The sequence below is a fragment of the Oceanobacillus limi genome (assembly GCF_900111445.1).
GTDB classification, from domain to species: domain Bacteria; phylum Bacillota; class Bacilli; order Bacillales; family Amphibacillaceae; genus Ornithinibacillus; species Ornithinibacillus limi.
The window spans coordinates 115,344-173,014 of sequence record NZ_FOHE01000007.1; the positions used below are offsets into that span (position 1 = coordinate 115,344).

A 57,671-nucleotide genomic window follows, 5' to 3' on the forward strand; every position below is an offset into this window, starting at 1 on the left:
GGAATAAAGTTAAAGAAGTAATGCAATCCAGAACTTATACACCCAAAAAGGTTCACCCCGGTTCTTATCCTCTTTCGGGTTTACTAAAGTGTCCTCAATGTGGTTCATCTATGGTTCAAGGGAACAGTAGTCAAAAATATAAATATTATCAATGCAGTAAAAACAAGAATAGTGGTAAGAAAGCATGTTCTTCTAATTTAATAAAAAAGGAGTATGCAGAGGAATTTGTTCAGGATAAATTAATTACTTTTTTAAATGAAAAGAATCTTTCTCCGATCATTTATGATGTTACTAAATCTAATTTATCTTATGAACTTGAACCTTTGGAGAAAGAAGCCAACAATATTAAAGGGAAGATTCAAAAACATGAAGAAAAATTGTTAACTACTATAGATTTAATGAGTGATACGACCCTAAATCTGGGTGGTGATTTATTAAAGGAAAAAATAGTAACTCATCAAGAGGATATAAATAGGGAGAAATCTAAACTAGAAAGCATTTCAAAACAATTAGAGTTAAAACAAAGTGAGCATATTAAAGACATTATTAATTTTTCGGTTAGTAATTTTAAAGACTTTTATCTTGCACTTTCAGACACTGAAAAGAAAAAGCTTGTTCACAGTATAATTAAGGAAGTCCATGTTACTAAAGGCAACAAAACTCAGGATCGGAAAATCAAAAGTATTATATATAATTTTGACTTAAATGATCTTAATAAACTAGTAAGTGAGTAACGGAGAGGGCAATTTCCCTTCTCCTTTTTTGCTATAACTTTATTTAATCGCAGTTCTTTCTTTTAAATGTTGGACAATCTTTAGGTATGACAAATGCCTTAAACTCTTCTCCCCATCCTTTTTCGGGTTGTTTCTTAATTGCTTCAACAACAGTTAAATTATTAAAACCTAATGGAATTGCACTTCGTCCTGCGTAGATTGCGTTTATGTCGTCGATATACTTTCCTTTTGTTTGTCCACACGTACAACTTTTAAGATGAAAATCAAGACTAAAAACTTCATAGCATTCGCTACATAATAATAACTTCATCGTATCACTCACTTTTGTGAATATTTTAGTTACATAATAAACCAAAATCTATTTCGCCTTTTTATCACTTATCTTTGCTAGCTCTGATTTCCTCCATTTTTCTATTCGACTTTTTACCCACTCAATACTATGGCACTGAATTTTATATTTATCCGCTTCAATTAATGCCTCCCGAGTGTAGCCAGAGCTGGTTATAAACCTTGCCAATACACAGTCATGATTTCTCTTTGCTGAGTTAAGTTCTCTAATTTCTCTAACAGTAATTTGGTTTTTAGATGATAGGTAATGTTTAATTTGAACTGCTTCATTCGTTTGATGGTATCGGTTAAAAATTATCAAATCAACCCCTCCATCTGCACCGTTGGATGTTTCCTTTGGTTTATACCCCCTTGCCTTAAAATATAGATAACAAATTCTTTCAAATTCTCGCCATGAAAGTTCTTCCAATGGAGATTCTATTATGTTTTCATCGCTTCTTAATCGATTAAAGTCTTCCTTGTTTTTATATTTTCTTGAATTATTACGTGGAGACTTTGCCCGTTTTTTAGTCTTTCCCTTTTTTGATAGCGCGTTATAAGTTATACCATCAATTATAGCAGTAGTGAGAATAATTCCGAAAAGTATATAAATATTAGTACTGTGAAAAACAATCCAATATAAATATAAACTTATTATTAAAAAGAGTCCTGAAGTAACGTTAGCCAATAGTTTTCTATCTTTCTTATTAATCTTGTTCACATCCTACTTCAAATTTTTATTTAATTGCAACATTTACATATTATACCACCGTTTAGTTTAATGGATTATTTGATATAAAGAAAGGGATAGATGATTTGTAAAAGGATTTGAACGGAGCCATTGTGACCGCTAGATTGGATGGTACAATTTTTGCTTGATAAAATGAAACACTTTTTTCCAGTTAAGGACTTCCCAATTTTAAGGTAGAATGTGTATGATGGTATTAAAGATGACGGAACCACTGTTTGTCTTTTCATTATCGATACTCACGAAAAGTGTATATATACTAATAATTATGCATGTTATCGAAGTAGTTCTTATTGCACTAACGTGGCAGTAAAGTTTAACAAGAATTCAGAATTAAAATGCCCTCGCTAAAAGGGCATTTTAGTTTTATTTATTTTTTGCTAGGTCTTTTCTGTTTGGAGCAAGTGGTGGTTGTTCTAACCATTTATTTTTGGTCATTAAATTGAACCACTCTTTTGTAATCATTAAATTCTTTAGTATTATTTTCTCATAAGTCGTCACTAGGTCTATTCTCATCGCAGATGCGAGGCCTGCACCATGATATGATTGGGAGGATTGCAACAAGAATCCAATGTGATACAACATTAACTTATCTGAAAAAGGGGAATCTTGGGAAGCTGTAACCTCGGATTCCCAAGACATAGGAACAGGCAAGTTATCGCCTTTAAGTATTTTACTTAGTGATTGAATTTGCTGGTCAGAAGCGTTCTGTGCGCTCTCTAAAAATTTTCTAACCTCTTTTGATTGTGTTACTTGACTAAATCCAATAGAAAGAGATTTTTCCGTTATTTTCTTTTTTAAGTTAAGTGATAACGCAATAATTTCTGTTGCAGCTAAAGGGCGCTTATCTCCAAAAAAACCATCTATAAATTGTTGTCCTGAAACAAATTCTGGATTCTCTTCTGGATAAAAGTACGGGTCTCTTTGAAAATGTCCTTTTTCGAGTAGTAGTTCAGTAGTTCGATGATACATACTCATCCCGTCATTACTACATGAATCATAAAAGTTCCTCAAGTCCTTCCTTACTGAAGAACTAAGAGATGTTGAATGCCCTAGTAAGCCATGCAGTGTAATAATATGTAAATAGTGCAAACAGAAGATATCAGAAAATAACCTTTTGGTTCCTTTGTTAAGGTCTGATTCAGTAAAGCCAACTGGTACTGGGAAATCTTCATTTTCAATAAATCGTCTTATTTGACTTTTCTGTTTATCAAATATCTTTATTGCATCTTCGAACAGCAATTTTATCTTCTCATCTTCTATAATGGATAGCATATATTTATTAACAGTTTCTACGGCTGTTCCATTTACATATTCTCCCCATAATGTTCCTATCTCAGCAGATGTGAGTTTTAAATCTTCTTTCTTCATTTAATCACCTCAATCTAATGTTTCCCAATTTATTCGCATTTTATTTATGATATTTGTTCAACTATAGGGTGGCTTATGTTGAACAATGAGTTGTCGATTTGGCAGCTCCTATTGCTTATTAAAGTAAAGGGTGCAAATATTGAATAAGGAGTTGTCGAATGTGCCAGTTTCTATTGTTTTAAAGGGCAGAAGAGTTGAATAAAGAATAGGAAAGGTGATTGCTAAAATGTTAAAAAGAAAGATATTCTTTATTGTAACCTTAATGTTTGTTCTGATAAGTTGTTCACAAACAAACGAAGAGTATTTGATAGAAGCAATTATCATAGAAATCAAAGAAAACACTGGAGATATTGAAGTAGATGGACCGATGAAAGTGGTTAAATCGGCAACTACACAAGAGGCAGTTGGTAATAAAACGGAGTCAATGATACACACAATTCGGGTTTCAAATCCAGAAGACTATAATGTAGGACAAAAAGTTAAAGTAAATGTTATTTCAAACTACGATGAAGATGTTTGGGATGTAAATCGATTAAAATTCGAAGTAGAAGTGGTTGATTAGATTTCGCAATTCAACTAACGGGAGCTTATCTTCAACAAGCAATAACCTTATATTGATTTGGAATCAGTGTGGTGTATAAAAGTTTTGAGGAGGATATAAGGTGATGATTCAGTATTTTTTTACGGGATTGCCATTAGCAATTGGAATTGTGTTTTTCTTAATTGGATGGTTATTTCTTTTTATTATTATATCGATAGCTGTGAGGGTTGGATAGATAACTCGAAAACAAATCAGATGTTAAAAGAACTGTTAGAGTTACAACGGAGAAATAGAAGCAATTGAACATACTTCTTGTTATCGTAAAGGATGCTTTAGCTTAACAAAGAGTTTTAGATTTAGCATCTCCTATTGCTTATTAAAGTAAAGAAGCAGAATAGTTTAACAAACAAATGGTTAAAATACCCGATAATTATATATAATCAGGTGGGGTATTAGATGAAGGAAAAACAATTAGAACTTTTGAATAAAATCAGGTCGATGGCTGAAGAGTTAACTCAATTTCATATTGAGTATTGGAAATCATTTTCGGACTTTGGGATTTGGCAATTTTGGGTAGTAATTCTAATGTTAATTGTACCCCTAATCGTGTTATTCATTTCAATTGATAAGGGTAAAATATTGCTTCTTGGTTTTTTTGGACTTAATTATCATATATGGTTTGCTTATGTTAATTCTATTGGTATTAGTCTGGGTTTATGGGAATACCCTTACCAAATTGCCCCTTTTTTACCGAGCTTTTCCTTAGACGCTTCATTCGTACCAGTGAGTTTTATGTTGTTATATCAATGGACGTTAAATCATAAAAGGAATATTTATCTATACTCTGTACTACTATCAGCAATATTTGCCTTCGCATTAAAACCAATTATGGTAAACCTACACTTTTTCCATATGTTTAAAGGAGTAAATTACGTTCATCTATTTCTATTTTATGTGGCACTTTTTATTGTATCTAAACTTATTACAAACCTGTTCCTATGGTTGCAACAAAAGGAAACTCAGTAACTTGTTTTTAAACAAAAGAAGCTGCCCATTCCAATGAACGCCTTGGACAGGATTCATGAATACTTTTATTTAGAGTGTCTTTATCCGTCTCCAAAACATCCTTCTATGTTGGATAGTTTGATAGGGTAAGTAAAGAAACAGTAGAATATAAGTCCCCAAAAACCCCACATACTCAGGAAATATCTGATCCAACACGGAATGAAACTGTAATTTTGTTTGTACATATAAGCTTGTAATATTTTCATGTTGTCTAGTAAGGTTACGTAAATTTAGTAATTGTATTCCGCGTTTCTTTTGTGGTTCTAGTTCTTCCTTATAGTACAGCTCGCAGAGGTGTCTCGCGTCAATTACATCTGTTTTAACTTTTCGTAGACTAGAACTCTTTGCCTTATAAAAAATAAGTGGATTAACGATAATCGTTAAATATCCTTTTTTCTCTAGATATTGAACAACTGGTGTGTGATAATGCCCTGTGGATTCTAGTACGACAGGAGGTCGTACCCCAGTATTATTTTCAATATCAATTAAAAAGTGACGTAATTTATCCGGACCTACTACTGGATTCATTGAATATCTCCTCCTAAGAAGTATTTGCCGGTACCCCTAATCCTTCTTGTAGTATCACAGCTTCGCTTGTTATGCGGGATCCTTGTCCCAACCAGCCTCAATCATGTTTCTACAAGTAGGGGGCGAACAGTTTAGTTGACGGGTTCATATCCCACGGGTGCTTACGTTCTGCCCCGACTACAATGTAAATGATAAGACCATATAAAAAATAGTCAACCAGTAAATTCTGGTTAACCTTATAATACGAACGGGTGCTTTAGTTCAATAAATCCAATATCTAGAAGAGCCAAAATATACACTATTTTATTCATTAAAAATGTGTGTTTTGGCTCTTTGTTATTTACCTTTATCGTAAAATGATTAACAGATGTCTTGTTATTAGAGGCTGCAAATTACTATAAAATAGGGATGTTAATTTCCAGTGAAGTGTGTTAGTTTTTCTAGCAGAAACTGTTTCATTTTAAATGACATACAATCCAAAGCCTTAGCAACTAATTTGATAATCCCTTAGTCAATCTATTCATTGCTCTTTGTGTTCTGACTGTGACATATAAAACTCGTTTTCCCCTTACTTAAATTCATAGTATTATTTAAGATGAAGGGGGGATATAAATGAATGAAATAAAAAAAGTCGCTATCTATTGCCGCGTCAGCACAGAAGAGCAAGCAAGTGAGGGATACAGTATTGACGCTCAACTGGATACCCTACGTCAATACGCAAAGTTATATGGTTGGGATGTAAGTGACGAATATATTGATGAAGGGATAAGTGGAAAATCAATTAAAGGACGACCCGCCATGCAACGACTTGTGTCAGATATAGAGAAGAATAAATTCCAAGCTGTTTTAGTCTGGAAGATCTCTCGTCTTTCACGTAACATGTTGGACACGTTGGTTCTTTTGGATAAATTTGAAGAATATAATGTGAAATTCATTTCTTACTCGGAAAACTTTGATACTGGTAGTCCCATCGGAAGACTTGTTCTGCAGCTTATGGCTTCCATAGCCGAAATGGAAAGGAATACACTATCTGAAAACGTAAAACTTGGCATGAAACAACGCGCTCTCCAAGGTGAATGGAATGGTGGAATTGTGTTTGGTTACGATTCAATTGAAAAGGAACTTATTATTAATCAAAAGGAATCAAATGTTATTCAACTTATCTTTGATCAATATGCAAAAGGAAAAGGATTAAAGGCCATTGCAAACTATGTAAACAAACAAGGATACCGTACAAAAAAAGACCGTTATTTTTCAATTAACGGCATCGCAACTATCTTAGACAATCCCATATATAATGGAAAGATTAGTTGGCTTAAAGTAGAAAATTGGGATACTAAACGCAGAAAAGGAAAAAATCCAAATCCTATACTGGTAGAAGGTAAACACGAAGCGATAATCAGTGACGAATTATGGAATATAGTACAAACTCGAAGAAAAAGTAAATCTTTTAAACAGAGACAATCAAATGAACCATTTTTGTTAAGCAGCATATTACGATGTCCTGATTGCGGACAAGGTATGGTTCCATCAATTACAACCTATACACGTAAAGACGGCACAAAAAGAAAGCATCGATATTATGTATGCAGCGATTTTCACAACAAGGGGTCTTCCGCTTGTAGAGCTAATTCAATTAAAGCTTATAATGCGGAAAGTACGACTATAGAAAAAATTCAGGAATTAATTAATAACAAAGAGGAATTCGCGTTAAAGATTAATTCACTTAATAATAACTCCGTTAATTCTACTAAAGAAATCCAATCAGAATTAAAAAATGTTGATATTAGAATTATCGAATTGAAAGAACTTCAAGATAAATATTTCGAGGCATATGAACAAAATCTATTTCCTGTGGATATTTTACAAGAGCGACTAAAGGATGTATCCGAGGAAAAATCAACATTAGAACAAAGAAAAAATGAACTAAGTACTAAACTCAGCTCAATCGATACTAAGGTTATACAGCCAGATCTTCTTCATGTCCTTTTAAGAAAGTTTACTGAAACTTATGAACGATCATCTAGAAATAAACAAAAACAATTACTACAATTATTGATAGAAAGTATTAGCATTTTTCAACCTAAAGATAAAACACGTGTTGTGGATACAATAGAACTCGATTTTGATTTCACTGAAGTTAATATCTCAAAAACTTTTGCCTTAATCCACTTATTATATTTAGAAACTGATGAAGAGGGAGTAATCCTACCTCAAACAACAGTTTCTAACGATAAATTACCACCTTATCTTGAACAATTTTTGCCTCTATTTATGGTACGGTTCCCCCCTAATAATCCGAAACCCACGATAAACCTGCTCCAACAAAATCAACCGCATAACCTGATGTGGAAACGTCATCTTTGAAAAAGACAGCGCCAAGTCACTCCGCTTCTGTACGTCTTCACTTATACCAAGGGATCCACCAATTACAAACGCTACCTTGCTTTTTCCGTAAGTAGCTAGTTCGTCCATCTTCTCAGCTAGTTGTTCCGAGCTTAGCATTTTTCCGTTTATTTCTAGTGTAATTACATAAGTATCTTGTCCAATGTTCGATAGGATTCGTTCGCCTTCCTTCTGCTTTACTTCCAGCATCTCTGCATCACTCATATTCTCTGGTGCTTTTTCATCGGCTACTTCTTTGACTTCTACCTTTGCATACGCACTTAATCGCTTTAAATATTCTTGAATGCCTTGTTTTAAATATTTTTCTTTTAACTTTCCAACTGCAATTACCGTTATTTTCATCTATATTCCGTTCCTTTCAAGATAGGTTCATACGAATAGTTTACCATTGCTTCTTATCTAGATACCACCAGCTAGATCTATACTTCTTATAATAATTCGATCTCCTAACGAATACATTAAATTGATGACGAACAAAGGGGATGATGTCTATTGGCAGATTTATTAGAGAGTGCAGCGTTTGAACATCAATTTTGGTTACAAGTATTAGGGGATCATTCTCGATTTATTCGAGATTCCCTTTACCCAACAGAGGAAGAAGATGTGGCTATTGCGAAGAATTTTGTTGACCATTTTGATCGGTTATTAGAGGAATCAAAGTCCTTAAACAATAATGTTATTGCTTTCACGAAGCAAGCAGAAGCTGCAGTGGAAGAATTGAAGAAATATAAATTCTCTATTATTAAAAGACATTTAAATGGGGAAATAGGGATTCATTTATCCCCAACATTTATTAACCACATGGTCAACGAATTAGAGGAGTATCTGTTGGTAATTAGTTATTTAAAAGAGGGGAAGGCACCACCGATATTCCATGAGTTACATCATCATTTAGTTTGGTTAGCCGATGCAGCAGGGCATGCCGGGGCTATAAATGATGAGTTAGATAAGGTGGAACAACGATTAAAGGAAAAAAGTAGTACGTTTGCGAAGCACTTTGATAATTTCTATTTAAAAGCAGTTGAGCTTACTGGTTATTTACGTGCCAATGTTACATCCTTTCCTGCTTTACATCGATTCAATGACGATGTCGAAGTTGAAATAAAGCTATTCCAGACATTCCTTCATGAAGTCGAAGAAATGGAGCTCTCAGACAAGGTATTGAGTACTTTTTCTGCATTGATGGCAGACCACATGTACCGTGAAGAATGTTATTACTTAACAAAGCTTGCAGAGTCTTCAAATACATTACCACCAGACTGTGATCCTACCAAACCGAGAACAGAAGAATAATTACAGGACCCTCTATAGGAATCTAGAGGGTCTATCAGCTGCGAACACTTACAAGAAATCTTGAAGATCTAATTTATGGAATAAATTCTCCAAGAACTTTGAGTCAAACTTATTATACCAAGAGTTAGGTAGCTCGACTTCATTTAGTAATGCGATAAATTCCTCTACGATGTTTCCATCATACTCTCGCCAAGAACAGCTTCTTAATTCCTCAAATGCATCCGTATAAGACATTTTCGTTACTTGATAATTTCGCATATCATACGTCATCGCATCAAAGGAATCACATACCCGAATGATTCTTCCTTGTAAGGAAATTTCTTCTCCTACTAATCCGCGTGGATAGCCTGTCCCATTCCAATTTTCATGATGATCTCGTACAAACCTCGCCGCTCGCGTTTTTCCTAATTCTTTTCTTAAAATAACATTTCCTAAGTGGGAGTGACTTTCCACAATTGTTCTTTCTAAATTGGTTAACCTACTCGGCTTTAATAAAATATCTCTAGATAACCCCATTTTCCCTATATCATGTAATAATGCGGCAATTTTCATATCCTCATCAAAGCATCCAATACGTTTAGCCAGCATCGTAGATAAATACATTACGCGTAAAGAATGATGCTTAAACGCTTTCAATACTTCATTATCTTGAGAAATATCTTCAAACAGTGACTCTGGTGTTCTTTTATAAACCATGAAACCTCTCCCGCCGATTTTCGAAAATTTAAACTTTTATATACCATACCAATTATTTTTCAATTTCTCAATACTTTGATTCGAAGATCTAAAAAACATCAAAAATAATACTTCACACCTTGTACTTTATGATACGATAATAGCTAACTAGATTGATATCTTGGTGGAGGGTTTCCTATGTTTGTTTATCATATTGATGAGGAATTGTCATTACGATCCTTGGTTGAACAGGACGCTGTTGCTTTATTTCACCTTATTGATTCTTCTCGAAGCTACTTGCGAGAATGGTTACCTTGGGTAGATGAAACATCAAATTTGCAAGACTCCATGAAGTTTATTCATGACTCTCAACAGCTTTATGAAAGACGAGTCGGTTTAAATGCTGGTATTTTTTATCGTGACCAATTAGTAGGGATTGCTGGCTTTAACAGCTTTGATTGGCGAAATCAAATTGGATATATTGGGTATTGGTTAGGAATGAGCTTCCAAGGAAAGGGGATCATGACGCGTGTTGTTCGTGCGTTAACAGATTACGCCTTCCATCAACTCCACCTAAATCGCATTGATATTCGTGCAGCATATGATAATCACAAAAGTCGAGCAATACCAGAGCGACTAGGATACCAAATCGAGGGGCAAATTCGCCAAGCAGAATGGCTATATGACCATTATGTAGATCATGTTATTTACAGCATGCTAGCAAATGAATGGCTTTAAGAAAGGAAATAGGAATAATGAAGTTTTATATTGCATCTGGTTTTGAAAATAAAGATCTCGTTCAATACGTAAGGGATGAACTAAAAAAAGAAGGGCATTTACACACGTATGACTGGACACAAAATGTTCGAGCCACCACAGAAGATAAGCTAGGAGCTATTGGCGAGCTGGAAAAGCAAGCCGTTGCGGATTGCGATTTTCTTGTATTGCTGCTTCCCGGGGGAAGAGGTACACATACGGAATTAGGAATGGCATTAGCCTATGGAAAGCCTGTTTTTCTTTACTCACCTGATACAATAGATCTAACAACAGCTACCACCTTTTACTATGTAGAAGGGGTAAAGCATTTTATTGGAAGTATCGATCAATTTTTAAATGAATTAAAGGTCTTAATTTAAAGTAGGGGGAAGGTAAAAATGACTTCTATCTGTCTAATACGCCATGGAGAAACGGATTGGAATGCAACTGGAAGAATGCAGGGGAAAACAGACATTCCACTGAATGCCAAAGGAATCGAGCAAGCAGAACATTGTGGTGCTTCCTTACATCCAGCTGATTATGATGTACTCATTACGAGTCCTTTAAAGAGAGCAAAGCGTACTGCTGAGATTATTAATCAATATTTACATTTACCAATGATAGAAATGAAGGATTTTGCAGAACGATCGTTTGGAGATGCAGAGGGATTAAGCATGGAAGAAAGAAGAGAAAAATTTCCCGACCATCAATATCCGAACCAAGAAGAAAAAGAAAATTTTAATCAGCGGGTGATGGGGGCGATTCAGCAAGTAACTCAATTATATCCCAATCAACGCGTTTTAGTCGTAGCTCATGGCGCTGTTATCAATCAAATTCTAGCAACGCTCTCTCAAGGTGAAATCGGCTCAGGTAAAACGAAACTATTAAACACGTGCATCAACAATATCCACTTCCATGAAGATAAGTGGAACATTAAAGATTATAATGTAGTGGACCACCTAAAAAACACCGTTTAATCATTCATTACCCAGGTATTTCCCGGGAAATATCGACAAAATAATGGAAATAATGTCGAACAATAAAGAAATGACTACCTGCTTATAATAAGCAAGTAGTCATTTTTGTTTAGCGAATTAAGACAAAGCAAGAACAGGAAGAACTTCATTGTTCTTAAATTAGTTATTATTATTCTCACCCTGTTTGAAAGGATATATATCCAACTTAAACGTAGGGATTGTTTGTTTCTTTATTCATTTAAATGCAGTCCAATTCACCTGAAAAAAGTAATAAAAATTACAGTTTAGAAAAATAATAAAGCAAACATGTTAGAAGAGGGGGGCTAGGTAGTTGTTAACAATTACTTTTACACTTGTCACTTTATTTTTGTTTACAGGATTTCTTAAATGGAACAATGTTCCTAGAACAATAATTATTCCACTTTGGCTTTTTATTGTTTTTTTCTCAGGTTTGATCATAAATTCAATTTTCACCAATTTAAAATACATAGCAAAACCAAAGCATGCAGACCCTTATATTTCTTTAATTATATTGCAGTATTTTATATTGCCTATATCTATTTTACTATTATTAAATGTATACAATACACGAACATTCCCTCTTAAAGCTTCCTCAATCTTGATCGCAATAACTTTCTCCATAATTTTTGAAAGGTTTTTAGAGAGAATTAAAATAATTGAATACATTAATTGGAATATAGGATTCTCGTTACTTTTATGGTTATCGATCATCTTTAGTTCTATTTTATTTTATCGCTTTATAAATAATTTCTTTGTACAGAAGGAAGGTTCCGATGTATAAGCTTCCGATAAACTTTGACATAAACGAGTGGTTTGTAGTAATTACATTAACTTGTTTAATCATCATTTTTATCATAGTTCCTAACACAATGCCTAAGGGGTTGACTTTAACTATATTTTTATATTTTGCTGTTCTTGGACTAACTGCAGATGTGTTAATTGGAGTCGACTACCCATTTGACTTTTATGACATCATGGATTCACCAAAATTAGAGCTTTTTGATGTTATTATCTATAGTGTTAATTATTCGCTGTATGGGTATTTTTTCTCGTATTTTCTATTTAAACAAAAGAATCTAGGCAGAATCTTATTATTTATTATTTTCTGGGCCGGGATATCAACCATTATTGAGTGGGTTTCTGTAAGGTTTAATGTGTTTACATATATGAATGGGTGGAATACGGGATTTTCTGCAATCGTCTATTTATTCGTTTTTACGACTAGTGCTATTGTTGTAAAATGGTTGAATCATTGCTGGGAAGAATGAATATGTTTTTTCACCTAGTTGTTCTCAAGTTTTAATTACGATTTTAAAAAACCTCTAAACCATTATCCGACAACGGTTTAGAGGTCAATTGTATCAGCTTTATTACTCTTATCGCATTTGCACACTATGTAAATGCGCAAACAATCCATCACGTTTTAGTAAATCCTCATGACTACCTTCTTCTTCAATCCCATTCTTTGTTACCACCATGATTCGATCGGCATTTTTAATCGTTGCTAACCGGTGGGCGATAACAATGGTTGTCCGATCCTTCGCTAGATCATTTAGTGCTTGTTGGATAATTGTTTCGGTTTCGGTATCAAGTGCTGATGTTGCCTCATCAAGAATTAAAATTGGCGGATTCTTTAAAAACATTCGCGCAATCGCAATACGCTGTTTTTGTCCACCGGAAAGTTTTAATCCCCGTTCCCCAACTTGGGTATCATAACCGTTAGGAAGGTCATGTATAAAGTCTTCTAAATGGGCACGCCGAGCCGCTTCTCTTATTTCTCGTTCGGTAGCATCCAATTTACCATAAGCAATATTTTCTCGTAAGGTACCTGTAAAAAGGAAAACATCCTGTTGAACGATTCCAATATGATCGCGTAAAGACTTTTTCGTCATGTCACGAATATCAATTCCATCAATGGTAATTTCCCCGCTATCCACATCATAAAAACGCGGTACTAAAGCAGAGATGGTTGTCTTTCCAGCACCAGATGGTCCAACCAACGCAACTGTCTCTCCAGCATTGATATTGAAGCTCATTGCTTTTAAAATCGGGCCTTGCGTCTTTTCATATCCGAAAGTTACTTTATGGAACGATATAAATCCTTTCAGGTTCTGAACAGATTTGGCACCTTTTCGGTCAACCACATCTGGTTCGACATCCAAGATATCGGTGAATCGTTTGAATCCAGCCATTCCTTTCGGGTAAAGCTCAAGTAGGGCGCTTATCTTTTGAATTGGACTGGTTAACACATTTGTAAATAATACAAAGGCGATCAATTCTCCCATTTCCATTCGATTATTAAACACGAACCATGAGCCCATAACCAGTACGATGAGCGTCATTAATCGCATCATCATATAAATATTTGAATGAACAAAAGCCATCACCCGATAGGCAGCAACCTTTGCTTTACGAAAATTATAATTATCCTTTGTGAACCGCTTCATTTCATAATCTTCATTCGTAAAAGATTGGACTACGCGTACACCAGACACCGCATCTTCTACACGTGCGTTTACTTCCGCAATTTCTTCATACATGGATTTCCAAGCTTTATTCATTTTAATATTACTGTAGGCAATCAGCCATATAAGTATTGGTACGATGATTAAAATCGTTACAGATAAATGGAAATTGATATTAAACATTAGGAAAAAGGCTCCGATAAATGTCATAATCGCAATGAAGAAATCCTCTGGTCCATGATGGGCCAATTCTCCAATATCAAATAAGTCATTCGTAATACGACTCATAACATGTCCTGTTTTCGTATTATCAAAAAATCGAAACGATTGTCTTTGCACATGGCTAAATAGATCCTGTCGCATATCTGTTTCGATATTAACACCAAGCTTATGTCCCCAATACGTAACAATATATTGTAAAAACGTACTTAGTAAATAAACAACCAGTAATAATGCACTAACCGTTACGATCAGATTCCAATCATTACTTGGAAGTAACTTATCGATAAATCGTTGTACCGCAATTGGAAAAACAAGCTCAAGTATTGCTACAAATACGGCACAAGTAAAATCAATAATAAATAATCGTTTATGTGGCTTATAATAGGAAAAAAAACGTTTAATCATTCCGGCACTTCCTTTATGTATCAAATCCAGATAGTTTATTCTTATCTACTATACATCTTTGCAAAGTATAAAGTAAATTATAAGTATTCACTAATAGATTGTCGAATGAAAATATTTCTATTATGGTATTTTCACATGTAAAAAGGCTTCTCTTGCATCATCACTCTCGCAAGAAAAGCCTAAAACATAGTTACCTTATAGCTCATACCATCCATTATCAATGACCTTTTGATACCAATAATAGCTATCTTTTTTCGTACGTTCCAATGTTCGGTAATTCATATGCACCAATCCAAATCGCATGGTGTAGCCTTCTGCCCATTCAAAGTTATCCAATAGCGACCAACAAAGATACCCTTTAATAGGTACACCTGAATCTATGCTTCGTTGTAAGGATGCTAGATGCGTTTTCAAATAGTCGATTCTACCATCGTCCTTTACTTGACCCTGTTGTACATCATCATTAAAACAGGCACCGTTTTCTGTAATATAAATGGGGGTATCCCCATATCGATCATGGATATATGTCAATACTTTATAAAATCCCTCTGGATAGATTGGCCAATTAATATCTGTTCGGTTATAGCCCATATCGATGTCTTCGCAATCAAAAAGCCCACTACCTGATTGATACCTCGCAACATTTCCATTGTAATAATTGATACCAACAAAATCGATCTTTTGCTGAATTAATTCCATATCACCGGCTTTAATATCAAGCGTAACTCCCTTTTGTTTATACCAATCTACAAGATGCTCGGGGTAGCTTCCCAGAAAAACTGGATCAAAGAACCAATCTATTAAATAACCTACCTCTCGTCGGCACGCATCAATATCTTGTTGTTGGTTACTGTATGGTTCTTTCCAGGTCGTGTTTGGCGCATATCCTATTTCACCTTCCATCCCCAATTCTCTATATCGTTTGACCGTTTTTCCATGGGCAACTAATAAATGATGGGAAATGGTTGTAGCTGCTTGTAAGTCCTGATTTCCTGGTGCGTGTACGCCCAAATAGTTTGATAAATAAGAAACACACCATGGCTCATTAATGGTAATCCATTTATTAATCTTTCCTTCAAACGCTTTAAACATGATTTCCGCATAATTAACGAAAGCTTCGATCGTTTCTCGATTTTCCCAGCCACCATTATCCTGTAAAGCTTGTGGAAGGTCCCAATGATATAACGTACACATCGGTTCAATACCTTGTGCGATTAATTCATCAACAAGTCGATGATAATAGTCTAATCCAGCTTGGTTTACGTCTCCCGTACCATTTGGTAGAATGCGTGGCCAAGATACGGAAAAACGATACATATCACAGCCTAAGTCTTTGATTAATTGGACGTCTTCTTTATATCGATGATAGCTATCGCATGCAATATCGCCATTGTCTCCATTTACGACCTTGCCAGGTGTTTTTGCAAAAGTATCCCAGATTGATTGCCCTCTACCATCCTCATTTGTCGCTCCCTCTATTTGATAAGCTGCTGTAGCTACACCAAACTTTAAATCCTTCGGTAACTGTATAATTGCCATGTTCTACCTCCTTGATAGTTCTTTTTTTACAGGTGTACATGATTCACGTAATACGAGTTCGGGGTCTACTAGAATTGGACGCTTTTCTTCCGCTCCATTGACTAAGTCATTTAGTAAATGAGCAGCTAATTTTCCTAGCTTTTCTTTATCCTGCTTCACCGTACTAAGCTGTGGTGTACTGTATTGACATGCATCAATATCATCACAACCGATTAAGCAAATATCGTTGGGGATGGAAAGTCCATGCTCAAGAATTGCTTTCTTTGCCCCAAAGGCCATTAGGTCTGAAGCTGCAAACACCGCTTTTGGTGGTGTTGGACTCTCGAGAATCTTTTTCATCCCGTGATAGCCACTTTCCTCAAAGAAGTCTCCATGATAAACCCAGTCCTCATTTACGGTCATTCCGAACTGTTGCATGGCGTTTCGAAACCCTTGCTCACGTAGTATGGCCACCGAGGAATCTTGCTTCCCGTTAATGAAGCCAACCTCTCGAATGTTTTGTAAATACAAATGCTCCACTACTTTAGTCGATATCTTTTCATTGTCTGTCATGACAAAGCTATAATTTGGTCCTGTTAAGTTTAAGTCAACACCAACACACGGTACTTCACTTTGAACAAGCTCATAGACTGCTTCTTCAATTTCTTCACCAGCGATAATTAAACAACCGTCCACATGGAAATGTCGACATCTAGCTAGATAATCTCCGTTATCCCCTTGGAATTGTTCATTAGAAAACATTAAAATATCATAACCAAGTTCACCAATTACTTTTTTAAACGATGTCATTACTTTATTAAAGAATGGATGGGTAAAATCAACATTAATTTTACCTGCATAAATTAAACCGATTAGATTCGATTTTTTGGTAGCTAATGACTTTGCGGAAAAAGTAGGGCGATATCCTGTCTCTTGAATCACTTTTTCTACTTTCTGTTTCGTGCTTTCCCCAATGCCACCATAGTTATTGATAATTTTGGAGACGGTCCCAGGCGATACTCCTGCCATTTTTGCAATATCTTTTATTGTTAAACTCATTTTAATTCCCTTCCAGCATACGTAATAGGATTGAATATCTATTTAATGGATCCCTCTGTAATACTTGAGATAAATAATTTATTAAACATTAAGAACACAACGACAAGTGGTATCGTTGCCCAAAATACACCAGATAACATCATGCCAAAGTCGACATTATTGGTTGTATTTAAGGAAGATAATGCTACTTGTATTGTATACGATTCTGGATCACGGAGCACCGTGAACTGCCATAAAAATTCACCCCATGTTGCAGTAAAAACAATTATCCCGAGCGTTGCAAAAGCGGGTAGTATGATTGGCAAGACAATACTTCGGAAAATCCTAAAATTTGAGCACCCATCCAATTTAGCAGCTTCCACTAATTCATCTGAAACAGACTGGCCGATGTATTGCCGCATTAAGAAAATTCCAAGTGGATTTAAGAAAAAAATAATCATGGCACCAAATAAGGTGTCCAATAACCCAAACTTCGCAACTAAATAGTATTGCGGTATCAAACCAAGCTGTGGTGGTATGATCATGGTCAATAAGATGGATATGAAAAGTATATTTTTCCCCGGAAATTTAAACTTTGCAAAAGCAAACCCTGCTAGCGAACTAATAAATAAGACCACCAATGTAACAACAGCACAAAGGACTAATGTATTCCACATGGCTCCAAAAAATGGGATTTTGTCAAGTACAGCTAAGAAATTTTCTACTAATCGATCACCTGGTGTCATTGTTGGTGGAATGGAGTTGTATGCTGCACTTGGACGCGTTGCCATAACAAACATCCAATAGAAAGGAAATATAGAGATGAAAGATGCAATAATTAAAAAGGTATACATCAGTATTTTGCCTATTGAAAAACGTTTTTTCACGGTTTCTTTCATGCTTTATACTCCTTTCGTTTTTTTCCAATTCCAGATGTTAAAAATGTATTTAGTGCGGAAAAGATGATAATAATGACTAGCAAAATAATCGCTGTAGCTGATCCCGTTCCGAACGATTGTAAACTGAAGGCATCACGATATAAATACATCACGACCGTCATTGCTTCTGTCCTGCTAAATGCAGAAGCACCTAGGAATACCGTTGGTTCGGTAAATAATTGAAGTGCTCCTACCGTAGAGAAGAAAACCGTTAAGATAATAAATGGTTTCAATAAAGGAATTGTAATAAAGCGTAATTGCTGAACAATATTTGCACCATCAATTCTGGCTGCTTCATATAAATCCTTAGGAATACTCTGTAATCCAGCTAAATAAATAATGGTGTTATATCCGATCCAGCGCCAGAACACCATAACGGATATTGCTATTTTTGCTCCCCATTCATGGGTTTTCCAATTCATCGAGTCCATTCCAAATAAATTCAGCATATAGTTTGCAAGAGCCGTATCATTGTTACTAAAAAACACACCAAATACTAATGCCACAGCTACCATCGACGTAATATACGGCATAAAAATCATTGCTCTAAAGGTGTTTTTAAATTTTAAAAAGGCTTGATTTAAAATAAATGCCAGTATAATTCCAATAATAATTTGTGGTGCCGTTCCCATTAAACCAATAATAATTGTGTTATAAACTGACTTCCAAAATAATGGATCATTTAATACGACACTAAAATTTTGTAAGCCAACAAATGTCATTTCACCTAGGCCATTCCATTTTTGAAATGCTAGGTATAAGCTAAAGGCTGCTGGATAAAGGCCGATAATGGCAAAAATAATAAAGAAAGGTGAAATGTATAAATAGGCACTAATTTTATCCTTCGTTTGTTCCGACCGATATTTCCCTTTACCCTGTGTGGTCAATTTCTCCCCTTCCTTTCGTATCATTTGTATGGATGCAGTAGTCAAACAACCACCACATCCATATTTGTTTGTTACGTAGGATCCTTATCGGTTAATAACTCCTTTGATACGCTCCACCGCTGCATCCCATTCTTCTTCCGCATCTGCTCCTTGCTGGACATTTTCTAGTGCATTTAATACTTCATTGTGAACACTTACATAATCTGGTCCTTTGTAAATAAAGGAAATATCCTCTGTTGCCTTCGCAAAGTATTGTGCCGTACTTTGTCCGCCAAAGAATTCATCTGTTGTGTTCTGGAAATCCTCCATTTCGTAAACTTCAGGTGACGAAGGAAATAATCCCGCTTCACTTTGGAACGATTTCAACTGACTTTCTGGTGATACAAGCCACTCAACAAATGCATATGCTTCCTCTGGGTGATCTGTTTCATCAGGAATGGAAATATAAGAACCTCCCCAGTTACCTGCGAATTCTGCTGGCAGGGTTGCTACTCGAAACTTTCCAGCAGCATCTGGTGCATTCCCCATCATCCAACCTTTTAACCAAGCAGCACCCATTTCAACGGCAAAATCTCCATTGTTTACGGCATTTCCCCATTCAGGAGTCCACATCGTATATTCGCCAACAAGTCCCTGTTCATGCATTTCTACCGCTAAATCATATGCTTGTTTAACGGAATTACCTTCATTTTCAATTAATAGATCTCCTTCTTGATTAAAAAAGCTCTGTTCTGCTCCATCAATAATTGCTCGATACGCCATCTCCATACTATCGACCATTGGCTTTCCAGTGTTTTCTTTAATCTGCTTTCCAACTTGCATGAAATCTTCTTTTGATTGGATTAACTCCTCCACTTCGGTTGGTTCTGTTGGTAAACCTGCTTCTTCAAAGACGTCAATACGATAAAACATTGCTTTAGGTCCTATATCTGTTGGCAATCCAAATAAGAAATCTCCATCACTGTTTTCACCAATTTTCCATTTCCAATCTAAATACTTCCCTTGCACATCCTCCGCTCCAAGATCATAAAGATTGGCAAAGCGATCTTGAGCATCTTTAAAACGATCCAATTGATCAACCTCTAACATCGCAATGTCTGGTGCTCCACTACCAGCTGATAAGGCAGTAAATAGTCCATTATGATGTTCCTCGGTTTCTGCAGTTCTTACTTTTATTTTGACACCAGGATTTTCTTCCTCGTACTCTTTAGCAAGATCTTCGTAGTTTGTCGCTCCAAACACCCAAAAATCTAATGTAACTTCCCCATCACCACTCGCAGAATCATCATCACCACAGCCTGTCAGGAAAAGTCCAAACATGAAAAACAAGCCTACCATCCAAAATAAGTTACTTCTTTTCATTAATAGTTACCCCCATAAATGATTTAGATAATTAACATACAAGCCGTTCTATTTTCGTTCGCCCCTCCTTATCCTTTTGATTTTCTAGAAGTGAATGAATTATGTCTGTTTAGGAAACCGGTTTCGTAAAAAGCATAAAAAAAACATTAAAAATATAAAAGGAAAGCGCTTTCTACAAACATTATATGGTCAACAAACATAAAAATCAACAAAATATTAAAAAAATTAATAAAACGGTTTCCAAAAAAATATAAACTTGCTCCACTTGTCAAGTTTGTCCAGTTTGTTGCATATAGTTTTAAGGAACTTATTTTATAAAAATAGGAGGAGATTGTTATCCGATTCAACATGAGTATGTCCAACTGGATCTGTTACGCAGTTGGCTATGTTTTTATTACTTCTGGTATCCTAAAACTGATTGACCCAAACTTTAAAGCTACTTTTTATGAGTTAGGGTTACCTTTTCCTGAAACCACATTATTTTTTATTGCGATTTTGGAAATTGCTTGTGGAGCACTTATTGTAGGAAAAATGTACGTGAGGCAGGCAGCTATTGCCCTTCTGATTGTTATTTGTGGTGCCATCTATTTAACAAAAATCCCGATTTTATTTAACCAGCAACAAGGATTTTTACCTTTCCTTTTTCAAGCACGATTAGATATCGTTATGCTCATCCTCTTACTCATCATTTGGAAGCATGTACCAAGCAAGTCCTAGCATGTGAATAGATGTTACGCTTCTTTTCTCTATAGGTAAATATCCACAAAGTTATACACATATGCACAAATGTTCGCACTTAATTTGTGTCCGAACAAATAAACGCTACAAAATATAGATAATTCATAAAAACTATACACATATTGTGGATAACTTTTCATAATTGTGTATAAGTTCTAAAACGTAAAAAAGCTATCCCCAGTTTTTTGGAGATAGCTTTATTTTTATCGTTGCTCATCTAACGTAATCGTCGTTTCCTGTTTCTCACCATTACGGTAGTAAGTGATGGCTACTTCATCACCAATTTCCTTCTCTTGGTATAACACTTTTCGTAGTTCAATCATATTCATAACGGACTCCCCGTCTAAATGAGTGATAACATCGAGTCTCTCTAAACCAGCTTGATCAGCAGGTGATAGAGCTTCAACACTCCATATATAGACGCCACCTTCTACCTCATTTGGAAGACTTAAGGTTTCGTTCCACTCACTCTGAGGTACTTCATCTAAGGAATAAATTTCTACACCCATATATGGCCTTGTTACAGAACCATTCGTTTCTAACTCTTCAATGATTGGTCGAGCAACATCAATAGGAATAGAAAAACCAATACCCTCTACGGCCTCTTGATTAACTTTCATCGAATTAATACCAATCAGCTGGCCTTCCATATTAATTAACGCACCACCACTATTCCCAGGATTAATTGCAGCATCTGTTTGTATTACCTCTGCCTGCCAATCTGCACGACCATCAAAATCAAAATCCTGTGGAATTGTACGTTGTGTTCCGCTTATTATACCTTGTGTAACCGAACCAGCGAACATATGCCCTAATGGATTCCCAATGGCAATAGCAGGTTCACCAACCTTTAAATTTGCGGATGAACCCATTTCGATGGTTTGTTCAATTATTTCGCCATCCATACGTAAAACAGCTAGATCCGAAAATAAATCACCACCAAGTAATTCGGCTTCCACATGTGTATCATTATATAAAACAATCTCCAGTTCATCTGCACCTTCAACTACATGATAATTGGAAACCATGTAGGCATACTCGCCATCATGTTTATAGATAACTCCTGAGCCCGTTCCAGCTTCTGTTCCTTCATTTTGCTGTTCCCAAAAATCACCTTGTCTCTGAATATTGGTCACTCCAACAACTGTTGGAGCAACCTCTTGAACAACATTCGTTACCTGTGTTGTAACATCAAGGTTCATAATACTGGGATTGGAAGATCCATTTGTCTGTCCAGTAAATCCAGCAGTATTACTATTCGTCTGTTGTTGCGTTACAAGATCAGATTCTAGTACGGCTGGTAATGCTACAACTACTAATAATATTCCTATTACAACACCCAACAACATTGGAACTAACCAACGATTTTGTTTTTTTCGATGCGGATTGGGTGGATAATGATTATCATAATATCCTATCTCAATCATCCCCTTGTATCAATACTAAAGATAGTATTCCGCTAACAAAGCAATATTAAACCTATAATTCTTATTAGCTTACTTCATACATAGTTGTTGGCTGATTAGGATCTGTATCCATTAAATCTAGTTTTATTCCTCTTTCTTCTAAAACACTATGAACAGACATTCTTGCTAAATCCTTCATATTGTTATCTTTACTTAAATGGGCTAAATAAATCCGCTTCGTTTCGTTCCCTATAATATCGGCAAGTGCCAAGCCACAATCCTCATTTGAAACGTGACCAGAGTCCCCTAAGATCCGTCGTTTTACATTCCATGGATATCTTCCCATCCGAAGCATTCCTACATCATGGTTTGCTTCAAAAATATAGGCATCAGCACCTTCAACCGTTTTCTTGATTCGTTCTGATACATATCCTAAATCTGTCACAAGGGCCACTTTTTTTCCTTGATGATGAAACACATAAAACATGGGCTCCGCAGCGTCATGAGATACACCAAATGATTCAATATCCATATCCCCGAACGTTTTTGTTTCTTCCATTTGAAAATGAAATTTTTGATCAATGGTTAGTTTCCCAATGGAATTTTCCATCGCATTCCAAGTCCGTTCATTTGCATAAATAGGCAAATTATATTTTCGCGCCATAATTCCTAATCCTTTAATATGGTCACTGTGCTCATGGGTTACTAAAATTCCTGATAAGGTAGATGGATCTACATTTACTTCACTGAACAAACGGTCCATTTGCTTCCCACTTAACCCTGCGTCCACAAGAATTTTTTCTTGGTCTGACTCTATATAAAAGGCATTCCCTGTACTACCTGATGCTAATACACTAAAACGTAATGTCATTGTTCCTCACTCCGATTTAATACTTCATACTTCTCAAGCAATATCGAGACCATATTCTCGCGAAACTCTAGATTATCTCCGATAGAACGAGCTCGTTCCAAACTCCGATCAATTGCCTCTTCAATAAATGTAAGCTCGTCAGTAGGAAATATTTTTTTCTCTAACGCATTTATAAAATGATTGTGTTCTTCATTTACTTCCACTTTCCATGTAGGAACAAACACTTGTACTCCGTTTTCTAATGGAAAGAACGTATGATATCCGATTTCCATATCCGTAACCTCATCTCCAGAAAAAAGTCTGTAATTATCTAGTAATGTACCTACGGCAGTAATCGGCTTTATTAATTCACTCTTATCACTACTCTTTTCTGGATCCCCTAAAACAGTTTGAACATAGCCTGTCATTTCATTATTTTCATTTAGAAGAACTAGCAGTAACCCACTATGGTTGAAGTATACGGTACGCCCATTCTTTTCTTGAAAAAACACTAATACATTCGCTTCATCATTCCTATATTCAAAGTCAAATTCTCCTGCAAAAATAATATTTCCTTTTACAACTTGGTTTATTTCTTCATTAGTTGCCTCATCTGGAATTGAAATAGGTTCTTCAAAAAGGGAGAGAATAAAACTATTGTCCACAACTTCACTAACTTGATTACCAAAACTGTTCAGCGAATCCTTTTCTTCATCCGTAAATTGCTTTTGTTGAACGTTAATTCTTTCTTCATCTGGTTGTTCTTCTGGTAGATTATCAATTCCTATTTCTTCTAGTTTCAATTGCTCTTCTATAGATAAATCTGTTAGCTCATTCGTCGAATAATCTTCACTTTGTTCTTTCTCTAAAAAAAGGACAATTAAATAAATATCGAGAAGTAGAAAACAGATAATAAATACTGTTTTTATTTGCCCCCATTGCATATCAACTCACTCCTTTATTGTGAGTTATTTCATCAACATTAATTTTTCGCCAGCTGCCTTCATAGTTCATAAACCAAGCTGGTTTTAAGGTTAACTTATCAGCGTTACCATCCGAAGTATCGATAAACTCATATCCTACACGTATATCCAGTACTTTTCCGGTATCTATTTCGGAACTGTTTTTAAGGATTGCGCTAATATCCTTTCCTGACTCTATCATTAATTCCGAAGTATAGGAATCTCTAGCTATGGAAATCAAAGAGGTTTTGTATTGAAAAAGCTCATTATCTCTCCATTGTTGTTCAATAATGTCTAAATCGTCCATATCAAAAACTGGGTAGTTATTATAATGCATTTGATAGCGTAATTTATTTTCCTTCGTGTCTATCGATTCTAATTGATAATCGTTTATCCAACCTTTGTATTGATTTAGATGAGAAATACTATTCTCCACTAATTCCATTGGAGTAACGATGTCAGGACTTGGCTCCTGTGGATTTGTATATTCCATCATTCGCTTATTTTCGGAAACCGCCATGGTCCGTATTCCATCCTGATAAAAGGACTCATTGCCTCTTTGGTTTAAGATTACTTCTTTTGGATTATTAAATAAGGCATTGACCATCAACTCCGGTTCCACTCGCTGGTAGATTAACGTTTGTTCATTAATTGCTACCTCATCTTGTGGAATATAAATAGGATTATCGGAACCATCGAACTCTATATACTCATCTAAGCCCTCTAAATTTAAATTATAATCCCAAATCAGCTCATGTTTAGCTGTGTTATTTACCGTAAACTTCACCTGTTGCCTTCCATCAATCGATAAAAATTGTAATGTTAAATTCCGGTTATTCTCATACGTTATAAATACACGTTGAAACGACCAAGAAGGCATTTCATCGACACCATCGTTTACCGTAAACAAACTTGGAACAATATTCATCGGTAATTCCAATGGATAGATAATTTCCACCTGATGGTTATCATTAGGTCGGCCATCCGCTTCCGTTTCCCTATAATCAAATAGATTCCAGGATTGTATATCTTCGTAAAGTGCATTTTTCTCGGAAGGATCCGAAAAGCTGTAAAAATGATTATACTTTTCAAAAATGATGGAGCTAGGTGCTATAAGTTCTTTCTTGGAACGCTCCGTTCCTCCTAGGTTAAAATCTGCCTCGGAAACAAAGTCAGATGCTAGATGTTCGCCCTTTGGTTGATAATTCCATAGACTAAACGTAAAAATAAAACTAATCCCAACTAAAATAATCAACGTATAGGTTTTTATCGTTTCTAATTTCATCGAGTAAACCTCCGCTTCTTACCAACAAGTGGGAGTGTAAAGGAAATGGTTGTTCCTTTACCTTCCTTACTAGTAGCCCATATTTTCCCGTGATGAGCCTCAACAATTTCTTTTGAGATAGCTAAACCTAACCCTGTTCCACCTAACTTTCTTGTCCGTGCTTTATCCGTTCTGTAAAAGCGATCAAAGATTTTATCTAATTTATCATAAGCTATACCCATACCTTGGTCCTCGACTGCAATAACAATTCGATAACGTTGCTTTGTCACACGAAGGGTAATTCTTCCACCCTCTGGTGAATATTTAATTCCATTCGAAATGATATTATCCAATACCTGTGTAATCTTATCTTGATCCATTAATACAGGCAGTTTTTCATTCGGTAAGTCCCTCTGAAATGTAATATGCTCCGGAATATTCATTTCCAAGCGATCGATAATATGGTGGAAATACGTAACAAAGTCAATGCGTTCCTGTTGGAGCGTATAATCCTTTGTATCCATACGAGAAAGCTGCAGCAGATCATTTACCATCCGTATCATTCGTTCTGTTTCATTTTGCGTAACCTCTAGAAATTTTGGTGCAATATCTTTATTTTGCCATGCTCCATCTGTTAATGCCTCAATATAACTTCGCATCGTCGTTAAAGGGGTACGTAATTCATGGGATACGTCTGATACAAACTCTTTTCGATCTTGCTCTAATTTTTCTTGCTCCGTTACGTCACTAATTACCGTAATAAATCCAGTAATAGCATCCTCCTCATCCGTAACTGTTGAAAAATTAGCTCGAATCATAAAGATGGACTCATCATCACTAAAGTCAATAATCATCGTTCCACTATCTTGTAAATCGGTAATATCAACGACTTTTTCATCTAAATTTAGCACATCAAGTAGAAACTTCCCATGACTTTCCTCAGGATTTTGCCCAATTAACTTCCCAGCTGCTTCATTCATTAAGGTCACAGCACCTGTTTCATCGGTAGCAATTACTCCATCTGACATATTTTCCAAAACGGAATTCAGCTTACGTGTTTCTTCTTCCGTTCTCGCATAGGATAGCCGTAATCGATCATTCAAATCATTGAATGTTTGAGCCAGCTGGCCAACCTCATCGGTACCATAAACATTAACCTTCTGTGAAAAATCTCCTTTTGCCATTGTTAGAGCTTGTCGACGCATCTCTTTAATTGGCTTGGTAATCATTCGCGCTACTAAAATGCCAATAAAAGCAGAAATGATAATGGCGATAATTGATCCTTGAAGAAATTTTTCACTTACATTTTCTAGTTGATCGTATACCCTCTCAAGCGAAGATTCGACATAGATAACTCCTAAAACGTCATCATCATCATCTTTAATAGGCACAGCTTTAATATATATCCGGTTTTTCGTCTGTGCGTCATAAACTCGATCCCATCGTTCATTTCCTACAACGGAAACCCTTGTGATAAAATCCATGTTCAGCTTTTTTCCAACATTTTCACGCTTGGTGATATCATTCGTTGCTAAAACCCTATTTTGATTGTTGACAACAATAACACTCCAATTATTGTTGTTACCTATATCACTGACCGTTCCTTGTACTTCCTCAGCAAGTGACGGTTCACCTTCTTCGCCTGTCCGCTCCTTATTAAACACGTCATGTAAATACAAGCTTAATACTTCAATGCGATCATTCACCGATTGTTCATGACTTTCACGCATCTCTTCCTCTAATTCTTTTCCAAAATAGGAACCGATTACTTGAACCGTAACTAACAGAAGGAGAATATAAATAATAATAAACTTTAATTGAATCGATCGAAAAAAACCAACTTTATGCATGCTAACTACTCCTGTTCAGGGTTACGTAGATAGTACCCAACACCTCGACGAGTAATAATCCACATTGGGTTACTCGGACTTTCCTCAATTTTTTCACGAAGTCTACGAACAGTAACGTCAACTGTTCTCACATCGCCAAAATAATCATATCCCCACACGGTTTCCAATAAATGCTCTCTTGTCATCACTTGTCCTATATGACGTGCTAAATAATGTAGTAATTCAAATTCGCGGTGTGTTAATTCAATTTGCACACCATCCCTTGTAACCGTATAGGCATCTGGATGAATAACTAGTGCCCCTATGCTAATATCTTTAGACTCTTTTGTTGACTCCTCTGGTACTTGTTGTTGGCGTCTCAGGTTAGCTTTTACACGTGCAATTAACTCTCGATTACTAAATGGCTTTGTAACGTAATCATCTGCACCTAGTTCCAAACCAAGTACTTTATCAATTTCTGAGTCCTTAGCTGTTAACATGATAATTGGCATGGTTTGTGTCTTTCGAATCTCTCGGCACACTTCATATCCGTCCTTACCTGGAAGCATGATATCCAATAATACTAAATCAGGTGATTCCTTCTCTGCTAACTCAATCGCATCATCTCCGCCATATGCACAGACAACTTCATACCCTTCCTTTTCAAGATTGAATTTTAGTATATCTGCAATTGGCTGCTCATCATCTACAACAAGAATTTTATGTGCCATGTTATCCATTCCTTTCTTTAATAGGTAAGAATTTTATATACTTTCACTCTATAAACGTACATCTAAGGATGGCTAATCGTGAACTGGATTAACTATTAAAATATTTATATTTAAAAGCTATTATACATTAAAATCATATACATATTTATTCTATCGTACTTTAATCGAAATGTCTTTTCTAGATTTAACAGAACATTCTACCATAGACCACCAAACCTTAATAAATCCTAGAACATTTTGCATTGTAAATTGCGGATAATGTATATAATGCGTCATAACTTTTGGTTGGTTATTACTAATTTTTCACTTATTAGCGGTATGAAAAAACGCTACGACAGAATACTTCGCTTTCCGCGGATTGCCTGAACCTATATATAAAGGAATGAGGTTCCACTTCGTCATTGATGTGGATCGTGGTTCCGCTAAATCACAAAAAACCGTCCAAACCAGGTGTATGAGGATCCTCATTCCTCTATCAGCCATAAATCAGTGTAAATCTTACTAAATATAGGTGAATAAAGGAATGAGGAACCATAACCATGCTCCGAATGAATGATATCGGCGATTTAGCGGAATGAGGTTCCACTTCGTCATTGATGAGGATCGTGTTTTTACTATTTGGCCCCAATGATGGATAGATAGATCTTGCATTCTCTCATTGACGATTTAATTTTGCCACTATCAGCTTAATATTTTGAATACCAATTTTTTAGTTACGTCACATAATACATCTACTACGATACAGCTTTAAAGTTAGCGAATATATTTAAAAAGTATAATCTAATGCAAAAACAGGCTAATTCATATTTCTGAACTAGCCTGTTTGCTATTAATTTAAATAATCAACTGGGTTTTGGACGGATCCATTCTTGTGAACTTCAAAGTGTAAATGCAAACCAGTTACATTACCAGTTGTACCCATAACACCTATTTTCTTACCTTTTTCTACGGTTTGTCCGACACTAACATTAATCGATGAAAGGTGTGCATATAGAGTTTTTATTCCATTATTATGATCGATAACAACCTTATTTCCATAACTTCCATCATAGCGTGCCTCTGTCACAACACCATTATCTGCTGCTAGGATCGAACGATTACTTGGTCTCGCAATATCAATTCCTTTATGCATTTTACCCCATCGATGCCCAACATGACTCGAAATATATCCACCAACAGCTGGCCAACTAAGTGACCCTGTACCTCTTGAAGGAATTACTTTTGTTCCCTTTACAACCACTTTATTCACAGGTTCTTTGGTTACACTTTCTTCAAGTACTTCTTTCTGGGTCACTTTACCATTTCGAATTTCTATTTCATAATGAACTTCTTTCTTACCTTCTGAACCTTCTTGTTTTACGGTTTGTTCACCTTTATATAGTTCGTCTGATTCAACTGTTTCTGTTTGATAATCAATCGTTTCTTCTTTCTTTTCCTCTTTATGAACAACAACATCAACAAATGGTTTATAATCCGTTACATTAATTTCTTGATCAATTTGTAAAATAGAATCTTCTGTAAGATCTGGATTTATATCCAATAACTCATCGGTAGATAAATTATAATTTGCTGCAATTTGCCCTAATACTTCGCCTTCTTTGACCTTATGCTTTTCCTCTTTCAATGTACCTTTTTCAAGAAGCTTAACACCTTGTTTTACAGTCAATACTTTTTTAGGTGCAACTTTTTCGGTAGAAAATGAAACTTCTTCCGATAATTGTACGTCTAATATAATAGAATCGCCTATTTTAAGATCCTTTTTCTTATCTTCATCCACCGTAAGTGGTTCATCGACACTACTATTATTTTGATTCAATTCTTCTAAGATTTCTTCATCTACGAATTTCTTTTTATAGTTAGTAACTACTTCTTCAGCAGAAGCTTGGTCATTAAAGTGACCCACAACGTCATCACCGATTTTAAGCTCAATGGTTTCTGCCTTTACGGTTAGCTCGTCCTCTAGTAGATTCGCTACAGAATCATTATTTACTGTCGGTTTAAAAACGCGTTCTGAAACCAAAGAAACATCCTCGCCAACAGTAATCGTTAGATTTTCATCTGCATATTCTTGTTTTCCTTCTTCAATTGTATCTTCAACAGCTCGTTCTACAATTTCCGGATCGCTAACTTTCCCAATATGCTCGCCATCTATATAAACATGATGAACTGTTTCTACATCTCCGTCCTCTTCAGCAAAGGCAATTCCATATGTAAAAACTAGACCAAAGCATGTTGCAAGTGATACTCGTTTTAAGAAACTAGATTTTTGTTTCTTGTTCTTTTGGTAAAACACGTTGGTATTCCCCCCATACTACTCTTCTATATTTACCAGTTTTGAACTGGATGAGTAAAAAGTAATAGAAACTCTTTTTATATCCTCTACTAATCTACCATATGTATCACGTTGAGGGGAACACAATTCCCTATAATGTAAAGAAAATGTATAATAGTTTACAATATTTTACTATTATTGAAGCTAAATCGTGTGTTTTGGCATATAATTCGTGTATTTTTATCAAATTCACTATAAAATGACACGTTTTTTACAATAAGGTTACAAAACATCATAATGATGAATGAACCTAATATTTTCTGCCAGCTATATGTGGAATAAATAAAAACTCGTACAGAAGTTAATAACTGTACGAGTTCATTCGATATTTTCTAAACTGAGCTATTTCACTAGTTAGCCTTTTATATTAGCTACTATATACACTGCGAACAACATTGGTTTGAGAACGATCTGGACCTACAGAAAAAATAGATAGTGGAATTTCTGTAAGCTGAGAAATACGCTCCAGGTAATGACGTGCATTTTCTGGCAACTCATGGAGACTTTTTACATTTGTAATATCTTCTGTCCAGCCAGGCATTTCTTCATAAACTGGTTCACATTCAGCTAGAATGGATAAACTCGCTGGAAATTCATCCATTTCTTTCCCTTTGTAGCGATATGCTACGCAAATTTTCAGTGTCTCAATACCAGTTAATACATCTAATGAGTTTAAGGATAAATCCGTAATCCCACTTACTCTTCGTGCATGGCGAACGACAACACTATCAAACCAGCCTACCCTTCGTGGACGTCCAGTAGTAGTACCGTATTCACGCCCTACCTCACGGATTTGATCACCAATTTCATCATGTAGTTCAGTTGGGAACGGTCCATCCCCAACTCGTGTCGTATACGCTTTGGAAACCCCAACAACATGATTAATTTTTGTTGGACCAACTCCTGCACCAATGGTTACTCCTCCTGCAATCGGATTGGAGGATGTAACAAATGGATAGGTACCCTGATCAATATCAAGCATTACGCCTTGTGCACCTTCAAACAACACACGACGCCCCTCATCCAACGCATCATTTAGTACAACAGACGTATCACAAACGTATTTAGCGATTTGTTGACCATACTCATAGTATTCATCCAAAATTTCATCGACCTCAATTGGATCAACTTCATATACCTTTTCAAATAAACGATTCTTTTCTTTTAAATTTTGCTCTAGCTTTGAACGGAAGGTGTCTTTATCTAATAAATCAGCAATTCGAATACCACTTCTAGCTGCTTTATCCATATAAGCAGGACCTATTCCTTTTTTGGTTGTCCCTATTTTATGAATTCCTTTTTCTTCCTCTTGTAAGATATCCAGTTTTAAATGATACGGTAAAATAACATGCGCTCGATTACTAATTCTAAGATTATCAGTTGATACATTTCGTTCATGCAAGTATGCAAGTTCCTCGACAAAAGCCTTTGGATCAATGACCATTCCATTCCCGAGTACACATATCTTGTCTTTAAAAAAGATACCAGACGGAATTAAATGTAATTTATATGTAACACCATCAAACTTAATTGTATGACCTGCATTATTACCACCTTGATAACGGGAAACGACTTCAGCATTTTGCGAAAGAAAATCAGTAATTTTACCTTTTCCTTCATCTCCCCATTGGGTACCAACAACTACTACTGAGGACATAACGCACCTCCACTTAGGATATTGTTTGTATTTTATGTTTTTTCTATAGTAATTTTATCAATGAATTTTTATTTAGTCAATCAAAAAACGAATAATGTGCATATGAATTATATAATTGTACGGTTTTAGAAGATTCCTATATTACTAGATAAAAAAACAGCCACATTGGGCTGTTTTTTTATACTTGAATAGGCTCCGGAGGTACATCGCTTTCTTGATAGCGATGGTCCAAGTCTACGAATTTATTATATTCTTTTACAAAAGCAAGCTCGACAGTCCCAACAGGACCGTTACGTTGCTTCGCCAATATTATTTCAATAATGTTTTGTTTCTCTGATTCTTGATCATAATAATCATCACGGTATAAGAATCCAACAATATCAGCATCCTGCTCAATACTTCCTGATTCACGTAAGTCAGACATCATTGGGCGCTTGTCTTGACGCTGTTCCACCCCACGTGATAACTGAGACAATGCAATTAATGGAACATTTAATTCACGGGCAAGTCCCTTCAATGCTCTAGAAATCTCTGAAACTTCTTGTTGTCTATTTTCACCAGGTTTACCACTACCTTGGATTAACTGTAGGTAATCAATTAAAATCATTCCTAATCCATGTTCTTGCTTAAGGCGTCGGCATTTAGAACGAATTTCATTGACACGGATACCAGGAGTATCATCTATATAGACACCTGCATTTGATAATGACCCCATTGCCATCGTTAACTTACTCCAGTCATCTGCTTGTAAGCTACCTGTCCGTAAACGTTGCGCATCAATATTTCCCTCCGCACATAGCATACGTTGTACAAGCTGGTCTGCACCCATCTCTAAGCTAAATATAGCTACATTTTCATCCGTTTTTACTGCTACATTTTGTGCAATATTTAAGGCAAAAGCAGTCTTACCAACCGATGGACGAGCTGCAATAATAATTAAATCATTTCGTTGGAATCCTGACGTAATATGATCTAAATCTCGATAGCCGGTAGGAATACCTGTTACTTCCCCATCATTATGGTGTAATTGTTCGATATTATCATAAACGTCTATTAATACATCTTTTATCGCTTTAAACGCACCTGAATTTTTGCGACCAGATACTTCTAAGATGTTTTTTTCCGCATCATTTAATACTTCTTCAATGGCATCTTCTTTATCAAACGAAGTAGTTACAATATCTGTAGCGGTACGTATTAATCGCCGAAGTACTGCTTTCTCTTCGACGATTTTACTATAATACTCAATATTAGCTGCTGTCGGTACACTTTCAGCAACTTCTGTTAAATAGGATACGCCACCCGCTTCTTCTAATTGTTTATTGTTGGAAAGAGAAGTGGTCACCGTAACAAGGTCAATCGGTTCACCTTTATCCGCAAGGCTTATCATCGTAGCGAAAATACGCTGATGGCTTGCACGATAAAAATCCTCCGGCATTAATAGTTCAGACGCTGTTGAAAATGCCTCTGGTTCAAGAAAGATTGCACCAATAACAGCTTGTTCCGCTTCTATATTATGTGGTGGTGTGCGATCATTCCATTCACTCATCTATTTTTCCTCCTTTACTAAAGAGACCATTTCCATGTTGTTGTCGTTGCTTTGTGTTATTGCTCAACGACATGGACTTTCACTGTCCCAGTTACTTCGGGATGAAGTTTAACCGGAACATTTGTATATCCTAAAGCACGGATCGGTTGGTCTAACTCAATTTTACGTTTATCAATCTTATGTCCATACTCTTTTTTCAATACTTCTGCGATTTGCTTACTTGTAATAGATCCGAATAAACGACCGCCTTCACCAGCCTTAGCCTTCAATTCAACAGTCAGCTCAGCTAATGTTTCCTTTAAAGCCACTGCTTCATCTTTTTCTTGCTGTTCCAGCTGGGCATTTTTTCGTTTCTGAGCTTCTAATGCTTTCATATTTCCTTGGGTAGCTTCCTCGGCTAAATTATTTTTTAGTAAATAGTTCCTTGCATATCCGTCTGAAACGTTTTTAACGTCTCCCTTTTTCCCTTTTCCTTTTACATCTTTTAAGAAAATTACTTTCATTCCGATTCTCTCCCCTCATCGTATTCATCAAGTATATCTTTTAATAATGATTCAGCATCATCAATGGTTGTATCTTCAATCTGTGTGGCTGCATTTGTTAAGTGCCCTCCACCATCCATTTTTTCCATTATAACTTGGACATTTATTTCACCTAATGAACGTGCACTTATTCCGACTTTTCCATCTTTACGCTCGGAAATTACAAAAGATGCATTAATTCCACTCATTGTTAGAAGTGTGTCAGCAGTTTGAGCAATTAGAACCGGTCCATAAATATCACCAGGTTCTGCTTTAGCAATCGCAATCGAGTCACGATAGACAACTGCTCGTTCTATTAATTTACTTCTTCTAATATAGAGGTCTAAATCTTCTTTTAAAAACTGTTGAACTAAAACCGTATCCGCACCTTTAGCTCGTAAGTACGACGCCGCATCAAAGGTCCGAGAGCCAGTTCGTAACGTAAAGCTCTTCGTATCAACAGTTATACCTGCTAATAATGCTGTTGCCTCTAGCATTTTTAGTTTTCTACCTTTTGGTTGGTATTCTAATAACTCCGTAACTAGTTCAGCTGTTGAGGATGCATAAGGCTCCATATAGACAAGTGTTGGATTTTCAATGAAATCTTCTCCACGTCTGTGATGATCAATGACTACTTTATACTCTGTCTTATTTAAAAGTCGTTTGTCAACAACCATTGACGGCTTATGCGTATCTACCACAACAACTAGACTACGATTCGTTACAATGTCTTCTGCGTCATCAGGTGCAATAAAATGCTCCCACAATCCTTCATCCTCATGAATTGCTTCAACCATTCTAGAAACACCTGTATCCACATCATTTGGATCAAAAACAATATACCCTTCTACACCATTTGTCTGCGCAATGTTTAAAATACCAATTGCAGCACCAATGGAATCCATGTCAGGTGATTGATGCCCCATAATAATAACATTATCACTTGCTTTTACGAGATCCTTTAATGCGTGAGAAATGACACGAGCCCTTACTCTCGTTCGTTTTTCCATTGGATTTGTTTTTCCTCCATAGAAACGAACTTTTCCAGAGTCATCTTTAATAGCAACCTGATCTCCGCCACGCCCTAGCGCTAAGTCTAAACTTGATTGTGCTAGCTCACCTAAGGCTGGTAGTGTAGAATTCCCTACACCAATCCCGATACTAAGTGTTATCGGAACATCTAACTCCGTATCTAAATCACGCATATCATCTAGAATATCAAACTTTGTCTTTTCAAGTTTCTGTAAGATTTCTCTTGTACCTACAGCAAGGAATCGATCTTGAGAAGTACGTTTAATATACAAACCGTTTTGCTGTGACCACTTGTTTAAAAATGAAGTTACGTTGGAATTTAGTTGACTTTTAATCGTATCTTCCAAATTCTGTGTAATTTCATCGTAATTATCCAGATAAATCATAAAGATTACGGTTTGGTCATTTTTATACAATGTTTGGATTTCCGTTTGCTTTGTACGGTCAAATAAATATAAAAGTCGTTCTTCTTTTTTTATACTCGTTTGAAACTCATATCCCTCTAACTGTACCCATGCTTCTTCTTTATTTTCTTTGATCATGGGAATTAAATCTTCGGAAATATCATTTAGAGAGCTTCCAACCAGGGAATCCTCTGAAAATTGATTCATGTAAGGATTCGTCCACTCAATTCGATAATCCTCACTAAATAAGACAATACCAATTGGCATTTCTAGTAAGGCCTCTTCTCCAACTTTTTTCACACGATAAGACAAAGTAGAAATATATTTTTCTGTTTCATCCAGCAAATTCTTTTCATTACGGATACTATAGTAAAAGGATAATATTAATAATCCAGTCATAATAATTCCCAGTATCCACTGGTAATACCAAATAAGCCCTAGTAAAACTGTCGATAGGATATAAATAATCCATAAGTGTTTACTAAGTGTTGGTTTTTTTAGTAAATCAGGCATTCAAATTCAGCTCCTAGTAAGGAAGACTGTACCTTCCACATGGAACATACAGTTTCTTCAGCCTTCTACTATACATACATTTAGTTATTTCTTAAATAATCGATCCCTAAGTCCGAATCCTATATCAATTATACCTAAGATTCGCATCAAAGGAAGTAATAGTGGTAAAAAAATCACTGTTAAAATGATAACAATTATTGGTATTGCTTTGGACATTCGTTTGTAGTGGGTATAAAAGAATAAAAAGGAAAACCCTTGAATGACCATTAAGAAGCCAGCAAGTACTAATATATTTTGTAACCCAATAAATAGCATGCTATCAGGGTCGGATTGAAATAGCGATAGTACTAATGCTAAAAAGTAAATCCAGATAATGGATACTGGAAATCGTAAATGATGAAACTTAGGAAATTGAAGCTTCTTATGATCCATTCGATTTATAACTTTATAACTAATCCACTGACTAATGAACGCTTGGACAATCGCCGCCATGACAATTAGCATGGGAAGTAAATCAATAATCATAGCAAGCGTCTCTTTTACTAGAGCAAATTGTTCCTCGATTAACTCTTCCTCTAATCCAAGTTGGCTCATCATCGATTGACTCATATCAATAGATGTTTCCATACTGTTATTTAATTCATCAACAATGTTTACATCCAGCAGTATTTGCGTAAATAAGAGTGAGAACAATAACCCCACAACAAATCCTACTGTACCTCTTGCCCACGTTTCATATGCCGTTAACTTTCGTTTTATAGCAGCACCTATCATGATCCCACCAACAGCCGAAATAACTACGACAGGTATAGAGATATATGTGGCAAATAGTGTTCCGATTATCAGCGTTGCGATGAACATGATTAAAGAAGGTTTCCAATCATATTTCGCTGTAAAGATAATAAATGGTACTGGTAGAGCAAATGAAATAAAAATTGATGTAATCGGAATAAAAAACCAGATTAACAAGAGAACGATAAAAATCGCCGTTAATAATGCACCATCTGTTAGTTGTTTTGATTGATTCATTTCTGCACCTCATCCTATAAACCATAGGTTGATAATTATATTTAACTCATTAGTATATGATAACATGTATGTCTAGGAATATGGAATCAGAATGAGGCAACAATATTTCCAAGGTGATATAGGGTTTTCGTTCGAAGTAAGTTTCACAAAAGGTACACTACGCTTTCTTCATAATGTCCATTATAATATAATGATAAAGATGAAAAAAGAGCAGCTTATACTTCTGGAACGTAGCAAAGGATGGAATTTATGATTTTATGGAGAACATTCCTTCAAAGTTTACAAATACCAAGTAAAAAAATCATTTTTAAGTTAAATCGAACTGGGATGGATACGACCGTTTTTTATATGTTTATACTACTCTTTATTGTCTCTACTCCTTCCCTTATCGATCGTATTAATGAAAATACTGGTTTCACGTCAGAAATGAATATTGTATTTCTATTTATCTATTTTTTTATATTTTCTTATTTACCACTAACGATTACCATTTTTGTAGGCATTACAATAATCTCCTATGCAATGACATGGATTGCACAGCTAATGGAACGAAAACTACATTTACAAGTATTATGGAAAATGGCTGCTTATACGTCTACAATTCCATTTCTACTGTATACCGTTTTTGAATTGTTTTACTCTGCTCCAGACGTACTTTTGTGGTTTTCCCTTGTATACATCGTAGTTATGCTTATTATAATTATTTCTGTTTATCCCAAAAAGAGGAGAGGATAATTAATAATAGTAGTTTTTAGCTATCTTTTTAGGAGTGTTTCACATGAAACATTTAATATACGTAGTTACTTTACTTGTATTTCTTACGGGATGTATGGATGATCATACCGATACATCTAATGAATCTAAGCTATTGATTTCTGCTGCAACAAGTTTAACCGATGCTCTAAATGAAATCATTCCCCTATTTGAAGAAGAAACCCGTTCAACAGTGGATTTAAATATTGGTGGGTCGGGTACACTTGCTCGTCAAATACAACAAGGCGCACCTGCTGATGTATTTTTGTCGGCGGATACGCTGTCAATGAACCGACTTAAGGATCAAGGTTTAATTGATTCAGATACAGAAATGATGTTTGCAGCTAATCAATTGGTACTAATCGGTCATCGTGATACAGATCTATCCATTAATTCTTTAGATGACCTAACAAAAACGGAAGTTGGACAGATTGCAATAGGAAACCCAGATAGTGTTCCCGCAGGGCTTTATGCAAAAGATTCTTTAGAGCATATAAACATTTGGGACAATCCTTCCCTTAAGAAGAAATTTGTCTATGCTAGAAGTGTGCGACAAGTGTTATCCTATGTTGCAACTGGGAATACGGATATCGGTTTTGTGTATAAAACAGATTTACAGAAAGAGGATAGGGTAATACCATTACTTAAAATAAATGAACATTTCCACAAACCGATCGTTTATCCGGCCGCTATGCTAGAGGATAGTAGCCAACCAGACTTGGCGGAACAATTTCTGTCATTTATAAAGCAGGAACACATTCAACAAATTTTTAAGAAACACGGTTTTTCTTTCTAAAGGTGGACATAAAATGAATATTACACCGTTATTTTTATCGTTAAAAATTGCAGGAATAGCAACCATATTTGTACTTATCATGGGAACATTTTTAGCACGAATCATTGCCAGAAATAAATTTCCTGGGAAACGAATCATTGAATCGATCTTACTATTACCGATTGTCCTACCTCCAACTGTTGTAGGCTTTGGATTACTATATTTATTTGGCAAGAATGGGCCGATTGGTCGTTTACTATTAGACTGGTTTCATTACCAGGTTGTATTTACATGGGTAGGCGCCGTAATTGCTGCTATAGTTGTATCGTTTCCACTCATGTATCAAAGTGCTTCTGCTGCCTTTCAAACCTATGATCAAAACTTAGAAAATGCAGCTTATACAATGGGCGCATCACGTTTGAAAGTATTTTGGACCATTTCCTTTCCGCTAGCATGGCCCGGATTATTAGCGGGATTAATTTTAACATTTGCACGTGCATTAGGTGAATTTGGAGCAACCTTGATGATTGCTGGTTTTATACCAAACCAAACCGAGACGATTCCACTTGCAATCTATTTTGCTGTTGAGTCTGGTAAAATGGACACAGCAATTTATTGGGTTATTAGTATGATCATAATTGGTTTTAGTACCATGCTTTGGCTTAATTGGTGGAGTGGCAAAAATATGATGCGATTCTCTAGTGATAATTAAATGGTGGGATAATATGCTTACAGTAGATATATTTAAAGAACTTAAAAACTATGACCTTAATATTAAGTTTCAAGTGAACCGTGAGATTACTATTTTATTTGGACCATCTGGTGCAGGAAAAACAACTATTCTACAATGTATCGCAGGAATTACACAACCAGATAAAGGAACCATAAAATTAGGTGACCGATCATTTTTTAAATCTAGTACAAAACCAATTCCAATACAAAAACGAGAAATTGGCTACCTTTTTCAAGATTATGCCCTCTTTCCCCATATGACCGTTTGGAAAAACATATCCTATGGCATGAAGGATCGCCAATTAACGAACAAATTAATTCAGACAGTCAAGTTAAATAATTTATTAGACAGTTATCCTCGTCACATTTCAGGTGGCGAAAAACAACGTGTTGCTCTAGTACGTGCACTAGCAACAAAACCAAAAGCACTACTACTTGATGAGCCATTCTCAGCTTTGGATCAGCAAACAAGAATAGCATGCCAGGATGAGCTTCTACGACTTCATGAACTATGGAAAATACCGATCGTTATGGTCACCCATGATGAACAAGAAGCAAACAAGTTAGGCAAGCAAATCATTGAAATAGAAAAAGGGAAAGAACAAAAAACCTCTAAGTTTAAATAAACTTAGAGGTTTTATTTGTTACTCAGCCACATATGGCAATAATGCCATTTGACGAGCACGCTTGATTGCTTTTGTAAGTTTACGCTGATATTTAGCAGAAGTTCCAGTTACACGACGAGGAAGAATTTTTCCACGCTCAGAAATGAAACGTCTTAGCAAATCAACATCTTTGTAGTCGATGTGTGTAATACCGTTCGCTGTGAAATAACACACCTTACGACGCTTTGCACGACCGCGACGAGCTGCCATAGATACCCCTCCTTTTATAATTTGGGTGCCATTCGTTTAGAATGGGAGTTATGTCTACTGAGTGTGTGTAAGTAGACGTAATCCCTTCTTGCTCAGTGTTTGTGTGTGTATTCTCATATATAGTGTGTAAAATCGTGTATAATTTATATGTGTGCAAGATGTATAATAAAGAAATTTAACCTGTTTGTCAACAATTTATGAGAAATTGTTCGTTCCAGCATTTTTTACGAAACTATATTTTCAAAATTTGATCATTTCTTGGTAGGTAAAGCTACCCGTTACTTTAAGTACATTGTTTCAAATTCTTAACTTACTTATAGGTTATTTTTACAATCTTATTTATTGCTTAAATTATTACATCAGGTCTATCGGTATAAATGGAATGACTTGACTATGTTGCAAATGTCAAATCATTGTGTTTACTTAAATTTGCTGTAGCTTTAAAATAAAGTTTGATCATTTTCTCCTTGTGTTGTTCCGTTAAAGTGCCCGTTTGGGGAACTAACTATTAAAAAAGAGGTTCCTCTTTGTTGGATAATTCAACGAAAAAAGGATTAATTAATAAAACTAATTGGAAGTAGTAATAGGTCTAAAAGTGCAAATACAGAAACATAGCATGGACAAAAGAAAAGGGTTCCCAACATTATTAAGGCAATTTTTATAAAAGATTATAGTACTTCTTTTTTTTATATGTGCAGTTAGATGTTGTTTTTCTTCACAAAAAGAACAGGTAATTCCACAGCCTAATGTAAAAGACCTCTGTGCTCATTTAATAGAGATAGCCACAGGACACTTAAGTACGTGGGACATCGATCCCACCGCAATACTGTTCCCCCACCTTGTAGAGATATGTTTGAGGTTGGTTGGAACATTGATACCGTATAACAACTATACCCATTGAGCTCCCCCAAATAGTATTAACTTAATTTTATTTTTTTATTAAATCTATTACTAATTTCTTCATTTAGTCTATGTTCGATATCTATTACAGTACCTGGATAATCTATAATAAGCTGATTCATTCGATTAGCACTTACGTCATCCAATCCTGACAATGCCTCATCAACCACCAAAATTTCTTTGTTATATAATAAAGCTCGTGCAACTTCTAACCTTTTCAACTCGCCGCCTGACAATTGATGCTTATCGGAACCAAGATTTGTGTTTAGCCCTGATTCATTGGCGAAATGCGATAATTGAACTTTTTCCAATACATGAAAGAGCTCTTCATCTGAAACATCTTTTCCCAGTACTAAGTTATATCTTAAAGTGTTATGGAAAACAAAGGGTTGCTGCTCGACTACAGCAAATATGTCTGTTAAATCACCATCCAATGTCTTACCATACTGGATGGTCCCGTCTATGGTACGCTGCTCATTCATCATTGTCCTTATGAGCGTTGACTTACCTGAGCCAGAGGAACCTTCAATCAATAATCGGTCACCTTGTACAACATCAAAGTTCAGATTTTCTAAAATAGGTTTGTTTTTTTCAAAGCCGATACTTACATCGTTCAAAGAAATCAAATAGGATTCATTATTTGAAAATACTGGTGGTTCCGGTAACTCATTTTGTGGTCTATCGTCTAATACCTTATTAAGCAATGGTTTCGTTGCTGTCATTTCATTATAGATATTAGCCAATGAAATAAGAGGTGATACGACTCTATCGGCTGCCATATAGACAGTGATCAATGTACCTACTGTAATGTCACCCTGCACGACAATCCAAGTACCATATGATAGCGCAGTCATTGTTGATATCACATAGAGTGAACCCACTAAAAAAGATGATGCTTTCTGTCTTATATTCATCGAATAATACTTATCTTGTTCATTGGATAATGAACCAAAAATTTGTCTGAAAAAGAATCCCGTTGCTTTATACCGTTTAAGCAGATTTCTGGCTCGAAGACCATCCTCCAGTTCTTCAATATATGACTGGTTTGCTGATTGCCATTCTTCTGTTCCTTTTCTCAGCCACTTGGATGTCAACCTCGGTATAAACGTAGGTAAAAAACCTAATATGACAAACACCAATCCAACCTGCCAGTTCGTCAATAGAAGAAAGATCAATGTAACGACACCTTGAAGGATACAATAGATAAAGTTCATGGAGTTATTTACGAAATCATTTTCAATCTGTTTTATGTCTGCCGTGATGGTTGACATGTAATCACTAGAGGCAACCTTATCGTTTCCCTGCTTATAGGAGCGTTTGAACACTTTATCTTTCAATTCGATATTTATTAGTCTTCTTAATCTTCCAAAAAAAAATGAATTTAAAAATGTTGCCAATATAATTGTTAACCAGACCACTAACCATGCAATGAGTAAAAATGGTGCTTTGTCATATTTTCCATCAGTCATTATATCTGTAAATTGCCCGATAAAATACGGAAAAACAAGACCATCTAAAGACATTACAAGTAAACAGATTAGAGTAATGAACGCTAGTGCTACCTTTCCGTGGAAAAGCCTAAACATCATTTTGAACATCTTCATCCCCCGATTTCCGTCCTATAGTATATATAAGTTTATATAACGTGGGTTATAAAATTAAGTGATTCACTAAAAAACTGCATGTCTTGATATATTCCACCTGTAACCACTAAAGTATACCAGACATGTCCTACACCCATCTTTTCAAAACAGAGCTTGTATTCCAGAAAAATATCATTAATATAATTGCAGCAGTCGTAGGACCACCAAAAAGTGAAAGCACAGCCATAAGGCTGTTTATTACGTTATCATAAAGTTCAAACAAAGGCTCACTTCTTCAACGTGCGTTTTTTAACAACACCTCATTTGACAAAAAACGTTTTTTTACCTTAAAGGAGGTAAGGAACTAAAGTTATATTCATCCCATGACAATCTTCCTTCGTAATACTTTTTATATAATTTTAATATTTTTAGTATTCCCAAGCCTCCATTTCCAAAGTCGTCAGCATAAAATGATTGCTTATCCCCCAAAAAACCAATGACTTTACTATTATTTTGAAAGTGCGTTATTGTATAATTTATATTATGAGTAAGAATGTATTCAAATTTTTCTTTGATTTCATCGGGGATATCAGGAAGTAATAAAATCCCCATAATAACTAACGCTAATCCAGCAGATCCATAAGTTATTCCATAATTATAAGTAAAAGGTGAATCAAGAGATGTAACTAAATCTAGTATAAAATCCCAATTATGTCCTCCATTTTTATGATAATGATGTAATAGAGGTAAAATCAGCCCAGCTCCACCGGCAAAAACATAAGGTGATCTGATATTTGGCCATTCCTTTATATTATAAGATAAGCCACTAAAATATGAATCTTCGCTAACTGTTTTCAGGTCTTCATTGATAATGTTATATATAGTTTCCCAATTATAATCTTTTTGTTCTGCAAATATAAGAGAATAAGCTACTCCTATATTACCGTATTCTAAACCTTGATAATCACTAATTGGCATTGTTATACTTTCTAATTTCTTTCTTACAATATCAACCCATTTATTAATTTTGGGGTACTCTTTATTAGTATTAATTAATTTTAGACTGGTATAGATACCCGATAAACCATTTGCAAAATCTAGATTATCAAAGTTAAGTTCTTTGATCTTTTTAATCATACTAAAAAAGAAATGGTTATTTTCAATAGGTATTCCAGATTGAGCAAGATAAAGGGCTAAACCAGCCTTTCCAAAAATTAAGCCATCATTTAATTTACTGGTATTATCAGTTTCCATAGCAAACTGTTGTAAAATATTTGCTGTATCTAGCAATTGTCTTTCATCTATAATATTAAAATCATGAAGACACAAAGAGACACCCGGTAAACCATATATTAGAGACAAGCGATTGTCAAGATAATCGGACGTCCTAAATTTAAAAATATTTTCAGGATTATCAGCAATTATATTAGAATAGTATTTTAATAATACTGTTTCAATATTTTCAATACGGGAGATAAGATTGAGATCTTTTTCGGTTTCGACGTTTATTTTTACGGGGCTTTTATTATTGTGTTTAAATAAAGTTTCTTTAAATTTATCGCCAAGATTTTCCAATGAGTATCCTCTTAAAACAGTATCTCTTAGCAAGATTCCAGCTTCAAAAATATCTTTAGTGCCTACGGGAAGTCTCGGAAGTATCGTTTCGTACTCTTTCTCATAAAAACTTTCGTCAAAGAAATAACCTCTATTCTTACCTATGATAGAATATAAAATCAGCTGAGAAGTCATGTATATATCTTTGAGATCACTTCTAATGCCTTTGGGTATTCTATACATAAATCTATCTGTCCCCATCAAGTACCATTCATTATCCTCAATAGTTGAAATTCCCTCCGCATCGATTAAGCTAATTTGATTCCTGGAAGTTATCAAGAAATTATCATCTGATATATCGTTGAGGACATAACCATTTGAATGTAATTGTAGTACAAATTCAAAAATTTCATCAAAAATTCTCTTGAGAGTGTTTATAAAATCTATTTTTTCCTTCTCAGACTTTTTTGGTTTAGCAAGAGGGGTTTCAGATATAAACTCTCTTAAGGATTTTCCTTTAAGTTTTTCGACAACTATGAATATCGAATCCCCTTCATAGAAGTAATCTATAGCTCGCGGAAGTAAAAGATTATACTTGTTATGGTTTTTATTAAAAAACTCAAACTCATTTTTCCTTGCTTTTTGAGCTCTGTATAAGGGTTCATTTACTAATGGTATACCCCCTAGTCGTCCCTCTTTAATTATTATTCCCTTCCCATTTAAATCATCATATCCTTCATACACATTACCGATTGCAGAATGTCTTAGTATTTTATTAATCGAAAAGGTATTGTTTGTTAACTTACCTTTTACTTTGACTTCTTGAACAGTTTCGTCATTAAATATAAATCTTTCAAAAGGATCTTTAATCCCATCTGGAAGAGTAAAGTATCCTTTTTTAACTTCTCTACCTAATTCACCAAATCCGTCCATTATTTGGTGATCCTTTTCATTAAAATTGGTAATCTCTTGTTTTGGAAAAACACTTCCATATCTATAAAATATAAAGTCACTATCCTTATATTTTTGATCGGATGGAATTTGCACGCCTGTCTTACAATCAATATCTAGATAAATTTTTTCAATAAGTTTAACAAATTCGTCTTTATTACAGGGGTAAATGGTAATGTACTTTCCGAATTGACTGACACCAGTGTTTTTATTCGATAAAGCCATAAATGATTCTGTATCTGGTACATACTTAAAGGAAACTCTTTCTTTTTGCAAAATCTCTGTTACTCTTCTTAATACTGATGGATATTTATCTAATGTAGGGGATAAATGAATTTTCCATCCTTGCAGAGGTAAAGACTGAAAATTATCATAAATAATATATCTGAAAGGAAAGACATCATTTATTACCATATTTTGCTCAATTTTAATACCGGACCTAAAATAATATTTATTCAGATTTATATCTGTATCTTTCAATTCAAATTCATTCAGAAATTCTTTCATGTAGAATCCTCCTCGTATTGAATTACTAATTGATAACTATTTAAAGACAATTAACAGGTTTTGTTCTACTTTTCTAGATAAATTTAAAACTTTTTTTAAGTAATTCAAGTAACTGAATTGTAAAATTAATCGGGATATGCACATTCCTAGATAGATAATTATCAAGAACAATTGGACTATCTGGAAGAAGCCACCTATCACTACCACAAAGTGCTTCATATATATCATCGCCAGCTATCTACATGGAATTATTTTCAAAAGCATGTTGTTTCGCTTATATTAAAGTAAATGAACGGTTTAATATAAAATTAAACCGTTCATTTACTTTGAAAAAGAATATAGTTAAGGCCCTATCGTACAACTGCTTGTACAGCTATTACTTACAAATGAATTAGCTGTAGAAATTCTCTCTCTTTTAGAAACATCCAAACGTTCTAATTTATCACGTAAACTCATAGTTATCACTTCCCTCTTATAAAAAGAGTATCAATTTTCCTAACATTTTAACACCCTTCAAAAGTGTGAATTAATTGACATTTTTCGATGTAGTTTCGGCACAATTATATGATTCTATTTGCCTATAAAATCTGCTTATTTAATGAGGAGTATGTTGATGTATAATCACCAAGTAGAATTAAACCATTTGCTCACATCTTCCACCCGAGTTATATACATCGAGTGGTCATAACCACCTTATTCGGCTCTTTTCTTTGTCCAGTGTATTGCTCAAATAAAGTTAATAACATAGGATTCATGTTCAAGACTATGGAACATTATAACTTGTCTAATAAGCTAAAATATTCTCCTGCAGAATATATCCAATTCCCTTATTTCATTGGCGTAACTTTTTGATTTTAATCTTATCATTTTGTTGTTGTAACATTTGCATTCTATGCTTTAATTCGACTTTTTCTAGTACAAGCTGCCAATTATTCTCTAACAACTTTGCATCTTTTTCACGTTCTGACTTTTAGTCTTCCATTGATTATTTATATCTTTGCTCAAAGCAGTTCCCCTACAGTTAGTGGCTTAGTTTTTGCTTCGTTAGCTGAACCAGCTGTAACTTCTTGTAATGCTTTATTTTACTCTTCTTGAATTAGTATGGCTGATCACAGCGTTGTTTTAATTATGGGTGGTTATAAATAGTCTTTCTTATCCTAGACTTTTCGGCAATTTTAGAGATTGATAGTTTTTTCTTTCCTCGTATAATATTGGAAATAACCTGTTCTATCCTATCAAGCGTATCTTGTTGTTTTTTAAGATCTATGATAATATCCACTAAATAGGATTCTATTCTTCTTAATTTATTTTCATAGGAAACTTCACTTGGAACTTTGGATAATTCATTTCTAACCATCTCCAAACGCCCTTTATGTACGTCAAGAAACTCTGGTGTTATTAAAAAATTTCGGCATCTCAAGCATACTCCATCAGCAGCACAAGGTTCATTACGTATTGTATGGTGTAAGCACAAACCATGTGTTAAAACTTGGATTTATTCATAGCTCAAAGAAGTTTATCATCTTGATCAGTCGTTTTGCCCTTAAACAGATTATTCTCCTTTGATTTATCTAAAATTTGAAGTGATTTTTTGCCAGATAATATAGCACCTTCATTTAGAACTTCATTAAAGAGTATCTTTACCTCTTCTTGAATTGGGTGAGTATAATGCTGTGTTCCAAGTATTGTTCTCTGATTCATAATTCCGGAATTTACTTCTATTGAGGCTCCACCTTTTAGTGCATAGGTGGCAAATGCATGTCTAAGCGTATGGGATGTAAAATCCAATTTACTTTGCCATTTGTAAAAAATTTATGTTCTCGTAGCCCTGGTCTTAAAGAATTCTTATTCCAATTAGGATGGTTGACAAGTGCAACTGGTAACCCTTTGATATTTCTATTTTGCTCTAAATTCTTCACGGCAGTTTTTATTATTTTGTTAATAAAGTCTTCATCAGAAACCTTAGCTGTTAGTTTCTCCATCTACTTTTTTGTATCAGTTTTTAGTGCTTTATTATCAATATTTCTGTCATCATATACCCTTTGAACATATCCTACATTATCTGAGACATACCAACCCTTTACATTACCCTTAATAAGAATTTCTTTAATTGCAAGAGCTGCTATTTTATTGTTAAGGGACTTAATGGTTTATTGGTGGTTTCACTTTTTGCTGTAAGTAAATGGTCAAAATTTGCTGTAAGAAGCTCTTGGGTTATATCGGCAAAGGATTCTACCTCTGGTGCATACTTATTAATACTTAGTATATCTTACAATACCATTCATGCTCCTTTTTGCAGTCAGTATCTCACCCGTAGTCATTTCATGATGCATAAACCATTTAATTACTTCTAACATTCTTGGCTTATGTTCAAAAGCATAAAATTTTATCTTTAATCTTGCTCCACGAAGATGCGGCTTATCTACATACCCGTTGAAATCCCACTCCATATCCGAAACTTGCTTTTTCCACAACGAAAGTCTCTTTCTGGATTGGAGGGGTTATAATCAAATAATTGAAATGCCTTTTCGTTAATTTCTACGTTATTATTCTTAGCCACCACTTTCAATCACCTACAAACATTCTATAATTGTTTCTAAAGCATGTTCTATCGTTTCTAAATGGTTTCGAGTCCCGGATTATAACTCGGTAGCCATATAAAGCTCTCTATCAGCCCGTAATCGTTCTAAATGGTTTCTATGGACAGCAAGATGAGCTGGTGTGTTAATAAACTTCGGGCAAATAATACGCATATTAAATCTCGCACATATATTGCCTTGCTTATCTTTAATTGTTATGGGGTTAGCATCTATGTATTCCTCAACACCCTCATAATAGTTATAAAAAGAAACAACGGTGACAAGGTACTTATTTATTCACCTTCCTGATTTTTCCTCATTCTTTCCAACTTCCCCTGATTTTTTGAAGTCAATAAATGAAATCATACTTCGCTTATTCACTTCATAAAACTTCAACTCCTTCTTGGAAAGCCAATTAAAATACACCTTCAAATCCCTACAATAACTCTCTATGGTGTTTAATGCCCTTCCCTTACTTTCAAGGTAATGCAGAATAAAGCAACTTCCTCCACCATATTCAAGTTTTCATCCACTAATATAACTGAATGCTGTCCATTTTCTCTTATAGTTTTTTCTACCGAGTATGAATACATAAAAAAAACACCCCGAACCTAATGTCTCATTCTCATCCCACACATTGGATAAGAACTGTTTAACATTAGGATTCGACGGTGTTCGTCAAATATCCTTCTTATTTACACACATTTTTACACATTTTACACACTGCGTATAATCTATTAGACATACGCTATACATACACACTTTTCTGATCTCAGAATGGTAAATCGTCATCTGATATATCGATAGGCTCACCGTTGTTTTTAAACGGGTCCTCATCATTTTGAAATTGATTGTTTCTGTTTTGATTTGGATTGTTTTGGTTCTGATTCGGATTTGGATTTTGTTGGTATCCAGATGAGTAATTATCTTGTCCCCCTCTATTTTGTGAGGAACCTTTTGACTCAAGAAATTGCACATTATCTGCAACAACTTCTGTAATGTATACCATTTTTCCATCTTGGCCTTCAAAACTACGTGTTTGAATACGACCATCTACTCCAATCATACTACCTTTTTTCATATAGTTAGCAAGGTTTTCTGCTGGTCTACGCCAAATGACGCAATTAATAAAATCAGCTTCTCGGTTCCCTTGCTGATTAGAAAAAGGTCGATTAACAGCAACGGTAAAGTTAGCAACAGCTACTCCACTTGGTGTATAACGTAGATCAGGATCCTTCGTTAACCTGCCGACAAGTACGACACGATTTAACATCAGAACCACTCCTTAATATGGGTCAATTATTTATTGATCATCTTCTCGAACTGCGATATGACGAATAATATCTTCACTAAACTTAGCTAGGCGATCAAACTCATTTACTGCGTTTTCATCACCAGTGAAGTTAATTACTACATAATATCCATCACGGTAGTCGTTGATTTCATATGCAAGGCGTTTTTTACCTTTTTCATCAACTTTTTCAATCTCCGCCCCATTATCAGTTAAAACACTGTTGAAACGCTCAATTAAAGCTGTTTGAGCTTCCTCTTCCATGTCTGGGCGGATGATATACATGATTTCATATTTTCTCATCCGTTACACCTCCTTTTGGTCTTAGCGGCTCTTATCTATAAAAAAGCAAGGCTTTTTGCAATAAGAGCAAGGAGTAATCTAAATTCATTACTCACAATAGTGTATTATACCAAATGTTATATGAAATGACAAGTTTTCGAGAGACCCTTTTCTACATCATAATATTGCTGGTTGTTTTATACATTAAAACGGAAGTGAATGACATCGCCATCTTTAACAATATACTCTTTGCCTTCCAATCGAACCTTTCCTTTTTCACGAGCTTGTCCCATCGATCCAGCTTCAACTAAATCTTCGTATGAAACGGTTTCCGCTCGGATAAATCCTCTTTCAAAATCTGTATGGATAATTCCTGCTGCTTGTGGAGCCTTGATCCCTTTGCGGAACGTCCATGCTCGTACTTCTTGCTCTCCTGCAGTAAAATACGTCGCTAAGCCTAATAGGTTGTAAGATGCTTTAATTAACTTATCTAAGCCTGCCTCGGTAATTCCTAAGTCTTCTAAGAACATTTCTTTTTCTTCTTGGTCAAGCTCCGAAATCTCTTCTTCTATTTTGGCACAAATAACAATAACTTCTGCACCTTCTTTAGCTGCATAGTCACGTACTTTTTGCACATATTCATTCCCATTCGGGTCGGCAACTTCCTCTTCACTAACGTTCGCGACATAAAGCATCGGCTTACTTGTTAGTAAATGGAGACCCTTCACAATCTTTTGCTGTTCTTCCGTGAAGTCAATTGCACGAACTGGTTGTTCTTCTTCTAGCGCATTTTTAATCTTATCAAGAATGTCAAACTCATTTAGTGCTTCTTTATCTTTTTGTCTTGCTAATTTTTCTACCCGTTGGAATCGTTTAGTAACTGTTTCCAAATCTGCTAGAATTAGCTCCAAATTGATGACTTCAATATCATCGATTGGATCTACTTTTCCAGATACATGGGTAATATTTTCATCAACAAAGCAGCGTACGACCTGGCAGATTGCATCTACTTGTCTGATGTGGGATAGAAATTGGTTTCCTAATCCTTCCCCTTTGCTTGCACCTTTGACAATCCCTGCAATATCCGTAAATTCAAATGCAGTTGGTACGGTTTTCTTTGGTTGTACTAATTCCGTTAATTTATTTAAGCGGTCGTCTGGTACTTCCACAATACCTACATTGGGGTCAATTGTAGCAAACGGGTAATTTGCTGCTTCTGCCCCTGCTTGAGTTATTGCATTAAATAATGTAGATTTACCTACATTCGGAAGTCCGACAATTCCTGCTGTCAAAGCCATTAAACTTTCACTCCTTAAGGTTTCCATTCAAATGAACGCGTTCGTTATTCCAATTATAGATATTAGGGATAAAAAAGACAAGCATGTAAAAAGCAAAAATAGGCACCAAATGGATACCTATTTTCGCCTTTTACCCTATTGTTTTTTCTTTTTCTATATTTCTATGCATCTATTTTAGCATTTTGACAGAGGTTCGTCTATTTTTACTATATTTTTAAGAAGATTTTTCCAATACTTTTTTTAGTTTTTTCGTGAAGTCACGACGTGGGATCATCACACTATGGCTACACCCTAAGCATTTAATTCGGATATCCATCCCCATGCGAATGATTTTCCACCGATTCTCTCCACATGGATGCGGTTTTTTCATTTGTACGACATCATTTAGATCAAAATCCTTATCCGCCATGTAACCTTCTCCTCACATCTTATAACGTTCTAAATTTAGGTAAATATATAATATATAGTACAATAACCTCCCATCTATACACAAGGGAGAAAAATTATATTTAACCTTTTTCCATATTATTCCAAATAGGGAAGAGAAGTAATCGTGTTAGTACATATAAGTTTAATATTCCATAAATCGGATATAATATCCCAATTAGTTTAGAAAAACCCAATGTTGTTAACGGAAGCATTGTAAGTAATGTAACAACTACAAGTAGCCATAATGGTTGTTTTAAGTAACCTTTAATCCGGGTAACTATCCCTAGTACTCCAGCAGCCGCTGTTGTGAATATGGCAAACCATAATAATATGGACATTAGAATTACCATTTGAAATGGATAGTTTTTAAGTATTGCAAATAAAGGTATTTCATATAAGAGTAGTTCATCCGATATTTGAATTAAACTATTGTTATAAATATAAGAGATTACCCCTAATATTACTCCACTACCTATCCCAGCAAACCAGATTTCTTGTTTGGACTCTACTTTATTGCCTACTGCCCCCAAAACAGCAATTAATGGTAATATATTTAGTGCAGTAAATGGAAATGCTGCCGTCCAATTACTTTGTTCATACCAATGAGAAAATAAGGAAAGATCCTGATCGATTGTAAATACAATTAACACAAACAAAAGACCTATTAACAATACAGGTAGAATAATTTGATTTATGGATAATAAACCAGTGATATCTTTACTAAATAAAATAATAAGTACCAAAGAAATAAAAGCTACTCCCCACCAATAAGGTAGATTAAATGCTTGTCCAGTCGCACCACTACCTGAAAGCATGACTACAGTTGTCGTATATAAATAAAGAAAGATCATAACATCATATAATTTAGATAATCTGTTTCCAACGATTACACGTAAAACAGGTCGATACTCTGAAGATTGTTTCTCATAACTTACTGTCATAATAACAATACATGAAGTAATAAAAAATACCATAAACAGGACAATAGCAAGTCCACTTTCATGACCAAAAAATTCCCAAAGTTCCCTTCCAGATGCATATCCTGCTCCGATTGTCGTTCCAATGATTAGGAACATCCATTTTAAACCTGATTTTATCATTACGTATCCTCCAATAATTATTTGGCAGATTTCGAACATACATGTTGCTCTTTCCTTACTTTATGGTAAAAGGAATTAACAACTGCCAATTTTTCTGATATCAATGTATAAAACGTAGATTTTTTCCGTATACTAATATCAATATGTGAGCGGAGGAAAACCTATGAATCTAAAGAGTCATTTCCAAACAAAAAATGATACAATAAGAATGCTATATTCTGAACAACGTTTATGCGAGACAATTAGTGAAAAAATCACTTCTTGGCTACCTAATTCTCCACGTGAGTATGTAGTTGTATGTGTAGGTACGGATCGTTCTACTGGCGATGCATTAGGACCTTTAACCGGGTCGTATTTAGAAGAACATAAACCGAGACATTTAAGTGTGTATGGAACATTACATGATCCTGTTCATGCAACGAATTTACAAGAGAAATTAGATTTAATTTATGAAAAGCATCGAAACCCATACATCATTGCAGTCGATGCATGTCTAGGGAAAAAGAATTCTGTTGGGCAAGTAATTGCAAGTCAAGGAGCATTAAAGCCTGGAGCAGCACTTAACAAGACACTCCCAAATGTTGGGGAAATTCATATAACGGGGGTAGTAAATATAAGTGGGTTTATGGAATATTCCGTATTACAAAACACACGCCTTTCTCTCGTTGTTGAAATGGCCAAGCAAATTGCAGGTTCTTTAGACCTAATTGATCAGAAACTAGCCTATAACCGAATATCTCCAGCTGTTGTTATCCAACAAGTGAAAGAGAAATTATTATAAGTGAACTTACAATCAGTAGGGTTTTCTTCACCCCCGACTGATTGGTAGACAAACGATGCAGATATTTGATTTTCGTTCACTTTCATATTTAATAAGAAAAGACTGCTCCATTTTTTCGGAACAGTCTCTTCTTTTTTATTTCATTCGATTTAGTATTACATTGTCATCTTCAAACAAATAAATGATAGACATAGTAGATTGGTACAACTGTAATAACTGCCGGTAATAGATTACCAACACGAATTTGTATTATTTTTAATAAATTTAATCCGATGGCTACAATTAATAGTCCACCAACAGCTGTTAATTCGATAATAAGACCATTTAATACTTCTTCTGGTATCCACCTGTCTATCTGTGTAGCGAGTAATGCAATACCACCTTGGTAAACGACAACAGGAATAACTGAAAACACAACCCCGAACCCTAAGGTTGTTGTTAATACTAGTGCGACAAAGCCATCAATAACCCCTTTTGTAATTAACACCTCATGATCACCACGCAAACCACTATCCAACGCACCAATTACTGACATTGCTCCTATCACAAATATTAAGGAAGCTGTTACAAATCCTTCGGCGATGCTAAAGTTTTTATTTTCACTTACAAATTTGCTTCCAATCCAGTTACCTAAGCGATTCAGTCCTTCTTCGAGGTGCAGGAACTCGCCAATTATAGCACCGGTAAGCAAGCTTAGAAGAACAACAATAATTGCTTCTGTTGAAAACGCCATTTGCATACCTATTAATATAACGGCGAGTCCAATTCCATGCATTACTGTTTCTTTATATTTCTCTGGTATTTTCGTAAAAAACAAACCTAGTAATGTTCCTACTACAATTAGTATTCCATTAATTATCGTTCCATATAACGCCATAGCTACAGCCCCAATTAATAATTTCGCAATGTTTCACGTGAAACATTATGTATAGATAAAGACTGGAATAAGGTTAGTTATCCCAGTCTATCGCAACCAATCATCTAATTCTCTAATACTTCAATTATTCTTTCTAAATCATCTTCCGTATAAAATTCAATTTCTATTTTACCCTTCCTTTTTCCTCGCTGAATGGATACAGCCGTACCCAGTCGGTCACGCAAAATAGATTCTCTTTCCTGTAAGAATATATCTTTTGTTGGTTTTTCTTTCTTTTTATTAGGCTTTTGATTTAAAAGAACAATCAACTTTTCTACTTGCCGCACATTAAGTTTCTCTTTCCGAATCTTGTCGACAAACGGAAGTACCTTCTCTTTATCTTTAATTCCAAGTAAGGCTCTACCATGCCCCATAGATAGTTCACCATTGTTAATATACGCAATGACTTGATCTGGCAAACCTAATAGGCGTACCATATTAGCAATATGGGATCGGCTTTTTCCGAGTCTTTTGGCTAATTCTTCTTGGGTAATGTTTAATTCATTCATTAAATTGGAATACGCATATGCTTCTTCAACTGGGGTTAGATCTTCCCGTTGTAAGTTTTCAAGTAAGGCTAACTCCATCATTTTCTCATCTGTTAACTCTTTGATGATAACAGGAATATCTTTTAACCCTGCTTCTTTTGCAGCACGGTACCTTCTCTCCCCTACTACAATTTCGTAGCCTTTAATGCTTTTTCTTACAGTAATTGGCTGAATAATCCCATACTCTAGAATGGAATCCTTTAATTCTTCAATAGCTTCTGTATCAAAGGTCTTTCTTGGCTGATACGGATTTGGTCGACATTCTGTAACAGGAATATGCTGAACGGTATCTGTAGCTTTTTCTTCAATTTCAGGAAAAAATGCATCAAGGCCTTTACCCAACCCTCGCGCCATTACTAATCACTTCCTTCGCTAATTCAAGATAAACCTCTGCCCCCTTAGACTTCGGATCATACGTAATAATTGGTTCACCGTGACTTGGCGCCTCTCCTAATCGCACATTTCGAGGAATTACAGATTGATAGACTTTATCTTGAAAGTATTTTTTAACTTCTTCGATTACTTGAATACCTAAATTTGTTCTCGCATCAAACATCGTTAAAAGAACACCTTCAATCATTAATTCTTTATTTAAATGCTTTTGAACTAATCGAATGGTGTTTAGTAACTGACTTAACCCTTCTAATGCATAATACTCACATTGTACAGGTATTAAGACAGTATCTGATGAAGTCAGTGCATTAATAGTAAGTAGTCCTAGTGATGGCGGACAATCTATTATGATATAGTCATAGACTTCTTTTAAACTTTCTAATGACTTTTTCAAACGTATTTCACGTGAAATCGTTGGTACTAGTTCTACCTCTGCCCCTGCAAGTTGGATGGTTGCCGGGATTATATCTAAGTTTGCAACATTTGTTGGCACACAAACTTCTTCTGCGGGTAGATCTTCAATTAAAACATTATATACACACTTACTCATATCTGCTTTATTTATTCCAACACCACTGGTTGCATTTCCCTGTGGGTCAATGTCCACAAGCAGTACTTTATTTCCTAGTTGTGCTAAACAAGCACTTAAATTCACTGATGAAGTTGTTTTTCCGACGCCACCTTTTTGATTGGCGATGGACATAATTTTCCCCATACTTTCACCTACCCAAACAATATACTATCTATTTTATCACTTTTTGTAACGTAAATCCTATTAATTTTACATTTTGTTAGAAATATGTAAATTAATATGCGTAAATTAGGTATATTTACTCGCTTTATAGTAAATCAATTACCAAATAAATCCCCCATCCTATGCAAGATGGGGGGAGAGATTATTTCTTTTTCGGTATTTTAATTGTAATTTGATAATAATCATCCAAGTCTTGTTCATCTGACTCTAAGTCAATTCCCGTATCAGAAACCATACTTAATGATTGACGTATAGTGTTCATTGCTATTCGTATATCTTTGTTAACACCCTTTAACTTAGGGCGCTTTTTCTTCTTCTTTTCCTTCGCTTGATTTAAATTAGCGATACGCTCTTCAGTTTGTTTAACATTTAAATCATGTTCAATAATTTCGCTTAACAACTTAACTTGCTTTTCTTCCTCATCAAGTTTTATCAATGCGCGGGCATGTCGTTCTGTAATTTGTTTATTCAACAACGATTGTTGCACAACTTCCGGTAATTTTAGTAAACGAAGTTTATTGGCAACAGTCGATTGATTTTTTCCAAGTCGTTGAGCTAATGCTTCCTGTGTTAGATTATGCATTTCCAAAAGTTTAGCATAAGCTACTGCCTCTTCAATTACAGTAAGTTCCTCTCGTTGTAAGTTCTCAATTAATGCTACGGAAGCTGTTTGGGTATCCGTCATATCACGAATGATTGCCGATACATTTTCCCACCCTAACGATTGAATAGCACGCCATCTACGTTCACCGGCAATAATTTCATATTTTTCATTATCCAACTTACGAACAACTATTGGTTGAATCATACCATGTGTATTAATAGTTTGTGCTAATTCTTTAATCTTCTCTTCATTAAAGATCGATCTTGGCTGATATCGATTCGGTTCAATCGCTTGAACAGGAATCTCTATTACTTCGTCTTGGTGATAAGATTCCTCATCTAGTTCAGAATCTTCCTTTTCCCCTAAACCAAATATACGGTTAAATGGATGCACCAATAAACACCACCTTTTTTTACAATAAATTAGGATGAACGAAATGACAAGAACTTTATGAACGGGATTTCTCTTTCTATATTAAAATGTTTCACGTGAAACATTCTTGTATGTATCAATAACAATCTATCAATCTTATAAAATTATATCCTATAAAATTAATATAGCTCCTATCCTCTTATTTTACCATAATATCAATAAGAAAGGTATCAAACAACTATTTATTTTTCAGTGTGATAATTTCAAATGATAATTATAGTGAAAAGAAACGTTTTATTACTAAATCTAGTTAAGCAAGTCTATAGAATAACTTAGATTAGGAAGCTTTAACTAAGACAGGCATTTATAGAGAAGGATTATCTTGAGAAAAGCGATAGCTGTTAAATATAAACGCTTGAATTCAAATGAATTCAAGCGTTTAACAATAAGCGATATGATTCTATTAGGATGATTCAATTGGCTCTTTATTAGGAGTACCTGGTTTTCTAGGGAATTTTTTCGGTGTTTTTCTCTTTTTGTCAATAATAACAATTGACCGTTCACTGTCTTCCATTGGTAATGAAAATGTATGAGACTTTG

Annotated in this window: 56 protein-coding genes and 1 pseudogene (2 of these 57 cut by a window edge); 15 read left to right on the forward strand and 42 right to left on the reverse strand. The window is 35.1% G+C overall.

Annotated elements, in window-relative coordinates:
• Window positions 1-734: the final stretch of a recombinase family protein gene (locus BMX40_RS09560; protein ID WP_090869229.1), read on the forward strand. Its footprint begins 781 nt before the window's first position; the window shows 734 of its 1,515 coding nt (coding positions 782-1,515); its start codon lies off the left edge, out of view; it ends in the stop codon at window positions 732-734.
• 43 nt (window positions 735-777) lie between these two features.
• Here BMX40_RS09560 and BMX40_RS09565 read toward each other — a convergent pair whose 3' ends face one another.
• The 3 genes from BMX40_RS09565 to BMX40_RS09575 form a co-directional block, all read right to left on the reverse strand.
• Complete coding sequence (locus BMX40_RS09565) at window positions 778-1,044, reverse strand: hypothetical protein (protein WP_090869347.1); 267 nt, start codon at window positions 1,042-1,044, stop codon at window positions 778-780.
• Between the two features lie 48 nt (window positions 1,045-1,092).
• A complete protein-coding gene (locus tag BMX40_RS09570) occupies window positions 1,093-1,749 on the reverse strand; it encodes a restriction endonuclease (protein ID WP_244513469.1) in 657 nt (218 codons plus the stop codon).
• Between the two features lie 426 nt (window positions 1,750-2,175).
• The gene (locus tag BMX40_RS09575; protein ID WP_090869231.1) at window positions 2,176-3,180 is read right to left on the reverse strand and encodes a DUF3231 family protein; all 1,005 of its coding nucleotides are present in this window, start codon (window positions 3,178-3,180) and stop codon (window positions 2,176-2,178) included.
• A 226-nt stretch (window positions 3,181-3,406) separates the two neighbouring features.
• Here BMX40_RS09575 and BMX40_RS09580 point away from each other — a divergent pair, with 226 nt between their 5' ends.
• Window positions 3,407-3,742, forward strand: a complete 336-nt coding sequence (locus BMX40_RS09580) for a hypothetical protein (protein ID WP_090869233.1) — start codon at window positions 3,407-3,409, stop codon at window positions 3,740-3,742.
• 435 nt (window positions 3,743-4,177) lie between these two features.
• Window positions 4,178-4,747, forward strand: a complete 570-nt coding sequence (locus BMX40_RS09585) for a CBO0543 family protein (RefSeq protein ID WP_090869235.1) — start codon at window positions 4,178-4,180, stop codon at window positions 4,745-4,747.
• A gap of 19 nt (window positions 4,748-4,766) precedes the next feature.
• Here the strand turns inward: BMX40_RS09585 and BMX40_RS09590 are convergent.
• Window positions 4,767-5,299: pseudogene (locus tag BMX40_RS09590) on the reverse strand (IS110 family transposase); the annotation flags it as partial.
• Window positions 5,300-5,926: 627 nt separating this feature from the next.
• Between BMX40_RS09590 and BMX40_RS09595 the strand changes: the two are divergent.
• Entirely contained in the window at window positions 5,927-7,681 is a 1,755-nt protein-coding gene (locus tag BMX40_RS09595; RefSeq protein ID WP_090869237.1) for a recombinase family protein, read from the forward strand.
• Here the strand turns inward: BMX40_RS09595 and rlmH are convergent.
• Window positions 7,583-8,062: a 23S rRNA (pseudouridine(1915)-N(3))-methyltransferase RlmH gene (gene rlmH / locus BMX40_RS09600; protein ID WP_090869239.1), complete on the reverse strand. Its 480-nt coding sequence runs from the start codon at window positions 8,060-8,062 to the stop codon at window positions 7,583-7,585. The two genes, BMX40_RS09595 and rlmH, sit on opposite strands and share 99 nt — an antisense overlap.
• 150 nt (window positions 8,063-8,212) lie before the next feature.
• Between rlmH and BMX40_RS09605 the strand changes: the two genes are divergently transcribed.
• Window positions 8,213-9,013 carry a DUF2935 domain-containing protein gene (locus tag BMX40_RS09605; protein ID WP_090869241.1) on the forward strand — a complete coding sequence of 267 codons (801 nt, stop codon included), beginning with the start codon at window positions 8,213-8,215 and terminating at the stop codon, window positions 9,011-9,013.
• A 48-nt stretch (window positions 9,014-9,061) separates the two neighbouring features.
• Here BMX40_RS09605 and BMX40_RS09610 read toward each other — a convergent pair whose 3' ends face one another.
• The gene (locus BMX40_RS09610) at window positions 9,062-9,709 is read right to left on the reverse strand and encodes an HD-GYP domain-containing protein (RefSeq protein WP_090869243.1); all 648 of its coding nucleotides are present in this window, start codon (window positions 9,707-9,709) and stop codon (window positions 9,062-9,064) included.
• A 177-nt stretch (window positions 9,710-9,886) separates the two neighbouring features.
• Between BMX40_RS09610 and BMX40_RS09615 the strand changes: the two genes are divergently transcribed.
• From BMX40_RS09615 to BMX40_RS09635, 4 genes are all read left to right on the forward strand, one after another.
• The gene (locus BMX40_RS09615; RefSeq protein ID WP_090869245.1) at window positions 9,887-10,426 is read left to right on the forward strand and encodes a GNAT family N-acetyltransferase; all 540 of its coding nucleotides are present in this window, start codon (window positions 9,887-9,889) and stop codon (window positions 10,424-10,426) included.
• Window positions 10,427-10,443: 17 nt separating this feature from the next.
• Window positions 10,444-10,824, forward strand: coding sequence for a nucleoside 2-deoxyribosyltransferase (locus BMX40_RS09620; RefSeq protein ID WP_090869247.1), 381 nt, complete (start codon window positions 10,444-10,446; stop codon window positions 10,822-10,824).
• Window positions 10,825-10,842: 18 nt separating this feature from the next.
• Entirely contained in the window at window positions 10,843-11,421 is a 579-nt protein-coding gene (locus BMX40_RS09625) for a histidine phosphatase family protein (RefSeq protein ID WP_090869249.1), read from the forward strand.
• A gap of 794 nt (window positions 11,422-12,215) precedes the next feature.
• Complete coding sequence (locus BMX40_RS09635; protein WP_090869254.1) at window positions 12,216-12,710, forward strand: hypothetical protein; 495 nt, start codon at window positions 12,216-12,218, stop codon at window positions 12,708-12,710.
• Between the two features lie 108 nt (window positions 12,711-12,818).
• Here the strand turns inward: BMX40_RS09635 and BMX40_RS09640 are convergent, their stop codons facing one another.
• The 6 genes from BMX40_RS09640 to BMX40_RS09665 all read right to left on the reverse strand — a co-directional run bounded on the left by BMX40_RS09640 (window position 12,819) and on the right by BMX40_RS09665 (window position 20,277).
• Complete coding sequence (locus BMX40_RS09640; RefSeq protein ID WP_090869256.1) at window positions 12,819-14,534, reverse strand: ABC transporter ATP-binding protein; 1,716 nt, start codon at window positions 14,532-14,534, stop codon at window positions 12,819-12,821.
• 195 nt (window positions 14,535-14,729) lie between these two features.
• On the reverse strand, window positions 14,730-16,073 hold the full coding sequence (locus BMX40_RS09645; protein WP_090869259.1) for a GH1 family beta-glucosidase: 1,344 nt from the start codon (window positions 16,071-16,073) through the stop codon (window positions 14,730-14,732).
• A gap of 3 nt (window positions 16,074-16,076) precedes the next feature.
• Window positions 16,077-17,111 (reverse strand): LacI family DNA-binding transcriptional regulator, encoded by a 1,035-nt coding sequence (locus BMX40_RS09650; RefSeq protein WP_090869261.1) that lies wholly within the window; start codon window positions 17,109-17,111, stop codon window positions 16,077-16,079.
• Window positions 17,112-17,149: 38 nt separating this feature from the next.
• Window positions 17,150-17,989 carry a carbohydrate ABC transporter permease gene (locus tag BMX40_RS09655; RefSeq protein ID WP_090869263.1) on the reverse strand — a complete coding sequence of 280 codons (840 nt, stop codon included), beginning with the start codon at window positions 17,987-17,989 and terminating at the stop codon, window positions 17,150-17,152.
• Window positions 17,986-18,939 (reverse strand): carbohydrate ABC transporter permease, encoded by a 954-nt coding sequence (locus tag BMX40_RS09660; protein ID WP_090869351.1) that lies wholly within the window; start codon window positions 18,937-18,939, stop codon window positions 17,986-17,988. The genes BMX40_RS09655 and BMX40_RS09660 overlap by 4 nt, the downstream gene beginning before the upstream one ends.
• Before the next feature lie 60 nt (window positions 18,940-18,999).
• Window positions 19,000-20,277 carry an ABC transporter substrate-binding protein gene (locus tag BMX40_RS09665; protein WP_425287853.1) on the reverse strand — a complete coding sequence of 426 codons (1,278 nt, stop codon included), beginning with the start codon at window positions 20,275-20,277 and terminating at the stop codon, window positions 19,000-19,002.
• Window positions 20,278-20,625: 348 nt separating this feature from the next.
• Between BMX40_RS09665 and BMX40_RS09670 the strand changes: the two genes are divergently transcribed.
• Complete coding sequence (locus BMX40_RS09670) at window positions 20,626-20,994, forward strand: DoxX family protein (protein ID WP_090869265.1); 369 nt, start codon at window positions 20,626-20,628, stop codon at window positions 20,992-20,994.
• Between the two features lie 224 nt (window positions 20,995-21,218).
• Here BMX40_RS09670 and BMX40_RS09675 read toward each other — a convergent pair whose 3' ends face one another.
• The 12 genes from BMX40_RS09675 to BMX40_RS09730 all read right to left on the reverse strand — a co-directional run bounded on the left by BMX40_RS09675 (window position 21,219) and on the right by BMX40_RS09730 (window position 37,094).
• Window positions 21,219-22,433, reverse strand: coding sequence for a S1C family serine protease (locus BMX40_RS09675; RefSeq protein WP_170840741.1), 1,215 nt, complete (start codon window positions 22,431-22,433; stop codon window positions 21,219-21,221).
• Between the two features lie 73 nt (window positions 22,434-22,506).
• Window positions 22,507-23,292 carry an MBL fold metallo-hydrolase gene (locus BMX40_RS09680; protein ID WP_090869268.1) on the reverse strand — a complete coding sequence of 262 codons (786 nt, stop codon included), beginning with the start codon at window positions 23,290-23,292 and terminating at the stop codon, window positions 22,507-22,509.
• On the reverse strand, window positions 23,289-24,215 hold the full coding sequence (locus BMX40_RS09685; RefSeq protein ID WP_090869270.1) for a two-component system regulatory protein YycI: 927 nt from the start codon (window positions 24,213-24,215) through the stop codon (window positions 23,289-23,291). The genes BMX40_RS09680 and BMX40_RS09685 overlap by 4 nt, the downstream gene beginning before the upstream one ends.
• Before the next feature lies 1 nt (window position 24,216).
• A complete protein-coding gene (locus BMX40_RS09690; RefSeq protein WP_090869272.1) occupies window positions 24,217-25,518 on the reverse strand; it encodes a YycH family regulatory protein in 1,302 nt (433 codons plus the stop codon).
• Window positions 25,515-27,347 carry a cell wall metabolism sensor histidine kinase WalK gene (gene walK / locus BMX40_RS09695; RefSeq protein ID WP_090869274.1) on the reverse strand — a complete coding sequence of 611 codons (1,833 nt, stop codon included), beginning with the start codon at window positions 27,345-27,347 and terminating at the stop codon, window positions 25,515-25,517. The genes BMX40_RS09690 and walK overlap by 4 nt, the downstream gene beginning before the upstream one ends.
• Before the next feature lie 5 nt (window positions 27,348-27,352).
• Complete coding sequence (gene yycF / locus BMX40_RS09700; RefSeq protein ID WP_090869276.1) at window positions 27,353-28,057, reverse strand: response regulator YycF; 705 nt, start codon at window positions 28,055-28,057, stop codon at window positions 27,353-27,355.
• 829 nt (window positions 28,058-28,886) lie between these two features.
• Window positions 28,887-30,350, reverse strand: coding sequence for a peptidoglycan DD-metalloendopeptidase family protein (locus BMX40_RS09705; protein ID WP_090869278.1), 1,464 nt, complete (start codon window positions 30,348-30,350; stop codon window positions 28,887-28,889).
• A gap of 406 nt (window positions 30,351-30,756) precedes the next feature.
• Window positions 30,757-32,046, reverse strand: coding sequence for an adenylosuccinate synthase (locus tag BMX40_RS09710; RefSeq protein WP_090869280.1), 1,290 nt, complete (start codon window positions 32,044-32,046; stop codon window positions 30,757-30,759).
• Between the two features lie 178 nt (window positions 32,047-32,224).
• A complete protein-coding gene (dnaB, locus tag BMX40_RS09715; protein WP_090869282.1) occupies window positions 32,225-33,595 on the reverse strand; it encodes a replicative DNA helicase in 1,371 nt (456 codons plus the stop codon).
• A 56-nt stretch (window positions 33,596-33,651) separates the two neighbouring features.
• Entirely contained in the window at window positions 33,652-34,098 is a 447-nt protein-coding gene (gene rplI, locus BMX40_RS09720; protein WP_090869284.1) for a 50S ribosomal protein L9, read from the reverse strand.
• Entirely contained in the window at window positions 34,095-36,065 is a 1,971-nt protein-coding gene (locus BMX40_RS09725) for a DHH family phosphoesterase (RefSeq protein WP_090869286.1), read from the reverse strand. The genes rplI and BMX40_RS09725 overlap by 4 nt, the downstream gene beginning before the upstream one ends.
• An 84-nt stretch (window positions 36,066-36,149) precedes the next feature.
• Window positions 36,150-37,094 carry a YybS family protein gene (locus BMX40_RS09730; protein ID WP_090869289.1) on the reverse strand — a complete coding sequence of 315 codons (945 nt, stop codon included), beginning with the start codon at window positions 37,092-37,094 and terminating at the stop codon, window positions 36,150-36,152.
• Window positions 37,095-37,343: 249 nt separating this feature from the next.
• Between BMX40_RS09730 and BMX40_RS09735 the strand changes: the two genes are divergently transcribed.
• From BMX40_RS09735 to BMX40_RS09750, 4 genes are read left to right on the forward strand one after another with little or no spacing between them, the layout of a single operon-like run.
• Window positions 37,344-37,829: a DUF1189 family protein gene (locus tag BMX40_RS09735; RefSeq protein WP_090869290.1), complete on the forward strand. Its 486-nt coding sequence runs from the start codon at window positions 37,344-37,346 to the stop codon at window positions 37,827-37,829.
• Window positions 37,830-37,872: 43 nt separating this feature from the next.
• Window positions 37,873-38,643: a molybdate ABC transporter substrate-binding protein gene (gene modA / locus BMX40_RS09740; RefSeq protein WP_090869292.1), complete on the forward strand. Its 771-nt coding sequence runs from the start codon at window positions 37,873-37,875 to the stop codon at window positions 38,641-38,643.
• A 13-nt stretch (window positions 38,644-38,656) separates the two neighbouring features.
• Complete coding sequence (modB, locus tag BMX40_RS09745) at window positions 38,657-39,334, forward strand: molybdate ABC transporter permease subunit (protein WP_090869294.1); 678 nt, start codon at window positions 38,657-38,659, stop codon at window positions 39,332-39,334.
• 13 nt (window positions 39,335-39,347) lie between these two features.
• Window positions 39,348-39,980 carry an ATP-binding cassette domain-containing protein gene (locus BMX40_RS09750; protein WP_090869296.1) on the forward strand — a complete coding sequence of 211 codons (633 nt, stop codon included), beginning with the start codon at window positions 39,348-39,350 and terminating at the stop codon, window positions 39,978-39,980.
• Window positions 39,981-39,998: 18 nt separating this feature from the next.
• Here BMX40_RS09750 and rpsR read toward each other — a convergent pair whose 3' ends face one another.
• The 13 genes from rpsR to BMX40_RS09815 form a co-directional block, all read right to left on the reverse strand.
• Window positions 39,999-40,229: a 30S ribosomal protein S18 gene (rpsR, locus tag BMX40_RS09755; protein WP_170840739.1), complete on the reverse strand. Its 231-nt coding sequence runs from the start codon at window positions 40,227-40,229 to the stop codon at window positions 39,999-40,001.
• Window positions 40,230-41,146: 917 nt separating this feature from the next.
• Entirely contained in the window at window positions 41,147-42,727 is a 1,581-nt protein-coding gene (locus BMX40_RS09760) for an ATP-binding cassette domain-containing protein (RefSeq protein WP_170840740.1), read from the reverse strand.
• 327 nt (window positions 42,728-43,054) lie between these two features.
• Entirely contained in the window at window positions 43,055-45,724 is a 2,670-nt protein-coding gene (locus BMX40_RS09765; protein WP_090869302.1) for a class III lanthionine synthetase LanKC N-terminal domain-containing protein, read from the reverse strand.
• Window positions 45,725-46,850: 1,126 nt separating this feature from the next.
• The gene (locus BMX40_RS09770) at window positions 46,851-47,081 is read right to left on the reverse strand and encodes a hypothetical protein (protein WP_090869304.1); all 231 of its coding nucleotides are present in this window, start codon (window positions 47,079-47,081) and stop codon (window positions 46,851-46,853) included.
• Window positions 47,082-47,230: 149 nt separating this feature from the next.
• Window positions 47,231-47,425 carry a hypothetical protein gene (locus BMX40_RS20220; protein WP_090869306.1) on the reverse strand — a complete coding sequence of 65 codons (195 nt, stop codon included), beginning with the start codon at window positions 47,423-47,425 and terminating at the stop codon, window positions 47,231-47,233.
• Window positions 47,426-47,460: 35 nt separating this feature from the next.
• Entirely contained in the window at window positions 47,461-47,706 is a 246-nt protein-coding gene (locus tag BMX40_RS20225; RefSeq protein ID WP_090869308.1) for a hypothetical protein, read from the reverse strand.
• Window positions 47,707-47,976: 270 nt separating this feature from the next.
• Window positions 47,977-48,198, reverse strand: coding sequence for a hypothetical protein (locus BMX40_RS09785; protein ID WP_090869310.1), 222 nt, complete (start codon window positions 48,196-48,198; stop codon window positions 47,977-47,979).
• 402 nt (window positions 48,199-48,600) lie between these two features.
• Complete coding sequence (locus tag BMX40_RS20940; protein ID WP_090869312.1) at window positions 48,601-48,798, reverse strand: site-specific integrase; 198 nt, start codon at window positions 48,796-48,798, stop codon at window positions 48,601-48,603.
• Window positions 48,799-49,075: 277 nt separating this feature from the next.
• A complete protein-coding gene (gene ssb, locus BMX40_RS09795) occupies window positions 49,076-49,576 on the reverse strand; it encodes a single-stranded DNA-binding protein (RefSeq protein ID WP_090869314.1) in 501 nt (166 codons plus the stop codon).
• Between the two features lie 30 nt (window positions 49,577-49,606).
• Window positions 49,607-49,897, reverse strand: a complete 291-nt coding sequence (rpsF, locus tag BMX40_RS09800; RefSeq protein WP_090869315.1) for a 30S ribosomal protein S6 — start codon at window positions 49,895-49,897, stop codon at window positions 49,607-49,609.
• A gap of 176 nt (window positions 49,898-50,073) precedes the next feature.
• A complete protein-coding gene (ychF, locus tag BMX40_RS09805; protein ID WP_090869317.1) occupies window positions 50,074-51,174 on the reverse strand; it encodes a redox-regulated ATPase YchF in 1,101 nt (366 codons plus the stop codon).
• A 214-nt stretch (window positions 51,175-51,388) separates the two neighbouring features.
• A complete protein-coding gene (locus BMX40_RS09810; RefSeq protein WP_090869319.1) occupies window positions 51,389-51,583 on the reverse strand; it encodes a DUF951 domain-containing protein in 195 nt (64 codons plus the stop codon).
• A 100-nt stretch (window positions 51,584-51,683) separates the two neighbouring features.
• Window positions 51,684-52,703, reverse strand: coding sequence for a YkvI family membrane protein (locus tag BMX40_RS09815; protein WP_090869321.1), 1,020 nt, complete (start codon window positions 52,701-52,703; stop codon window positions 51,684-51,686).
• A gap of 163 nt (window positions 52,704-52,866) precedes the next feature.
• Here BMX40_RS09815 and yyaC point away from each other — a divergent pair, with 163 nt between their 5' ends.
• A complete protein-coding gene (gene yyaC, locus BMX40_RS09820; protein WP_090869323.1) occupies window positions 52,867-53,484 on the forward strand; it encodes a spore protease YyaC in 618 nt (205 codons plus the stop codon).
• A 169-nt stretch (window positions 53,485-53,653) separates the two neighbouring features.
• On the opposite strand, the gene BMX40_RS09825 is transcribed toward yyaC, so the two are convergent.
• The 5 genes from BMX40_RS09825 to rsmG form a co-directional block, all read right to left on the reverse strand.
• Window positions 53,654-54,361: a DUF554 domain-containing protein gene (locus BMX40_RS09825; RefSeq protein WP_090869325.1), complete on the reverse strand. Its 708-nt coding sequence runs from the start codon at window positions 54,359-54,361 to the stop codon at window positions 53,654-53,656.
• 104 nt (window positions 54,362-54,465) lie between these two features.
• On the reverse strand, window positions 54,466-55,302 hold the full coding sequence (locus BMX40_RS09830; RefSeq protein WP_090869327.1) for a ParB/RepB/Spo0J family partition protein: 837 nt from the start codon (window positions 55,300-55,302) through the stop codon (window positions 54,466-54,468).
• Window positions 55,283-56,056: a ParA family protein gene (locus BMX40_RS09835; protein ID WP_090869329.1), complete on the reverse strand. Its 774-nt coding sequence runs from the start codon at window positions 56,054-56,056 to the stop codon at window positions 55,283-55,285. Before BMX40_RS09835 ends, BMX40_RS09830 begins: the two co-directional genes overlap by 20 nt.
• A gap of 181 nt (window positions 56,057-56,237) precedes the next feature.
• The gene (gene noc / locus BMX40_RS09840; RefSeq protein ID WP_090869331.1) at window positions 56,238-57,095 is read right to left on the reverse strand and encodes a nucleoid occlusion protein; all 858 of its coding nucleotides are present in this window, start codon (window positions 57,093-57,095) and stop codon (window positions 56,238-56,240) included.
• Window positions 57,096-57,534: 439 nt separating this feature from the next.
• Window positions 57,535-57,671 carry the final stretch of a 16S rRNA (guanine(527)-N(7))-methyltransferase RsmG gene (gene rsmG, locus BMX40_RS09845; protein ID WP_090869333.1) on the reverse strand. It continues 586 nt past the right edge of the window, so the window shows 137 of its 723 coding nt (coding positions 587-723); its start codon lies off the right edge, out of view — the gene reads right to left on this strand; it ends in the stop codon at window positions 57,535-57,537.

Bases quoted from the DNA above. Each gene is read 5' to 3' on its own strand.
- rplI (WP_090869284.1), bottom strand. From the start codon at position 34,098: ATGAAAGTAATTTTCTTAAAAGATGTAAAAGGAAAAGGGAAAAAGGGA.
- BMX40_RS09635 (WP_090869254.1), top strand. From the start codon at position 12,216: ATGTATAAGCTTCCGATAAACTTTGACATAAACGAGTGGTTTGTAGTA.
- BMX40_RS09750 (WP_090869296.1), top strand. From the start codon at position 39,348: ATGCTTACAGTAGATATATTTAAAGAACTTAAAAACTATGACCTTAAT.
- BMX40_RS09835 (WP_090869329.1), bottom strand. From the start codon at position 56,056: ATGGGGAAAATTATGTCCATCGCCAATCAAAAAGGTGGCGTCGGAAAA.
- BMX40_RS09815 (WP_090869321.1), bottom strand. From the start codon at position 52,703: ATGATAAAATCAGGTTTAAAATGGATGTTCCTAATCATTGGAACGACA.
- BMX40_RS09810 (WP_090869319.1), bottom strand. From the start codon at position 51,583: ATGGCGGATAAGGATTTTGATCTAAATGATGTCGTACAAATGAAAAAA.
- BMX40_RS09735 (WP_090869290.1), top strand. From the start codon at position 37,344: ATGATTTTATGGAGAACATTCCTTCAAAGTTTACAAATACCAAGTAAA.
- yycF (WP_090869276.1), bottom strand. From the start codon at position 28,057: ATGGCACATAAAATTCTTGTTGTAGATGATGAGCAGCCAATTGCAGAT.
- BMX40_RS09765 (WP_090869302.1), bottom strand. From the start codon at position 45,724: ATGAAAGAATTTCTGAATGAATTTGAATTGAAAGATACAGATATAAAT.
- BMX40_RS09640 (WP_090869256.1), bottom strand. From the start codon at position 14,534: ATGATTAAACGTTTTTTTTCCTATTATAAGCCACATAAACGATTATTT.
- BMX40_RS09650 (WP_090869261.1), bottom strand. From the start codon at position 17,111: ATGAGTTTAACAATAAAAGATATTGCAAAAATGGCAGGAGTATCGCCT.
- modB (WP_090869294.1), top strand. From the start codon at position 38,657: ATGAATATTACACCGTTATTTTTATCGTTAAAAATTGCAGGAATAGCA.
- BMX40_RS09655 (WP_090869263.1), bottom strand. From the start codon at position 17,989: ATGAAAGAAACCGTGAAAAAACGTTTTTCAATAGGCAAAATACTGATG.
- BMX40_RS20220 (WP_090869306.1), bottom strand. From the start codon at position 47,425: ATGAATCAGAGAACAATACTTGGAACACAGCATTATACTCACCCAATT.
- dnaB (WP_090869282.1), bottom strand. From the start codon at position 33,595: ATGAGTGAATGGAATGATCGCACACCACCACATAATATAGAAGCGGAA.
- BMX40_RS09825 (WP_090869325.1), bottom strand. From the start codon at position 54,361: ATGGCGTTATATGGAACGATAATTAATGGAATACTAATTGTAGTAGGA.
- BMX40_RS09620 (WP_090869247.1), top strand. From the start codon at position 10,444: ATGAAGTTTTATATTGCATCTGGTTTTGAAAATAAAGATCTCGTTCAA.
- BMX40_RS09830 (WP_090869327.1), bottom strand. From the start codon at position 55,302: ATGGCGCGAGGGTTGGGTAAAGGCCTTGATGCATTTTTTCCTGAAATT.
- BMX40_RS09770 (WP_090869304.1), bottom strand. From the start codon at position 47,081: ATGGTTAGAAATGAATTATCCAAAGTTCCAAGTGAAGTTTCCTATGAA.
- BMX40_RS09680 (WP_090869268.1), bottom strand. From the start codon at position 23,292: ATGACATTACGTTTTAGTGTATTAGCATCAGGTAGTACAGGGAATGCC.
- BMX40_RS09660 (WP_090869351.1), bottom strand. From the start codon at position 18,939: ATGATACGAAAGGAAGGGGAGAAATTGACCACACAGGGTAAAGGGAAA.
- BMX40_RS09565 (WP_090869347.1), bottom strand. From the start codon at position 1,044: ATGAAGTTATTATTATGTAGCGAATGCTATGAAGTTTTTAGTCTTGAT.
- rpsR (WP_170840739.1), bottom strand. From the start codon at position 40,229: ATGGCAGCTCGTCGCGGTCGTGCAAAGCGTCGTAAGGTGTGTTATTTC.
- BMX40_RS09615 (WP_090869245.1), top strand. From the start codon at position 9,887: ATGTTTGTTTATCATATTGATGAGGAATTGTCATTACGATCCTTGGTT.
- rpsF (WP_090869315.1), bottom strand. From the start codon at position 49,897: ATGAGAAAATATGAAATCATGTATATCATCCGCCCAGACATGGAAGAG.
- BMX40_RS09575 (WP_090869231.1), bottom strand. From the start codon at position 3,180: ATGAAGAAAGAAGATTTAAAACTCACATCTGCTGAGATAGGAACATTA.
- BMX40_RS09610 (WP_090869243.1), bottom strand. From the start codon at position 9,709: ATGGTTTATAAAAGAACACCAGAGTCACTGTTTGAAGATATTTCTCAA.
- BMX40_RS09645 (WP_090869259.1), bottom strand. From the start codon at position 16,073: ATGGCAATTATACAGTTACCGAAGGATTTAAAGTTTGGTGTAGCTACA.
- BMX40_RS09625 (WP_090869249.1), top strand. From the start codon at position 10,843: ATGACTTCTATCTGTCTAATACGCCATGGAGAAACGGATTGGAATGCA.
- BMX40_RS09580 (WP_090869233.1), top strand. From the start codon at position 3,407: ATGTTAAAAAGAAAGATATTCTTTATTGTAACCTTAATGTTTGTTCTG.
- BMX40_RS09665 (WP_425287853.1), bottom strand. From the start codon at position 20,277: ATGAAAAGAAGTAACTTATTTTGGATGGTAGGCTTGTTTTTCATGTTT.
- ychF (WP_090869317.1), bottom strand. From the start codon at position 51,174: ATGGCTTTGACAGCAGGAATTGTCGGACTTCCGAATGTAGGTAAATCT.
- walK (WP_090869274.1), bottom strand. From the start codon at position 27,347: ATGCATAAAGTTGGTTTTTTTCGATCGATTCAATTAAAGTTTATTATT.
- BMX40_RS09685 (WP_090869270.1), bottom strand. From the start codon at position 24,215: ATGCAATGGGGGCAAATAAAAACAGTATTTATTATCTGTTTTCTACTT.
- ssb (WP_090869314.1), bottom strand. From the start codon at position 49,576: ATGTTAAATCGTGTCGTACTTGTCGGCAGGTTAACGAAGGATCCTGAT.
- BMX40_RS09690 (WP_090869272.1), bottom strand. From the start codon at position 25,518: ATGAAATTAGAAACGATAAAAACCTATACGTTGATTATTTTAGTTGGG.
- BMX40_RS09760 (WP_170840740.1), bottom strand. From the start codon at position 42,727: ATGTTCAAAATGATGTTTAGGCTTTTCCACGGAAAGGTAGCACTAGCG.
- BMX40_RS09595 (WP_090869237.1), top strand. From the start codon at position 5,927: ATGAATGAAATAAAAAAAGTCGCTATCTATTGCCGCGTCAGCACAGAA.
- BMX40_RS09585 (WP_090869235.1), top strand. From the start codon at position 4,178: ATGAAGGAAAAACAATTAGAACTTTTGAATAAAATCAGGTCGATGGCT.
- BMX40_RS20225 (WP_090869308.1), bottom strand. From the start codon at position 47,706: ATGGAGAAACTAACAGCTAAGGTTTCTGATGAAGACTTTATTAACAAA.
- BMX40_RS09730 (WP_090869289.1), bottom strand. From the start codon at position 37,094: ATGAATCAATCAAAACAACTAACAGATGGTGCATTATTAACGGCGATT.
- rlmH (WP_090869239.1), bottom strand. From the start codon at position 8,062: ATGAAAATAACGGTAATTGCAGTTGGAAAGTTAAAAGAAAAATATTTA.
- BMX40_RS09725 (WP_090869286.1), bottom strand. From the start codon at position 36,065: ATGCCTGATTTACTAAAAAAACCAACACTTAGTAAACACTTATGGATT.
- BMX40_RS09670 (WP_090869265.1), top strand. From the start codon at position 20,626: ATGAGTATGTCCAACTGGATCTGTTACGCAGTTGGCTATGTTTTTATT.
- modA (WP_090869292.1), top strand. From the start codon at position 37,873: ATGAAACATTTAATATACGTAGTTACTTTACTTGTATTTCTTACGGGA.
- BMX40_RS09710 (WP_090869280.1), bottom strand. From the start codon at position 32,046: ATGTCCTCAGTAGTAGTTGTTGGTACCCAATGGGGAGATGAAGGAAAA.
- yyaC (WP_090869323.1), top strand. From the start codon at position 52,867: ATGAATCTAAAGAGTCATTTCCAAACAAAAAATGATACAATAAGAATG.